This is a genomic window from unidentified bacterial endosymbiont (assembly GCF_918797525.1).
Taxonomy (GTDB): Bacteria; Pseudomonadota; Gammaproteobacteria; order Enterobacterales; family Enterobacteriaceae; genus Enterobacter.
Map to the genome: position 1 here is coordinate 4,651,385 of NZ_OU963893.1, position 57,671 is coordinate 4,709,055.

Consider the following 57,671-nt stretch of genomic DNA (forward strand, 5'->3'; position numbering starts at 1 on the left):
TGAGGTAATTTATAGCCCGGAGGGTACATGCAGGAAGAGCTAAATTTTATTTCTCTGCCCTCTACCGTCTGGGAAATGTCTCTGGCTGCGGACTCCCTTGATATCAGCCAACCGACAGGCAGCCTACTATTAAAAAAATTGCGGGCACATTTTGCCGACCCGCTATTTGTTCGTACGGGTCAGCGAATGTTTCCGACCCCGCGCGCTGAAGCCATTTCTTCCACCATTTCCACGCTACTGCAACTGGGGATGAAAGGTGCGCTAATCAACGGCTATGAGAGCCTGACAGGCTCGGTCAAGGGCTTTGCGCAGGAGACCGCCGTTCACGCTATTCGCCTGATGACGAGCGGCCTTTTCGATCGTTATCCAGATCTCAATCTGGTACTGGGCGACCTCGGTGGATTATCCGTATGAAGATATTTATTAAGCCTGCGACTGGTTTGACCCACTGGTAATGGACGCGGAATTGAAAAATAAAATCGCCTGGGAGAATGCCAGCCGCGTATTCAATATTAAAAACATTTCCATTACGGCCGGGCCTGTTATCAGGCCCGGATTGTCTATTAATGGTGAAGGAGAGAGTCATGCCGATAGGTATTTTTGTATGTAGCGGTTCATTAGTGGTTTGGGCTATTGCTGGCGCCTTTCTGAATAAATTTATACCAGAGCAGTTTAAGAAAACTCTGCCGCTTATTTCCGGACTAATCTCTATGAGTATGGGCGTGTTTTTCCTCGTTAAATTGATCAACCTGCCACCTATAGCGTTAGCGATGATCCTGGGCACGATTATTGGCGGCCTGCTGAATATTGAGAAATGGATTGAAAGAGCAGGCTCCCGATTACGCGCGTACCGATTGAACGGATCTTTCCAATCCAGACGAGTTCCGACATGGACGAGGAAAATTATATCAATCAGTTTATTGCGATGCTGATCCTCTTCTGCGCCAGCGGCACGGGGATTTTCGGCGCGCTGACTGAAGGAATGACCGGTGACCCCACCATCCTCCTGACAAAATCGATCCTTGATTTCTTTACCGCCGCCATTTTCAGCCGTCTGGCAACACTTACTGGGCTGATTTTTTGGCCTTTGCCAGCATGGCTTTGATATTCGCCACGTTAGCTTGACCTTTATGCATGCGTTCTTCTGCGGTGATCACTTTGCGCTCCTGCTCCCAGAGCAGGTCGTCCTGAGGAAGCTCCAGCAGGAAGCGGCTCGGCTCCGGGCGCACCAGCTCGCCGTACTGTCTGCGCTCTTTGCACAGCGTGAAATTAAGCTCTCTCTGGGCACGGGTAATGCCGACATAGGCCAGACGCCGCTCTTCGTCGACGTTATCTTCATCAATGCTGCTCTGGTGCGGCAGTAATCCCTCTTCCATACCCACCAGATAGACATACGGGAATTCCAGCCCTTTCGAGGCATGCAACGTCATCAGTTGCACCTGGTCGACTTCTTCTTCGCTTTCGCCACGCTCCATCATGTCGCGCAGCGTAAAGCGTGTGACCACCTGCGTCAGGGTCATCGGCTCGTCAATCTCGGAGCCTTCCAGCATTTCGGTCATCCAGCCAAACAGCTGGTTGACGTTTTTCATGCGCATCTCTGCCGCTTTCGGGCTGGCAGAGGTTTCATAGAGCCAGGATTCGTAATCGATACCGTGGATGAGATCGCGCACCGCCGCTACAGGCTCACGTTCTGCCAGGCGTTGCACCTCGCCTAACCAGTGAGTAAAGCGGGTTAAATTGTCATAACCACGTCCGGTTAACGTCTGGCTCAGCCCCATATCGAAGCTGGCGGTAAACATGCTTTTATTGCGGGTCATTGCCCATTCACCCAGCTTTTGCAGCGTCGCCGGGCCAATCTCACGTTTCGGCGTGTTAACAATACGCAGAAACGCGCTGTCGTCATCAGGATTCGTGAGCACCCGCAGGTAAGCCAGCAAGTCTTTGATTTCAGGACGCGAGAAGAACGAGGTGCCGCCGGAAATTTTGTACGGGATGCGGTTTTGCATCAGCATCTTTTCAAAAACGCGCGACTGGTGATTGCCGCGATAGAGGATCGCGTAATCCTTGTATTCGGTTTTATTGACGAAGTGGTGGGCAATCAGTTCACCGGTGACACGTTCGGCCTCATGCTCCTCGTTATTGGCGCTAAGGACTTTCAGTTCTACACCGTAACCCAACTCTGAGAACAGGCGTTTTTCGAACACGTGTGGGTTATTGGCAATCAGGATATTCGCCGCTTTCAGGATACGCCCGGAGGAGCGGTAGTTTTGTTCCAGTTTAATCACCTGTAGCGCCGGGAAATCTTTGCTCAGCAGCACCAGGTTTTGCGGACGTGCGCCGCGCCAGGAGTAAATTGACTGGTCGTCATCGCCTACCACAGTAAAACGCGCCCGCTGCCCCACCAGCAGTTTTACCAGCTCATACTGGCTGGTGTTGGTATCCTGATATTCATCCACCAGCAGGTAACGGATCTTGTTTTGCCAGCGTTCGCGCACCTCTTCATTCCGCTGCAGCAGCAGGGTCGGCAACAGGATCAAATCGTCAAAGTCCAGCACGTTGCAGGCTTTCATATGTGCATCGTACAGGCCATAGCAGTGCGCGAAGATCCGATCCCGTTCGCCTTTAGCACTCGCCGCCGCCTGAGCAGGTGTCATCAGATCGTTTTTCCAGTTGGAGATCGTTGAGATCAGCTGCTGCAGCAGAACTTTGTCATCTTCAATCAGCCCTTCAGTGAGCTCTTTAAGCAGCGCCACCTGATCGGTGTCATCGAAAAGCGAGAAGTTAGACTTCATTCCCAGCGCCGCATACTCGCGTTTAATGATATCCAGCCCCAGAGTGTGGAATGTGGAGATCATCAGGCCGCGCGCCTCTTTGCGTCCCAGCGTCTGGCCGACACGCTCTTTCATCTCACGCGCCGCTTTATTGGTAAAGGTGACCGCCGCAATGTGGCGAGCCTGATAGCCGCAATGGTGGATTAGATGGGCGATTTTATTGGTGATCACGCGGGTTTTACCGGAGCCAGCCCCCGCCAGCACCAGACAGGGTCCAGTGACAAATTCGACGGCTTGTTGTTGTCCGGGGTTTAAACGCATAAATGATCACTCAATGAAAGTCAGGAGGGGAGAATTACAGCGTGGTAGTATAGCGAGCCTAATCCATACCACTCAAGGCGCGATCATGGCAAAAACAGCAGCAGCAGTGCATATCCTTGTTAAAGAAGAGAAACTGGCTTTAGATCTTCTGGAACAGATTAAAAACGGTGCCGACTTCGGCAAACTGGCGAAGAAGCACTCCATTTGCCCGTCAGGCAAACGCGGCGGTGACTTAGGTGAATTCCGCCAGGGCCAGATGGTTCCGGCATTCGATAAAGTGGTCTTCTCCTGCCCGGAACTGGAGCCAACTGGCCCACTGCACACGCAGTTTGGCTACCATATTATCAAGGTGTTGTACCGCAAATAAGCAGCAAGGCCCTTTCTTCGTGGGAGAGGGCCTGTTGGGATTAACCCGCGACAGCAATACGTTTCATATCGGTCATGTAGCCACGCAGTTTATGGCCCACATTCTCAATCGCATGGCTGCGAATCGCTTCATTTACGTCACGCAACTGGGCATTATCTACCGCGCCTTCAGCAACGGCTTTACCCAGATCGCCCGCCTGCAGCGTTGTCATAAACTCTTTCAGCAGCGGTACGCACGCATAAGAGAACAGGTAGTTGCCGTACTCTGCGGTATCAGAAATTACCACGTTCATTTCGTACAGACGCTTACGGGCGATGGTGTTGGCGATAAGCGGCAGCTCGTGCAGTGATTCATAGTAGGCAGATTCTTCGATGATGCCGGAATCTACCATCGTTTCGAATGCCAGCTCAACGCCGGCTTTCACCATCGCGATCATCAGTACGCCTTTATCGAAGTACTCTTGCTCGCTGATTTTACCCTCGAACTGCGCAGCGGTTTCGAACGCGGTTTTACCGGTCTCTTCGCGCCAGGTCAGCAGATTTTTGTCGTCATTCGCCCAGTCCGCCATCATGCCGGAAGAGAATTCACCGGAGATGATATCGTCCATATGTTTCTGGAACAGAGGCGCCATAATGGTTTTCAACTGTTCAGACAGCGCGAACGCACGCAGTTTCGCGGGGTTGGACAGACGGTCCATCATCAGCGTAATGCCGCCCTGCTTCAACGCTTCGGTGATGGTTTCCCAGCCGAACTGAATCAGTTTTTCCGCGTATGCAGGGTCTGTACCCTCTTCCACCAGCTTGTCGAAGCACAACAGAGAGCCTGCCTGCAGCATGCCGCACAGAATGGTCTGCTCACCCATCAGGTCAGATTTAACTTCTGCCACGAAAGAAGATTCGAGAACGCCCGCACGATCGCCGCCGGTGGCCGCTGCCCATGCTTTGGCAATGGCCATACCTTCGCCTTTCGGATCGTTTTCCGGGTGCACCGCGATAAGCGTTGGTACGCCGAAACCACGTTTGTACTCTTCTCGTACTTCCGTGCCCGGGCACTTCGGTGCGACCATCACAACAGTGATGTCTTTACGGATCTGCTCACCCACTTCAACGATGTTAAAACCGTGGGAATAACCCAGCGCCGCACCGTCTTTCATCAGTGGCTGTACGGAACGCACCACGTCAGAGTGCTGTTTATCTGGCGTCAGGTTAACCACCAAATCCGCCTGTGGGATCAGCTCTTCATAGGTGCCTACTTTGAAGCCGTTTTCGGTGGCTTTACGCCAGGAAGCACGCTTCTCAGCAATCGCTTCTTTACGCAATGCGTAGGAGATATCCAGACCGGAATCACGCATGTTCAGGCCCTGGTTCAGACCCTGTGCGCCACAGCCGACGATGACCACTTTTTTACCCTGAAGGTAGCTCGCGCCATCGGCAAATTCTTCGCGCGCCATAAAGCGGCATTTGCCCAGCTGCGCCAGCTGCTGGCGCAAGTTGAGTGTATTAAAGTAATTAGCCATGGGTGATACCTCGTGATGTTGTGCGTCTTATTGTTCGGTTCGCGTTTCAGCGAGAATGTACCCACATTACATCAGGAAATTTATTGCGGAAATTGATATATTCACAACATCACGTTGCAATTTTTGCAATATAAAACGGGGGGGTGAAATCCATGGATTTACGCGATCTGAAATTGTTCCTGCATCTGGCGGAAAGCCGCCACTTTGGCCGTAGCGCGCGGGCAATGCACGTCAGCCCCTCCACGCTGTCACGCCAGATCCAGCGCCTTGAGGAAGACCTCGGCCAGCTCCTTTTTGTGCGCGATAACCGCACCGTCACCCTCACCGAAGCAGGGGAAGAACTGCGCGGGTTTGCCCAACAAACTCTGTTGCAGTATCAGCAGTTGCGGCACACCATCGATCAGCAAGGACCGTCTCTCTCCGGCGAGCTTCACATTTTCTGTTCTGTGACCGCCGCCTATAGCCATCTGCCGCCGATCCTCGATCGCTTCCGCGCTGAGCATCCGTCGGTCGAAATTAAACTCACCACCGGCGATGCCGCCGATGCGATGGATAAAGTAGTGACGGGTGAAGCCGATCTGGCCATTGCCGGGAAGCCCGAAACCCTGCCGGGCGCAGTAGCATTCTCAATGCTGGAAAATCTGGCTGTCGTGTTGATCGCTCCGGCGCTATCCTGCCCGGTGCGTAATCAGGTATCGGTGGAAAAGCCCGACTGGTTCACGGTGCCGTTTATCATGGCCGATCAGGGGCCGGTCCGCCGCCGCATCGAACTGTGGTTCCGCCGTCATAAAATCAGTAATCCGTCGATTTACGCCACGGTAGGTGGCCATGAGGCAATGGTGTCGATGGTGGCGCTGGGCTGCGGCGTGGCGCTGTTGCCGGAAGTGGTTCTGGAAAATAGCCCTGAGCCAGTGCGGAACCGGGTGATGATTCTGGAACGCAGCGACGAGAAAACTCCGTTTGAGCTTGGCGTGTGCGCACAAAAAAAGCGGCTGCATGAGCCGCTTATTGATGCATTCTGGAAAATATTGCCCAACCACTAGCCTGCCAGGAAGAACCTGAACGCCGGGTTGTGTGTTTCGTCGTGACAGTCATAGCCCAGCTCGTTCAGCCGGGTTTCGAAATCCGGTTCGTGCTCGCCCAGCTCAAACGCCGCCAGCACGCGGCCGTAGTCGGTACCGTGGCTGCGGTAGTGGAACAGGGAGATGTTCCAGTGCGTTCCCAGCGTATGCAGGAACTTAAGCAACGCGCCCGGAGATTCAGGGAACTCGAAGCTGAACAGACGTTCCTGAAGCGGCTTCGACGGACGCCCACCCACCATGTAGCGCACGTGCAGCTTCGCCATTTCATCGTCAGAGAGATCGACAACGCCGTAACCGCCTTCCTGCAGCAGGCTGAGGATCTCTTTACGCTCTTCCACTCCGCGGCTCAGACGCACGCCGACAAAAATGCACGCGTCTTTGGCATCGGCAAAGCGGTAGTTGAACTCTGTGACTGAACGACCGCCCAGCAGCTGGCAGAACTTGAGAAAGCTGCCCTTCTCTTCCGGAATGGTTACCGCTAACAATGCTTCACGCTGTTCCCCCAGTTCGCAGCGCTCGGAGACATAGCGCAGGCCGTGGAAGTTGACGTTGGCGCCGGAGAGCACATGCGCCAGACGTTCCCCGCGAATATTATGCTGCGTGATGTATTTCTTCATCCCCGCCAGCGCCAGCGCGCCGGACGGTTCCGCAACCGCACGGACATCCTCGAACAGGTCTTTCATTGCCGCGCAGATAGCGTCGCTGTCGACGGTGATGATGTCGTCGAGATATTCCTGACAGAGACGGAAGGTTTCATCGCCAATGCGTTTCACCGCCACGCCTTCGGCAAACAGCCCCACGCGCGGTAAATCCACCGGATGACCCGCATCCAGCGCCGCTTTCAGGCAGGCGGAGTCTTCCGCTTCAACGGCAATGACTTTGATTTGCGGCATTAGCTGTTTGAGCAGCACCGCCACGCCTGCGGCTAAGCCACCGCCCCCCACCGGCACAAACACGCGGTCGAGATGGGCATCCTGCTGCAACAGCTCCAGCGCCAGCGTACCTTGTCCGGCAATCACCATCGGGTGATCGAAAGGTGGCACCCAGGTGAACCCCTGCTGCTGCGCCAGTTCGATCGCTTTGGCTTTGGCTTCGTCAAAGTTGGCACCGTGGAGCAATACTTCACCGCCGAACCCACGCACCGCGTCAACTTTGATATCCGCCGTGGCGACCGGCATCACGATCAACGCTTTCAGCCCCAGACGCGCCGACGAGAAAGCCACGCCCTGAGCATGGTTGCCTGCAGACGCGGTAATGACGCCGTGCGCTTTTTGCTCGTCGGTCAGCCCGGCCATCATCGCGTAAGCCCCGCGCAGCTTGAAGCTGTGCACTGGCTGCCTGTCTTCACGCTTCACCAGAATAACGTTGTCGAGGCGCGAAGAGAGCTTTTCCATTTTTTGCAGGGGCGTGACCTGCACGGCTTCATAGACCGGCGCGCGTAGCACCGCCCGAAGATATTCCGCCCCCCCAGGGGCGGCGGATAAGGGTTGTGACTCGGCCATCATTAGCCCCCAAGTTTAGATTTATCGCGCACCGCGCCTTTATCTGCACTGGTGGCCAGGCTCGCGTAGGCGCGCAGGGCGAAGGAGACTTCACGCTGGCGGTTTTTCGGCGTCCAGGCTTTGTCGCCACGCGCGTCCTGTGCTTCACGGCGGGCCGCAATGTCCTGGTCGCTCAGCTTCAGCTGAATGCCGCGGTTTGGAATGTCGATTTCAATCAGATCGCCATCTTCGATGATTGCGATATTGCCGCCGCTTGCCGCTTCCGGTGACACGTGGCCGATAGACAGACCCGAGGTTCCGCCAGAGAAACGACCGTCAGTGATCAGCGCGCAGGCTTTGCCAAGGCCCATGGATTTCAGGAAGGTAGTTGGGTAGAGCATCTCCTGCATGCCCGGACCGCCTTTCGGCCCTTCGTAGCGGATGACGACCACATCACCGGCCACCACTTTGCCGCCCAGAATGGCGTCTACCGCGTCGTCCTGGCTCTCGTACACTTTTGCCGGACCGGTGAATTTCAGGATGCTGTCATCCACACCGGCGGTTTTCACGATGCAGCCGTTTTCCGCAAAGTTACCGTACAGCACGGCCAGACCGCCGTCTTTACTGTAAGCATGCTCCAGAGAGCGGATGCAGCCTTCTGCGCGGTCATCATCCAGGGTGTCCCAGCGGCAATCCTGTGAGAATGCCTTTGTAGTACGAATACCGGCCGGCCCCGCGCGGAACATGTTCTTCACCGCCTCGTCTTTAGTCAGCATCACGTCGTATTTGTCCAGCGACTCCGGCAGCGTCAGGCCGAGGACGTTTTTCACTTCACGGTTCAACAGGCCGGCGCGATCCAGCTCGCCCAGGATACCTAACACGCCACCCGCACGGTGTACGTCTTCCATATGGTACTTCTGAGTGCTCGGCGCAACCTTACACAGCTGCGGCACTTTGCGGGACAGTTTATCGATATCGCTCATGGTAAAGTCGATTTCCGCTTCCTGCGCGGCAGCCAGCAGGTGCAGAACGGTATTAGTGGAGCCGCCCATGGCGATATCCAGGGTCATGGCATTTTCGAACGCGGCTTTGCAGGCAATATTGCGCGGCAGCGCGCTGGCATCGTCCTGCTCATAGTAGCGTTTGGTCAGCTCAACGATGCGTTTACCGGCGTTAAGGAACAGCTGTTCACGATCGGCATGGGTCGCCAGCAGCGAACCGTTGCCCGGCTGAGACAGACCCAGCGCTTCGGTCAGACAGTTCATGGAGTTTGCGGTGAACATGCCTGAACAAGAACCGCAGGTCGGACACGCGGAGCGTTCCACCTGGTCACTTTGCTCATCAGAGACTTTCGGGTCCGCACCCTGGATCATCGCATCGACCAGGTCGAGCTTGATGATTTTATCGGAAAGCTTGGTTTTACCCGCTTCCATTGGGCCACCGGAGACGAAGATCACCGGTATGTTCAGGCGCAGAGAGGCCATCAGCATCCCTGGGGTGATTTTGTCGCAGTTGGAGATACAGACCATCGCATCGGCGCAGTGGGCATTCACCATGTACTCAACCGAGTCAGCGATCAGCTCACGCGACGGCAGAGAGTAGAGCATGCCCCCGTGCCCCATCGCGATGCCGTCATCCACCGCAATGGTGTTGAACTCTTTCGCCACACCGCCGGACGCTTCGATTTGCTCGGCGACCAGTTTACCGAGGTCGCGCAGGTGTACGTGGCCCGGTACAAACTGAGTGAAGGAGTTCACCACGGCGATAATTGGCTTACCAAAATCATCGTCGGTCATTCCGGTGGCGCGCCACAGCGCGCGGGCCCCCGCCATGTTACGGCCGTGGGTGGTGGTGGCTGAACGATACTTAGGCATGCTTTATTTACTCCCGTCTGACTATTTTAATGGGACGATGCGTGCCATCCCAAATCTATGCTTATTGATTAACCTGATCCAACCAGCCGTATTTATCTTCCGTTTCACCGGTAAAGAGGCCGAAGAATGCCTGCTGAATACGTTTGGTTACCGGGCCACAACGACCTACACCGACCTGGATACCGTCTACGCTACGAACCGGCGTGATTTCAGCCGCCGTACCGGACATAAACACTTCATCGGCCAGGTACAGTGATTCGCGGGACAGAACCTGCTCACGTACTTCAACACCCAGATCTTTCGCCAGCCTGATGATGGCATCGCGGGTGATACCCGGCAGTGCAGAAGAGGTGAATGGCGGAGTGAACAGGATCCCGTCTTTCACTTCGAACAGGTTTTCACCCGCGCCTTCGGAGATGTAGCCATTCACGTCAAGCGCAATACCTTCCTGGTAGCCGTGACGACGCGCTTCGCTGCCGACCAGCAGTGAAGAGAGGTAGTTACCGCCCGCTTTAGCCGCGGTTGGAATGGTATTGGGTGCAACGCGGTTCCAGGAAGAAACCATTGCGTCGATCCCCTGATCCAGGGCTTCGGCCCCCAGGTATGCCCCCCATGGGAACGCGGCAATGATCACATCAGTGTTATACCCTGCTGGCGGATTAACCCCCATGCCGACATCCCCCACGAACACCAGCGGACGAATGTAGGCGCTGGTCAGTTTGTTCTGACGAATCACGTCGCGACAGGCTTGCATAAGCTCATCAACGCTTTGAGAAACCGGGAAACGATAAATTTTGGCTGAGTCATGCAAACGTTGCATGTGTTCGCGATGACGGAACACCGCTGGCCCTTTATGAGAATCATAGCAACGGATGCCTTCAAACACAGACGTACCGTAGTGCAGCGCATGGGACATCACGTGGACTTTCGCGTCCTCCCAGCGAACCATCTCACCATTGAACCAAATGTAATCAGCTTTTTTCGTCGTCATTTTTTTTCCTGTCACGCTTAAGCGCGGATTTGTTGTGATGTGTTTGTGCTCTGGCAGATGGCAACATGGGCAACGTCTACCAGTTTTGATAATTGACTAAACAGTAAGTCGACCGACCGCGCACTGGCAACGGTTAATTCAATACTGATGTTTTGGGCGTCGGTGGCGGTTTCCATATTCATTGCGCTAATCTGAAAACCACGATGGCGCACCACGCGCAAAACACGTTCTAAGGTCTCTGGGTTGAAGCGAGCCTGCACGGCGACCTGATGCTGCATCATGATAATTTCTCCATCATTTGTGAGTTACTGGCACCGGGCGGTACCAACGGCCAGACGTTTTCAAGCTCATCGATTGAGACATGAAGCAGGTAAGGCCCTTCGCTTGACAGCAGGGTGTCGAGTGCAGCTTCAACCTGGTCTTTACGAGTGATATGTTGGCCAGGGATACCGAACGCGCTGGCCAGAGTGAGGAAATCGGGGTTATCGGTCAGGGTCGTTTCGCTGTAACGCTCCTGGAAGAACAACTGCTGCCACTGGCGAACCATCCCTAAACGCTGGTTATCGAGCAACACAATTTTCAGCGGTAACTGCTTACGCTTAACGGTGCCCAGCTCCTGAACGTTCATCATGAAGGAGCCGTCACCGGAGATACAGATAACCGTATCGTTCGGGCGAGCAACCTGCGCCCCCACGGCGGCAGGCAGACCGAAGCCCATGGTCCCTAAGCCACTCGAGGTAATGAAGTTTTCCGGACGAGTGTAAGTCATATGCTGCGCGGACCACATCTGATGCTGGCCGACGTCCGTGGTCACGACGCTGTCTGCCGGTTTACGGTCAGACAACTGTTTCAGCAGCAGCGGCGCGTAAATGGCATCGCCGGGGTGGTCGTAACGCCAGGCGTGTTCGGTACGCATATCCGCGGCGTGCTGGCACCATTCTTTTATCGCCAGCGGCTGCTGTAACGCGGGTAATAACGCATTGAGGTCGCCCTGCAGCGCGACGTGCGCCTGTCGCAGTTTGTTCATCTCCGCCGGATCGATATCCATATGGATGACGTTAGCATTCGGCGCGAAGGTGTTCAGCTTGCCGGTCACACGATCGTCAAAACGGGCACCGACGGCGATCAGCAAATCACACTCCTGCACCGCCAGGTTTGCCGCTTTAGTCCCGTGCATCCCAAGCATGCCGAGACAGTACGGGTAGGCTGCCTCAACCGCGCCCAACCCTTTCAACGTGCAGGTGGCAGGCATCTGCGTGACCGCGATAAATTCACGCAGAGCCGGGACGGCCTGTGCCATACCCACGCCACCGCCGACATAGAGCATTGGCCTGTGCGCTTGCGCCAGCATCTGGCGTGCCTCTTCCACGTCGACATGCGGGAAAGCTTTCTCACGTGCAACTGTGGTGAAATGCGGCTCCAGATCCCCCTGGGCAACCTGGATGTCTTTCGGGATATCAACCAAAACCGGGCCAGGACGACCGGAATTTGCGACGTCAAAAGCTTCTGCCATCACTCGCGGCAGCTCTTCCAGAGACTGAACGAGGAAGCTGTGTTTGGTACAGGCCAGCGACAACCCGAGAACATCCACTTCCTGGAACGCATCGGTACCGATGAACGGTGAAGCCACCTGGCCGGTGATCGCAACGACGGGAACGGAATCGAGCAGAGCGTCTGCCAGACCGGTGATCAGGTTGGTGGCGCCTGGACCAGACGTTGCCATACAAACGCCGGTTTTACCCGTGGCGCGCGCATAGCCAATTGCCGCCATCGCCGCTCCCTGCTCGTGGCGGCACAACAGGTGTTCCACGCCGCCGTCATACAGTGCATCGTAAATCGGCATAATTGCGCCCCCCGGATAACCGAAGACAGTGTCGACTCCCTGTGCGCGCAACGCATGTACTACCCAGTGTGCCCCATTCATAGTTAGTTCCCCGTCGTAAATCGGAAGAAACAGAATTTTATGCTAGTATTCATTTTCTGCTCCTCGTTTAAGTTTTTTAGTCATAAAAAAACCCCCGGACCTTTCGGTGCGGGGGTCTTAGTTCGTTAAGGCTTGATTTTTAAGCCTTTCCTCTTCCAGATGCAGCCCCGCACGGTGGGATAATAATCACCACCACGCTAATCACGACCAGGCTAATCACTCGTAGAAGGGCTTTCATTTTCAGTTCTTTCTGCTTCTTGTTCGAAGGAATACCTAAAGAGTTACCACAGTTTTTAAACCTAACACAAGATTTATTTATGACTGGATTGATTAGTCTGCGAAGCTAATTTCTTAAACATGTTGTTTTATATGGGAAAATTAGAAAATGAATATTTCTCATTTTTTCAGGAGCAGATTAACCATTAAAAGTGAGGCGTTAGCCCATTTTGCGAGGCTACTTCCACGGCTCTGCAATCATTACAATTCGTCGCTAAAAATCATGAATACGCGCCGTAAATCAACGAAATGCAGCTCAACAGACGACATTAACGCAGGCATAGTCACACCAGGAGGTAGTGCTTATGTCACTGTCAGTTGTCTATACGCGTGCGGCTATTGGGGTTAAAGCACCGCTTATTTCCGTGGAGGTCCATCTGAGTAATGGGCTGCCCGGGCTTACGCTCGTCGGCTTGCCAGAGACGACGGTAAAAGAGGCCAGAGATCGGGTACGCAGTGCGATTATCAATAGTGGTTATGCCTTTCCCGCAAAAAAGATCACCATCAATCTTGCGCCTGCAGATCTCCCTAAAGAGGGAGGGCGATATGATTTACCTATCGCTATTGCGCTTCTCGCCGCCTCTGAGCAGCTTAACACCGCCGGGCTAGGCTCGTATGAGTTCATCGGTGAACTGGCGCTCACAGGAGCGTTGAGAGGCGTTCCTGGCGCCATCTCTGGTGCGCTGGAAGCTATCCGTGCAGGTCGACAAATCATTGTACCTAATGAAAATACGTCCGAAGTCAGCCTTATCGCAGAAAAAGGCTGCCTCGTCGCCGGGCATTTACAGGAGGTCTGCGCGTATCTTGAGGGAAGGCATCAGTTGGCGGAACCGGAAGAGTCTGAGGATAGTCTGCCAGACAGCCCGGACGATCTGAGCGACATTATTGGCCAGGAACAGGGAAAGCGCGCACTTGAAGTCACCGCCGCCGGCGGGCATAACCTTTTGCTGATCGGCCCACCCGGCACAGGCAAAACCATGCTGGCCAGCAGGCTGAACGGTTTACTGCCTCCGCTCAATAATCACGAAGCACTCGAAAGCGCGGCAATATTCAGCCTGGTGAGTTCAGCGTCATTGCAAAAACAGTGGCGTCGCCGCCCTTTTCGCTCCCCGCACCACAGCGCGTCACTGACAGCAATGGTGGGAGGCGGGTCGATTCCCGGTCCCGGAGAGATCTCACTGGCTCACAACGGTATTCTGTTTCTTGATGAATTGCCTGAGTTTGAACGCCGCGTTCTGGATGCTCTGCGAGAACCTATAGAATCGGGTGAGATCCATATTTCCCGTACCCGCGCCAAAATAAGCTATCCCGCGCTTTTCCAGTTAGTAGCAGCGATGAATCCCAGTCCTTCCGGTCACTATCAGGGGAACCATAATCGCTCTTCGCCTGAGCAGACGCTGCGCTATCTGGGGAAGTTATCAGGCCCTTTCCTGGACCGTTTCGATTTATCACTGGAGATCCCCTTGCCGCCACCAGGACTACTCAGCCAGACCACTATCAGAGGCGAGCGTTCAGCAGACGTGCGTGACCGGGTTATAGTTGCTCAGGCCCGACAGTATTTACGTCAAAACAAACTGAATGCACGTCTGGATAATGCTGAGATTCGGCAGTTTTGTCAGCTTAAGCCTGAAGACGCATGCTGGCTTGAGGAAACTTTAACGCGCCTCGGACTGTCGATCAGGGCATGGCAACGCCTGCTTAAAGTCTCTCGAACCATTGCGGATGTGGAAGGATGTACTGATATTGGTAGGCAACATTTGCAGGAAGCATTAAGCTATCGCGCAATCGATCGCCTGCTGCTGCATCTGCAAAAGTTATTGGCATGAAAAAGGGGCCGTAGCCCCTGTTCTCATTATCTTAGTCCTCAGACTCGGTATAATCTTCTGCACCTTCCACCTGCGGCTTACCGCCAGACAGCGTATGGAAACGCTTTGGACGCTTTATGCGCGCCATATACTTGATCCATACACGTTCCGCTTCTGACTCCGGCTCACGCTCACCCCGGCATACAGAGACAAACTGTTTTTCGTCTTCCGTAGCAGGTTCCCGTTTACCCAGATCCAGCTCGTTAAAGGCATAACCATGGCGCTCAAGCAGTTGCGCCTCTTTGATGGTGAAATCGCCGTGACGAGAGAACCCGCGCGGATAATGTTTATTGTCGAAAAAACGATTAGTCGTCGTAAAGCTTTCCGCCATCCTACACGCTCCTAATTCTTTGGCCGAGCTATTTATGGCGCGGAGTATTAGTTACGCTTGACAGAGTGTAAAACAAAACATTTAAATCATAACGACAAATAATTTTGCGGAGAAAGATGTGGATACGGAATTGCTAAAAACTTTCCTGGAAGTGAGCAGGACGCGTCACTTTGGGCGAGCAGCGGAAGCGCTCTACCTGACACAGTCAGCGGTCAGTTTTCGTATTCGGCAACTGGAAAACCAACTGGGGGTAAATCTTTTCACCCGCCACCGCAATAACATCCGCCTCACACCAGCCGGGGAAAAACTTCTGCCCTATGCTGAAACCTTGATGAATACCTGGCAGGCGGCCAGAAAAGAGGTGGCGCACACCTCGAGGCACAATGAGTTTTCGATCGGCGCCAGCGCATCCCTGTGGGAATGCATGCTCAGCCAGTGGCTTTCCAGGCTATATCATTCTCACGGCCATTTGCAATTCGAAGCCCGGATTGCACAAAGGCAGTCGCTTGTTAAGCAATTACATGAACGTCAGCTTGATCTGCTGATCACGACAGAAGCCCCCAAGATGGACGAATTTAGCAGCCAGATCGTCGGCCAGTTTGGTCTAGCTCTTTATGCTTCTGAACCGTCGATGATGAAGGCCGACCTGAGCTATCTGCGTCTGGAATGGGGACCGGATTTTCAGCAACATGAAGCAGGATTAATCGCCAGCGATGACGTTCCGCAGCTAACCACAAGCTCTGCGGAGGTCGCCTGTCAGCAACTTTCCTTACTGAAAGGCTGCACCTGGTTACCCATCCGCTGGGCAGACAATAAATCAGGACTGCATACTGTCACCGATTCCACCACCCTTTCCAGACCTTTGTATGCAATTTGGCTGCAAAACAGCGACAAGCAATCTCAGATTAAAGATCTGCTTAAAATAAATGTCATGGATTGAGGTGTAAGCCTGCAATTGTGCAGGCTGCTTTTCAGATGAGAAATTTTACCGTTTTACAGGCAAAAAAAATCCTTTGCCGAAGCAAAGGATTCTATATGGCAGGGGCGGAGAGACTCGAACTCGCGACACCCGGTTTTGGAGACCGGTGCTCTACCAACTGAGCTACGCCCCTAAATCTTCTTGCCATCAAGCCTGCCAGGAGGCAGGCTTGATGTTTTAATAAGTGGCGGAACGGACGGGACTCGAACCCGCGACCCCCTGCGTGACAGGCAGGTATTCTAACCGACTGAACTACCGCTCCACCGAAGACTTCTGTAACCACCGGATTATGCACCGGCTTACCACTTAATTTGATGCCTGGCAGTTCCCTACTCTCACATGGGGAGACCCCACACTACCATCGGCGCTACGGCGTTTCACTTCTGAGTTCGGCATGGGGTCAGGTGGGACCACCGCGCTACAGCCGCCAGGCAAATTCTTTATCTGTATCAGGCTGAAAATCTCTCTCTCCGCCAAAACAGCTTCGGCGTTGTAAGGTTAAGCCTCACGGTTCATTAGTATCGGTTAGCTCAACGTATCGCTACGCTTACACACCCGACCTATCAACGTCGTCGTCTTCAACGTTCCTTCAGGACTCTCAGAGAGTCAGGGAGAACTCATCTCGGGGCAAGTTTCGTGCTTAGATGCTTTCAGCACTTATCTTTTCCGCATTTAGCTACCGGGCAGTGCCATTGGCATGACAACCCGAACACCAGTGATGCGTCCACTCCGGTCCTCTCGTACTAGGAGCAGCCCCCCTCAATTCTCCAGCGCCCACGGCAGATAGGGACCGAACTGTCTCACGACGTTCTAAACCCAGCTCGCGTACCACTTTAAACGGCGAACAGCCGTACCCTTGGGACCTACTTCAGCCCCAGGATGTGATGAGCCGACATCGAGGTGCCAAACACCGCCGTCGATATGAACTCTTGGGCGGTATCAGCCTGTTATCCCCGGAGTACCTTTTATCCGTTGAGCGATGGCCCTTCCATTCAGAACCACCGGATCACTATGACCTGCTTTCGCACCTGCTCGCGCCGTCACGCTCGCAGTCAAGCCAGCTTATGCCATTGCACTAACCTCCTGATGTCCGACCAGGATTAGCTGACCTTCGTGCTCCTCCGTTACTCTTTGGGAGGAGACCGCCCCAGTCAAACTACCCACCAGACACTGTCCGCAACCCGGATTACGGGTCTACGTTAGAACACCAGCCATTAAAGGGTGGTATTTCAAGGATGGCTCCACGCAGACTGGCGTCCACGCTTCAAAGCCTCCCACCTATCCTGCACATCAAGGACCAGTGTTCAGTGTCAAGCTATAGTAAAGGTTCACGGGGTCTTTCCGTCTTGCCGCGGGTACACTGCATCTTCACAGCGAGTTCAATTTCACTGAGTCTCGGGTGGAGACAGCCTGGCCATCATTACGCCATTCGTGCAGGTCGGAACTTACCCGACAAGGAATTTCGCTACCTTAGGACCGTTATAGTTACGGCCGCCGTTTACCGGGGCTTCGATCAGGAGCTTCGCCTTACAGCTAACCCCATCAATTAACCTTCCGGCACCGGGCAGGCGTCACACCGTATACGTCCACTTTCGTGTTTGCACAGTGCTGTGTTTTTAATAAACAGTTGCAGCCAGCTGGTATCTTCGACTGGCTTCAGCTCCGTGAGCAAGTCACTTCACCTACGCGCCAGCGTGCCTTCTCCCGAAGTTACGGCACCATTTTGCCTAGTTCCTTCACCCGAGTTCTCTCAAGCGCCTTGGTATTCTCTACCTGACCACCTGTGTCGGTTTGGGGTACGATTTCGTGTTACCTGATGCTTAGAGGCTTTTCCTGGAAGCAGGGCATTTGTTACTTCAGCACCGTAGTGCCTCGTCATCACACCTCAGCGTTAATAAGGTTCCGGATTTACCTGGAACCTCCGCCTGCATGCTTAAACCGGGACAACCGTCGCCCGGCTAACATAGCCTTCTCCGTCCCCCCTTCGCAGTAACACCAAGTACAGGAATATTAACCTGTTTCCCATCGACTACGCCTTTCGGCCTCGCCTTAGGGGTCGACTCACCCTGCCCCGATTAACGTTGGACAGGAACCCTTGGTCTTCCGGCGAGCGGGCTTTTCACCCGCTTTATCGTTACTTATGTCAGCATTCGCACTTCTGATACCTCCAGCACCCCTCACAGGCCACCTTCAACGGCTTACAGAACGCTCCCCTACCCAACAACGCATACGCGTCGCTGCCGCAGCTTCGGTGCATGGTTTAGCCCCGTTACATCTTCCGCGCAGGCCGACTCGACCAGTGAGCTATTACGCTTTCTTTAAATGATGGCTGCTTCTAAGCCAACATCCTGGCTGTCTGGGCCTTCCCACATCGTTTCCCACTTAACCATGACTTTGGGACCTTAGCTGGCGGTCTGGGTTGTTTCCCTCTTCACGACGGACGTTAGCACCCGCCGTGTGTCTCCCGTGATAACATTCTTCGGTATTCGTAGTTTGCATCGGGTTGGTAAGCCGGGATGGCCCCCTAGCCGAAACAGTGCTCTACCCCCGAAGATGAGTTCACGAGGCGCTACCTAAATAGCTTTCGGGGAGAACCAGCTATCTCCCGGTTTGATTGGCCTTTCACCCCCAGCCACAGGTCATCCGCTAATTTTTCAACATTAGTCGGTTCGGTCCTCCAGTTAGTGTTACCCAACCTTCAACCTGCCCATGGCTAGATCACCGGGTTTCGGGTCTATACCCTGCAACTTTCGCCCAGTTAAGACTCGGTTTCCCTTCGGCTCCCCTATACGGTTAACCTTGCTACAGAATATAAGTCGCTGACCCATTATACAAAAGGTACGCAGTCACCCCATAAAGAGGCTCCCACTGCTTGTACGTACACGGTTTCAGGTTCTTTTTCACTCCCCTCGCCGGGGTTCTTTTCGCCTTTCCCTCACGGTACTGGTTCACTATCGGTCAGTCAGGAGTATTTAGCCTTGGAGGATGGTCCCCCCATATTCAGACAGGATACCACGTGTCCCGCCCTACTCTTCGAGTTCACAGCAAGTGTGCTTTCGTGTACGGGAGTATCACCCTGTACCCTGCGACTTTCCAGACGCTTCCACTAACACACAAGCTGATTCAGACTCCGGGCTGCTCCCCGTTCGCTCGCCGCTACTGGGGGAATCTCGGTTGATTTCTTTTCCTCGGGGTACTTAGATGTTTCAGTTCCCCCGGTTCGCTTCATTACGCTATGTATTCACATAATGATAGTGTGACGAATCACACTGGGTTTCCCCATTCGGACATCGCCGGGTCAAAGGTTCATATCACCTCGCCGGCGCTTATCGCAGATTAGCACGTCCTTCATCGCCTCTGACTGCCAGGGCATCCACCGTGTACGCTTAGTCGCTTAACCTCACAACCCGAAGCTGTTTCGCCTCTGATTGTGAAAATTTGAGAGACTCAAACACACCATTAAAGATGTGTCGTTTCAATTTTCAGCTTGATCCAGATTTTTAAAGAGCAAAACTTCGCAGTGCACCTTTTCAGGTTCACTCTGAAGTTTTCTTGTTTTGTGCAGTAAAAGGATGGTGGAGCTATGCGGGATCGAACCGCAGACCTCCTGCGTGCAAGGCAGGCGCTCTCCCAGCTGAGCTATAGCCCCATCGTAGTTATCTCTCTACCGGTAATTTTTGTTGAGGCAAGGCGTGGTGACACGGAGCATACTCAGGTATGTGAGTGTCACCGCAACGCAGCATCAGCAAAAATTTGGTAGGCCTGAGTGGACTTGAACCACCGACCTCACCCTTATCAGGGGTGCGCTCTAACCACCTGAGCTACAAGCCTGCAGAGATTTTTACTGCTGTATTTCATCAGACAATCTGTGTGAGCACTACAAAGGCAGGTTCTTTAAGGTAAGGAGGTGATCCAACCGCAGGTTCCCCTACGGTTACCTTGTTACGACTTCACCCCAGTCATGAATCACAAAGTGGTAAGCGCCCTCCCGAAGGTTAAGCTACCTACTTCTTTTGCAACCCACTCCCATGGTGTGACGGGCGGTGTGTACAAGGCCCGGGAACGTATTCACCGTAGCATTCTGATCCACGATTACTAGCGATTCCGACTTCATGGAGTCGAGTTGCAGACTCCAATCCGGACTACGACGCACTTTATGAGGTCCGCTTGCTCTCGCGAGGTCGCTTCTCTTTGTATGCGCCATTGTAGCACGTGTGTAGCCCTGGTCGTAAGGGCCATGATGACTTGACGTCATCCCCACCTTCCTCCAGTTTATCACTGGCAGTCTCCTTTGAGTTCCCGGCCTAACCGCTGGCAACAAAGGATAAGGGTTGCGCTCGTTGCGGGACTTAACCCAACATTTCACAACACGAGCTGACGACAGCCATGCAGCACCTGTCTCACAGTTCCCGAAGGCACTTCAGCATCTCTGCTGAATTCTGTGGATGTCAAGACCAGGTAAGGTTCTTCGCGTTGCATCGAATTAAACCACATGCTCCACCGCTTGTGCGGGCCCCCGTCAATTCATTTGAGTTTTAACCTTGCGGCCGTACTCCCCAGGCGGTCGACTTAACGCGTTAGCTCCGGAAGCCACGCCTCAAGGGCACAACCTCCAAGTCGACATCGTTTACGGCGTGGACTACCAGGGTATCTAATCCTGTTTGCTCCCCACGCTTTCGCACCTGAGCGTCAGTCTTTGTCCAGGGGGCCGCCTTCGCCACCGGTATTCCTCCAGATCTCTACGCATTTCACCGCTACACCTGGAATTCTACCCCCCTCTACAAGACTCTAGCCTGCCAGTTTCGAATGCAGTTCCCAGGTTGAGCCCGGGGATTTCACATCCGACTTGACAGACCGCCTGCGTGCGCTTTACGCCCAGTAATTCCGATTAACGCTTGCACCCTCCGTATTACCGCGGCTGCTGGCACGGAGTTAGCCGGTGCTTCTTCTGCGGGTAACGTCAATCGGTGAGCTTATTAAACTCACCGCCTTCCTCCCCGCTGAAAGTGCTTTACAACCCGAAGGCCTTCTTCACACACGCGGCATGGCTGCATCAGGCTTGCGCCCATTGTGCAATATTCCCCACTGCTGCCTCCCGTAGGAGTCTGGACCGTGTCTCAGTTCCAGTGTGGCTGGTCATCCTCTCAGACCAGCTAGGGATCGTCGCCTTGGTGAGCCTTTACCTCACCAACAAGCTAATCCCATCTGGGCACATCCGATGGCAAGAGGCCCGAAGGTCCCCCTCTTTGGTCTTGCGACGTTATGCGGTATTAGCTACCGTTTCCAGTAGTTATCCCCCTCCATCAGGCAGTTTCCCAGACATTACTCACCCGTCCGCCACTCGTCACCCGAGAGCAAGCTCTCTGTGCTACCGTTCGACTTGCATGTGTTAGGCCTGCCGCCAGCGTTCAATCTGAGCCATGATCAAACTCTTCAATTTAAGTTTGATGCTCGTGAATTAAACTTCGTAATGAATTACGTATGTTCACTCAGAGACTTGGTATTCATTTTTCGTCTTTCGACGTTAAGAATCCATGTCACTTTGAGTGCCCACACAGATTGTCTGATAAATTGTTAAAGAGCAGTGCCGCTTCGCTTTTTGCTGCGGCGCGGGGTGTGCATATTACGCTTTCCCGCTACAGAGTCAAGCGTTTATTTCGCTTTTCTCTGCAAGAGTTCATCGCTGAACCCCGCTAACCCGGCGGCCTGTAAGCCGTTGTTCCGTGTCAGTGGAGGCGCATTATAGGGAGTTCTCAGGCGTTGACAACCCCTCTTTTAAAAAAAACGTTCAACCGTCTCTTTTTTGCGCAAAATCGTGCGGCAACACCAGTTTTTCCAGCGTTTCAAAGCCATAACGGCGTAAAACGGGTAAAAGTTGTTCAGTTTCTTTTGTTATTGCCATACAGAAAGCGATATTCGCATCGGTCGATTTTGCATCTGGCGCTTCATGTTCCAATAGCCAGGCCGTACGACGCGCAATAGCCGCGCCGGAATCGACCAGTCTTGTCCCCTCAGGGAGAACCGCTAACAGTTCTTCCTGTAATAACGGGAAGTGGGTGCAGCCCAGGACGACCGTATCCGGTGGTTCCGGCATTCGCAGCCACGGGCGAAGTATGCGGCGCAGTTCTTCGTGCGATACCGCTTCTCCGTGCAACTTCGCTTCCGCCATCTCCACCAGTTCCGCCGACCCCAGCATGGCAATCTTGCATTCATTGGCGAAGCGATCGATAAGTTCACGGGTATAAGGACGTTTGACCGTGCCACGGGTTGCCAGCAGGCCGACAATGCCGTTTGCCGTCAGACGTGCCGCAGGTTTAATTGCCGGAACGACACCCACCACCGGAAACGGGAATTTATCACGCAGTGCTGGAAGGGAGACGGTGCTTGCCGTATTACAGGCAATGACCGCCAGCGCCAGGGGATAACGCTGCTGTACCGCGGTGACGATTTCAACCACACGCTCAACTATAAAATCTTCACTCTTTTCCCCATAAGGGAATGCGACGTTATCGAAGGCATAAATGTAATGGAGATCCGGCAGGAGATGCCGAATCTCATCGTAGACCGAAAGCCCACCGACGCCGGAATCAAAAACCAGCACGGTGGGACGCGGATCAGAAGGTGTAGCTGCCAGACAAGGTGTATTCTCGTCCTGCAGTTTGATAGCCATAAACTGTCTCGTAATCTTTATCGAACAGGTTAGCTATTTTACCACGAACTGTCAGATGTGAGGTGACAGGATATGAAACTGCGATATCCCACAGGCTCACACCGCCCATTTTGACCTTCTGACTCGGATAGGTCCCGAAATCGGTATCGTAACGTGTCCCCAGGTAGTGGTAAGTCAGACTCCAGTCGACATCAGCGATCTGCGTATCGAGTTGATACTTTACCTGCTGTTTAGCGCGACGATCCAGCGGTTGGTTCGTTGCCGCATTGCGCGCATCTACATAGTCATAGCCGACAGTATGTATAATCGGACCAGTATCAAACGAGGCAGTGGCTTCAACGCCTTTAATGCGCGCTTTGCCGACGTTGTAATACTCCTGAAGATTGTTGTTGAAGTCGATCAAGTTATCAACATCGTTACGATAGGCCGACACGCGCCAGCTCACGCCCGCCGTGAGACCTTCGAACGCACCTTCCCACTGCTTGCTCTCTTCAGGATCAAGGTGGTCATTGCCGTAGAAGCCATATAGTTGCCCCAGGTTCGGCGCTTTATAGGCGGTGCCATAAGACGCAATGACGCGATAACCGTCAATAAACTCCCAGCCTGCGCTGCTCTGCCAGGTACCATGGCGACCAAACTGTGAGTTATCGTCGCTACGGGCTGCCCCTTCCAGCGTAACATCACCCCATTTCTGCAACGCGGTCAGGTAGACGCCCGTGTTACGAATGTCGTAGCCATTCGACACATAGTTGGTGTTAGGTTCTGTGCTCTGCTTCTGCCAGTCGACACCCGCGCCGATGTTGCCATGCCCAACGTCCACGGAGTTAGCCCATTGAACGTTGTACTGTTTGATTTCATCCAGCGTAGCCGTGGAGTCATAACGTCCAAGATGCGGATCGTAGTTATAGTCCTTACTGTGGCTATAGCTGGAGAGTAACTGTGAATGGAAGATATCCTCATTGAAGCGCAGTCCGGCATCCCAGGTCTGGCTATACAATTGGCGGGTATCGACCAGTGCATTAGGGCTGTAATAACCGTCATAGGCTGTACGGTTGCTATAGCCATAACCTCGAATAAAGCCGCTCCACTGATTGGAGAACGCATGCTCCAGCGCGCCGTAGATTGTTTTATTCATATAGCCGTCGCGATCGGTCTGGGCAAAGCCGCCGTTATTTCCGTCCGCCACCACGTCAAAACCTTTCGTGTAGGTGTAATCGCCCGCCAGCGTCACCCGGGTACTGTCGCCCAGCGTTTGCTGGGTGCTACCGCCATAATTCTGGTAGCCATGCGACCCAACGCCTGCATTAAGCGTCGTGCCATCCTTCGCGCGGGTAGTGATGATGTTCACCACGCCGCCAATCGCATCAGAGCCATAGACTGCAGAGCGCGGTCCACGAATGTATTCGATGCGCTGTACCAGTGCGATGGGGAACTGACTGAGGTCGGACGACCCTGTGACGCCCGCCTGGTTAAGACGGACCCCGTCGACAAGAATAAGAACATGGCTGGAATTGGTGCCACGTATAAAGAGTGAAGAAAGCTGCCCCATTCCGCCGCTTTGCGTGGTATCCACACCCGGCAGGCGGCGCATCACATCAACTACGGTCGTGGATTGCCAACGTTCAATATCTTCACGCGTCACCACAGATGTCGGCGCCAGAACGGTTTTTTCCGGTTGCGCAAAACGGTTTGCCGTAACGACCAACGAGTCTGCGCTATCCTGCGCCCAGCCCGAAAATGCCGTGACGGACAATGCCGTCAGCAGCGATACTTTTTTAATCATTGTTAAAGCATCCACAATATAAGAAGGATGCCGCAGGCCTCATCTATAGCACGCGATGATGAAACCAGATGCGACGTGATCCCGGCAGGTCTTCGGGCTAGGTGGCGTTTTACAGATGACGACTTCCCGCTTTCACAGTGTCTACAACATTCATCCCGCCAGTCTTTACCGCTGCGCGTCAGCTCCAGATTTACACTGGATTCCCTTTTTACTCTCAGGAGACCGGAAACAGAATGCTACAATTAGACACGTATGGATGTCCAGATAGCTATTACCCATTAAATCTGGACATCCCGTACACAATGCCTACAATCCCCGCGTAATTCTTTATCATTCAGGACGCATCATGACCCCCGAACACCTCCCGACAGAACAGTACGACGCACAGCTGGCAGAGAAAGTTGTCCGCCTGCAAAGTATGATGACGCCTTTCAACGCGCCCGTTCCCGAGGTGTTCCGCTCGCCTGTCAGCCACTACCGTATGCGTGCTGAGTTCCGTATCTGGCATGACGGCGATGACCTGTACCACATCATTTTCGATCAACAAACCAAATCCCGCATTCGCGTGGACAGCTTCCCGGCGGCAAGCGAACTCATTAACCAGTTAATGACGCTGATGATAGAAGGCGTGCGTAACAATCCGCTGCTGCGCCATAAGCTGTTTCAGATTGACTATCTGACGACACAAAGTAATCAGGCCATTGTCTCCCTGCTGTACCACAAAGCGCTGAACGATGAATGGCGCGAACAGGCAGAAGCGCTGCGTGATATCCTGCGAGCGCAGAATATCAACGTTCATCTGATAGGCCGCGCGACCAAAACCAAAATCATGCTGGATAAGGATTACGTCGACGAACGTCTGCCGGTGGCAGGAAAAGAGATGGTTTATCGTCAGGTGGAAAATAGCTTCACCCAACCGAACGCCGCGATGAACGTGCAGATGCTGGAGTGGGCGCTAAATGCGACACAAGGGTCAACGGGCGACCTGCTGGAACTGTACTGCGGTAATGGCAACTTCTCGCTGGCGCTGGCGCGTAACTTTGAGCGCGTGTTGGCAACCGAAATCGCCAAGCCGTCCGTCGCAGCCGCACAATACAATATTGCCGCCAACCATATCGATAATGTGCAGATCATTCGTATGGCTGCGGAAGAGTTTACGCAGGCTATGAATGGCGTACGCGAGTTTAACCGTTTGCAGGGAATCGATTTAAAGAGCTATCAGTGTGAGACGATTTTTGTCGATCCGCCGCGCAGTGGTCTGGACAGCGAAACCGAAAAGATGGTGCAGGCGTACCCGCGTATTTTGTACATCTCTTGCAACCCTGAAACCCTGTGCAAAAATCTCGAAACATTGAGCCAGACGCATAAGGTTGAACGTCTGGCGTTATTCGATCAGTTCCCGTATACGCACCACATGGAGTGCGGGGTATTGCTTAGCGCACGGTAATTTTGTTCTCGCTTTACTCCGGCAGGTGGCGCTTACGCCTGCGTAGGCGCGAGCCAATCCAGAACACCAGCGCAACAGACAGTACCGCAGGCAGGAAGTTAGACCCGATATCCGGATACTCCGCGCGCACCACGGTACTAAACAGTAGCACGCCCAAAATAAAGCAGGCGGCAGCCAGCCCCGGCAACCCGACGGGCATAGTGCGGTTTAAGTAGCGTTGATGCAGGCAATAAACCGTTAGCACCAGCGAGATGAGCGGGAAAATCGAAAAGGGCACAATCGCGCTGAAAACAGCCGCAAATGTGCCATTAATAGATAAGCCAGCGATCAATGCCAGCAACAACGTACCCTTATCCTGACCTGACTGTTTCATTACTCACCTTCACCGATCGGTTTGATGTGCCAATTTCTCTTGTTCACGTCGATACCAGTAGTACGCTCCTTTTGAGATCATGCGCAGTTGCAATACCAGTCGCTCTTCGAGTTGTTTGCGTTGCTCAACACTCACATCCAGTGCTTCTGCCCCGGCATTGAAGACAATAGTGACCATGGCTTCTGCCTGTGCTTCGGTAAACGCACGCGGCATGTGATTTTCGAGTTCAAGATAGTCGGCAAGTTCCGCAATAAAATGCTGAATTTCACGCGCGACAGCGGCACGAAACGCCGCCGAAGTGCCCGAACGCTCACGCAACAGCAGGCGAAATGCGTTGGGGTTATTGCCAATGAATTCCATAAATGTCGATACGGAGGTGCGGATCACGCTGCCCCCTTTAGCGATACGCTGACGCGCCTGACGCATCAACTGGCGCAGCATCAGCCCGCTCTCGTCGACCATGGTCAGGCCCAGTTCATCCACATCACGGAAGTGACGATAGAAGGACGTTGGCGCAATCCCCGCCTCGCGTGCGACTTCGCGCAGGCTTAAACTGGCAAAACTCCGCTCAGCGCTCAGTTGACTGAATGCGGCTTCCACCAGCGAACGCCGGGTTTTCTCTTTTTGTTGTGCTCTTACGCCCATCACAATAGTTGAATCCTTCCAAAGGTCTGATGGCACTATACCAGAGAATAAAATTAATCTGTTTGCACTGCTTTGTGAATGATTGTTTACGGGCGGTTTGTGCTCCACTGCCCGAAAAAAGCACAACGATAATTGGGTTACCCTGGCAATGATGTTATGATTCTGTTGCTTTTATGTATAAGAACAGGTAAGCCTTGCCATGCCACATTCCTACGATTACGACGCAATAGTTATTGGTTCCGGCCCCGGCGGCGAAGGCGCTGCTATGGGTCTGGTAAAACAGGGAGCCAGAGTAGCGGTTATTGAGCGCTACCATAATGTTGGCGGCGGTTGCACCCACTGGGGCACCATCCCTTCGAAAGCCCTCCGCCATGCCGTTAGCCGCATTATTGAATTTAACCAAAACCCTCTTTACAGCGATCACTCCCGGCTTCTTCGTTCTTCCTTTGCCGACATCCTGAATCACGCGGACGCCGTCATTAACCAGCAGACTCAGATGCGTCAGGGTTTTTATGAACGTAACCACTGTGAAATTCTGCAGGGTAATGCGCATTTTGTGGATGAACACACCCTGGCGCTGGAGTGCCACGACGGCTCGGTCGAGACCATCACCGCCGAAAAGTTCGTTATTGCCTGTGGATCACGCCCGTACCATCCGGCGGATGTCGATTTCTCGCATCCGCGCGTCTACGACAGCGACTCCATCCTCAGCCTGCACCACGAACCCCGCCATGTGATTATTTACGGTGCGGGGGTGATTGGCTGTGAATACGCGTCTATCTTCCGGGGAATGGAGGTCAAAGTTGACCTTATTAACACCCGCGACCGTTTGCTGGCCTTCCTCGATCAAGAGATGTCGGACTCACTGTCCTACCACTTCTGGAACAGCGGAGTGGTTATTCGCCACAACGAAGAGTACGAGAAGATCGAAAGCTGCGACGACGGTGTGATCATGCACCTGAAGTCCGGTAAAAAGTTGAAAGCAGACTGTCTGCTGTATGCCAACGGCCGCACCGGTAACACCGATTCACTGCGCCTTGAAAATATCGGTCTGGAAACCGACAGCCGTGGTCAACTGAAGGTCAACAGCATGTACCAAACCGCGCTGCCGCATATTTATGCCGTCGGCGACGTGATTGGTTACCCGAGCCTGGCGTCAGCGGCATACGACCAGGGGCGCATTGCGGCGCAGGCGCTGGTGAAAGGTGAAGCGACGGCGCATCTGATTGAAGATATTCCGACGGGCATCTACACCATTCCGGAAATCAGCTCTGTGGGTAAAACCGAGCAGCAGCTAACGGCAATGAAGGTGCCATACGAGGTGGGTCGTGCGCAGTTTAAACATCTGGCGCGCGCGCAAATCGTAGGAATGAGCGTAGGTACGTTGAAAATTCTATTCCATCGCGAAACGAAAGAGATCCTCGGTATTCACTGCTTTGGTGAACGCGCGGCGGAAATCATTCATATCGGCCAGGCGATAATGGAGCAAAAAGGGGGTGGTAACACCATTGAGTACTTCGTTAACACCACCTTTAATTACCCGACCATGGCAGAAGCCTATCGGGTCGCGGCCCTAAACGGTCTGAACCGTCTGTTTTAACGCGTTTTCGAAATGGCCATCCATCGAACTGCGGATGGCCTCTGCCAGCTGCTCATAGCGGCTGCGCAGCGGTGAGCCGGGGCGATAAACCAACCCAATCGTGCGGCGCGGCTCGGGTTTAATGCACGGCAGATAGACCACACCATCTCGTTTACGCTCTCGCGGGACTGCCAATGCAGGCAGCAGCGTAATTCCACTTCCCGCCGCCACCATATTTCTGAGCGTTTCCAGGCTGGTTGCGCGGAAATGGGTATCTTCGTCAGCACCCGCTTCAAAGCAGAAGCCCATCGCCTGATCGCGCAGGCAGTGGCCGTCTTCCAGCATCAGCAGTTTTTCACCGGCCAAATCGGCCATCGGCACGCGATCGCGGTTCGCCCAGGGGTGATCTTCATAGATCGCCAGCATCATTGGCTCATCGAACAGCGGTACTTCGATAAAGGCTTCGCTCTCTTTCACCAGCGCCAGAATGGCGCAATCAAGCTTACCGCTATCTAACTGCGCCAGTAGCTGATGGGTTTGCGCTTCATGCAGGTACATTTCGAGTTTCGGGAACGTCTGGTGCAGCATCGGAATGATCTGCGGCAACAGATAAGGGCCAACGGTTGGGATCAGGCCAATATGCAGTGGCCCGGACATCGCCTCCCCCTGCTGGCTTGCCATTTCCTTAAGCACTTTGACCTCGCGCAGCACGGTGCGCGCCTGATCCACCAGCAGAAGACCTGCCTGTGTGAACAGTACCTTACGACTGGTGCGCTCCAGCAGCATCACGCCCAGCTCATCTTCCAGCTTGCGGATCTGACCGCTTAGCGTGGGCTGGCTAACGTGGCAGGAATCAGCCGCGCGGCGAAAATGTCGGTGCTCAGCTAAGGCTACCAGGTATTCAAGATCACGAATATTCATTATTCATCCTCCGTCGCCACGATAGTTCATGGCGATAGATAGCATAGCAACCAACGATTATCCCTATCAAGCATTCTGTTGAATAATACAGCACATAGACGAGGCGGGACGTGTTTAACCCCTTAACGTCCCGCCTCGTCAAACGAGTTTCTCTCAAAACTCGAATAACTAAAGCCAACGTGAACTTTTGCGGACCCCGTGGTCCGCATTTTTTTGCGTAAAAAAGCCCGGGGATAAAGCAAAATGGCAACCGAAGTTGCCAATTTTTAGTGTTTGCTCCCTCTCCCCGTGGGCTGAGGGTTTCCCACAAAATCATGCCAGCACGGTTTAAACCAACCGCTTTTTCGCATCCGCAATCGCCAGCGCCACCTGCTTAGGTGATACGCCGCCTTTCGCCGCACGCTTATCCAGACACGACTGCAAGGACAGAATCGGATAGACATCATCTCCGATGACCGCACTGAATTTCTGCAGGTCGCCCAGCGTCAGATCTTCCAGCGGTTTCCCCTGACGAATGGCTTCCACCACCGCCTCACCCACAATGTGGTGTGCTTCGCGGAACGGTACACCCTTAGCAACCAGATAATCCGCCAGTTCGGTAGCGTTAGCGTAACCCTGCTGCGCCGCTTCCTGACAACGCGGACGTTTCACCTGAATGCCGTCCAGTACCAGCGCGCCCATATGCAGGCAGTCAAGCCAGGTGTCGAGCGCGTCGAACAAACCTTCTTTGTCTTCCTGCATATCTTTGTTATACGCCAGCGGCAGTCCTTTCAGCGTCATCATCATACCGGTCAGCGCGCCCTGCACGCGGCCACACTTACCGCGAATAAGCTCCAGCGCATCTGGGTTTTTCTTCTGCGGCATCAGGGACGAGCCGGAGGTCACGCGGTCAGATAGCTCAACAAAACCCGCTTCGCCGGAGTTAAAGAAGATCAGGTCTTCAGCAAAACGCGACAGGTGCACCATGCCAATAGAGGCGTTGGAGAGCAGTTCCAGCACGTGGTCACGATCGGACACGCTGTCCAGACTGTTACGGGTAGCCGACGCAAAGCCCAGCCAACCCGCCAGCTGTTCACGGTCGATGTCATAAGCGGTACCCGCCAACGCACCGCTGCCCAGCGGGCTAACGTCCAGACGCTTGAGGGTATCCTGTAGACGGCCTTCATCACGTGCCAGCATCTCAACGTAGGCCAGACACCAGTGTGCAAACGTCACCGGCTGCGCGCGCTGCAGGTGGGTATAACCCGGCATCACCGCATCCTGGTTGTTCTGCGCGGTGTCCACCAGCGCGCTCTGCAACTGGCGATTAGCAGCCAGCAGTTCAGCAACGGTATCTTTACACCACAGCTTCAGATCGGTCGCGACCTGGTCGTTACGGCTGCGGCCGGTATGCAGTTTTTTACCCAACTGGCCGACTTTGTCAATGAGTTTGCCTTCCACCCAGCTGTGAATATCTTCGGCATCGCTCCGGAGGATTTGCTGCGGATCCAGACGCACCTCTTCCAACAGTTTGTTTAGCGCCTCTTCCAGTTGAAGCTGTTCATCTACGGTCAACACACCCACCTTTACCAGCGCTTTGGACCAGGCCACAGAGCCGACGATATCCTGTTCGGCCAGGCGGTAGTCGAAGCGCAAAGAGTCGTTGAACTGTTTGAACCGTTGATCTGCTGCCTGAGTAAAACGCCCACCCCAAAGTGCCATAACATGCTTCCTTTATTCGTTAGTTCCGCCAGGTGGCGTTACGCTTACCCGGCCTATGGTCATTCACTAAAATCTTAAGCCAGAATACGCGTGCCGATCGGCGTGCCGTTAAACAGCGCCGGCAGTTGCTCCGCATGGCGCCAGGAGGCGATATCCACCGGACGGCCGAGCGCGCGTGCGGCATCCAGCGCGGCGTTCACTTTGACGATCATGCCGTCGGTGATAATGCCCTGGTCGATCAATTGCTCGGCTTTTGCTGCGGTCATCTCGGCAATACGCTGGCCTTTACCATCAAGAATACCGCTCACGTCGGAAAGTAGGATCAGGTCTGCGCCCAGCGTTGCCGCCAGCGCGGTTGCCGCCTGGTCCGCATTGACGTTCATCAGCTCACCCTCTTCGGTCACACCGATAGAGCTCACTACGGGCAGGAACCCGCCTTCAAGCAGCGTGTTAATCAGTTCAGGCGAGCCCGGCTGCGCCAGTCCAACGTGGCCGAGCGCTTCGTCGAGCTGAGTCACTTTTACGCTGTCACCATCGCCCAGATAGAGGCCAACGGAGGTAATGTGATGTTTTTTCGCCCATGCCAGCAGCGTTTTATTTGCGGTTCCCGCCAGCGCGCCGGTGATGATGTCAATCTGATCGGCAGGCGTCACACGCAGGCCATTTTTCTTTTTCACCGGTAGGTTGAGTCCTTTCATTAGTTCATCAACCACACAGCCGCCGCCGTGAACAATTACCAGCGGACGCTGGTGTGATTCGCGATAATTCACCAGCGCCGTAAAAAGACGCTCCAGCGCTTCTTCGCTATCCAGCAGTACACCACCGAGTTTGATAATTAATGGGTTCATCATCACACCTTAAATAAGAGACTGCGTTTCAGGGAAGCCGAAACGAATATTTGCACACTGCATTGCCTGAGCGGCAGCGCCTTTAAGTAAGTTATCTTCTGCGGCTACCACGATCAGATGCTCGCCCTGGACGGCAAAGCCAATGTCGCAGAACGGCAGGCCGACTACGTTTTTCAGTGCCGGGACGCCATTGTCATACAGGCGCACCAGCGGTTTATCTGTATAAGCCTGCGCAAAGACCTCGCCAATCTGCTCTTTGGTAATGCCCGGTTTCAGGCGGCAGGTAATGGTTTCGAGGATCCCACGCGGGAAGCTGCCCAAATGCGGGGTAAAAATGACGTCCGCGCCCAGATGGGTGGTGATTTCTGGATGATGGCGATGGTTAAACACGCCATACGGCTGAAGGCTCACTTCGCAGAAGCTGTTCGCGATAGCGGCTTTGCGCCCGGCTCCGCTCACGCCACTGGTGGCGTTGATCACCGGCCACTGGTTGAGATCCAGCAAACCTGCGTCAATAAGCGGTTTCAGGGAGAGCTGCGCTGCCGTCGGATAACAGCCCGGCACAGCAATCAGGTTCGCTTCTTTCAGTTTGCCTGCGCTCCACTCCGCCAGTCCGTACACCGCTTTCTCAAGCAGCTCCGGGTGCTGATGAGTGAAACCGTAATATTTTTCGTAGAATGCGCCGTCGTTAACGCGAAAGGCCCCGGAGAGGTCGAACACCACACAGCCGGCCACCAGAAATTGCGGCGCCAGGTCATGGCTGACTTCGTGCGCGGTAGCTAAAAAGACCACGTCTACGCCGTCGGTGAACTCGCTGATGTCAGACATCGGCTGCAGCGGCAGATCGACAATGCCCTTAAGCTGTGGATGCAAATCGGAAATTAACTTTCCTGCATCATTGCTTTGCGCTGACACGGTCAAAGCGGTTATGGTCATATCTGGATGGCGATTCACGTAGCTTACAAGCTCTGCGCCCGCATAACCGCTAGCGCCTACAATCAGCGTATTCAACATTGGGTTCCTTTATGCTCAACGTTAATGTATTTTTATTCACATTTATTGCATGAATATTGATACTATCACGACCTAAGGTGTGTCAACAATGAAAATGAACTTACCGCCATTTATCGAGATTTACCGCGCCCTGATTGCCACACCCTCCATCAGTGCGACAGAAGAATCGCTGGATCAGAGCAATGAGTCTTTAATCAATCTGCTGGCGGGTTGGTTTAGCGAACTTGGGTTCAACGTTGAGATACAGCCGGTCCCCGGAACACGCCACAAATTTAACCTGCTCGCCAGCACCGGACACGGTGCGGGCGGTCTTCTGCTGGCCGGCCATACCGATACCGTCCCTTTTGACGATGGCCGCTGGACGCGCGATCCGTTCACCCTGACCGAGCATGACAATAAGCTCTACGGGCTGGGCACCACCGACATGAAAGGTTTCTTCGCGTTTATCCTCGACGCGCTGCGTGACGTCGACGTGACCACGCTTAAAAAGCCGCTTTACATTCTCGCTACCGCCGATGAAGAGACCAGCATGGCGGGCGCGCGCTATTTCTCTGAAAATACGACGATTCGCCCGGATTGCGCCATCATTGGTGAACCGACCTCCCTGCAGCCCATTCGCGCGCATAAAGGCCATATCTCTACCGCAGTACGCGTGTTGGGCCAATCTGGCCACTCCAGCGATCCGGCGCGCGGCGTAAATGCCATTGAGCTGATGCACGATGCCATTGGCCGCATCATGGCGCTACGCGACTCGCTAAAAGAGCGTTATCACTATGAAGCCTTCACCGTTCCTTATCCCACGCTGAACCTTGGTAGCCTGCACGGCGGCGATGCGTCTAACCGTATCTGCGCCTGCTGCGAATTGCACATGGATATCCGTCCGCTGCCAGGCATGACGTTAAGCGATTTAGATGGCTTGCTGACGGAAGCTCTGGCTCCGGTAAGTGAACGCTGGCCCGGTCGCCTGACGGTTTCTGAACTGCATCCGCCAATCCCGGGCTATGCGTGCCCGCCGGATCATCAGCTGGTTCAGGTGGTAGAAAAGCTGCTCGGCGAAAAAACCGACGTAGTGAACTACTGTACCGAAGCGCCGTTTATACAGGCCTTGTGCCCGACGCTGGTACTAGGCCCAGGCTCTATCAACCAGGCCCACCAGCCGGATGAATACCTGGAAACCCGCTTTATCAAGCCAACCCGCGAGCTAATTACCCAGGTTGTGCACCACTTCTGCTGGCATTAAAACGGTTCCCCTCCCCCTGCGCTCATCCCTTTGGCGAGAGGACTGGGGGAGGGGAGAAATCCCGCGATCTTCATCACATTTCCATAAGCAACTCTTATCTGATGCAAAGCGAATTAACTTTCGTAAATTACCCACATTTATTCGTTTGCTGAACCGTTTTCGCAGCAATTGACGAAGGGGGTTTTACGTGGCTTTATAAAGGGAGATGACAGAATAATGCCCAAAAGATTCTCGATTGGGCATAAACAAAAATGATGGGGTGACTGGGTTTTTATGAACGAACAATATTCCGCATTGCGTAGTAATGTCAGTATGCTCGGCAAAGTGCTTGGAGATACCATCAAAGATGCGTTGGGGGAGAACATTCTCGACCGCGTTGAAACCATCCGCAAGCTGTCCAAATCTTCCCGTGCAGGTAACGAGGCCGATCGTCAGGAACTGCTCACTACCTTGCAGAATCTGTCAAACGATGAGCTATTGCCTGTGGCTCGTGCGTTCAGCCAGTTCCTGAACCTGGCGAACACCGCTGAGCAATATCACAGCATTTCGCCAAAAGGTGAAGCTGCTAGCAACCCGGAAGTCATTGCCCGCACCCTTAGAAAGCTCAAAGATCAGCCAGACCTCAACGAAGCCATTATTAAACAAGCAGTGGAATCCCTTTCGCTAGAGCTGGTCCTGACCGCGCACCCAACCGAAATCACCCGTCGCACGCTGATCCACAAAATGGTGGAAGTGAACAACTGCCTGAAACAGTTGGATAACAAAGATATCGCCGATTACGAGCGTAACCAGCTAATGCGCCGTTTGCGCCAGTTGATTGCGCAGTCCTGGCACACCGATGAAATTCGTAAGCATCGTCCAAGCCCGATTGATGAAGCCAAATGGGGCTTTGCAGTCGTGGAGAACAGCCTGTGGGAAGGTGTTCCCAACTACCTGCGCGAGCTGAATGAACAGCTGGAGGAGAACCTGGGCTACCGCCTGCCGGTTGACTTTGTTCCCGTACGTTTCACCTCGTGGATGGGCGGTGACCGCGATGGTAATCCGAACGTTACGGCAGAAATCACCCGCCATGTTCTGCTACTAAGCCGCTGGAAAGCCACCGACCTGTTCCTGAAAGATATTCAGGTGCTGATCTCCGAGCTATCGATGGTGGAAGCGACGCCAGAACTGCGCGAACTGGCTGGCGAAGAGGGTGCCAGCGAGCCGTACCGTTATCTGATGAAAAAACTGCGCAGCCAGCTGCTGGCCACCCAGGCCTGGCTGGAAGCGCGCCTTAAAGGCCAGCGGCTGCCGAAACCAGAAGGTCTGCTGAGCCAAAACGAACAGCTATGGGACCCGCTCTACGCCTGTTACCAATCTCTGCAGGCCTGCGGTATGGGCATTATAGCCAACGGTGAACTGCTCGATACCCTCAGGCGCGTGAAATGTTTTGGCGTGCCGCTGGTGCGTATTGATGTGCGCCAGGAAAGTACCCGTCATACCGAAGCGCTGGGCGAAATGACGCGCTACCTCGGCATCGGTGACTATGAAAGCTGGTCAGAGGCTGATAAGCAGGCTTTCCTGATCCGCGAGCTGAATTCCAAGCGCCCTCTGCTGCCGCGCAACTGGGCGCCGAGCAATGAAACCCGCGAGGTGCTCAACACCTGTAAAGCGATCGTTGATGCACCAAAAGGCTCGGTCGCCGCCTATGTGATCTCCATGGCGAAGACCCCGTCCGACGTCCTCGGTGTTCACCTCTTGCTCAAAGAAGCAGGTATCGACTATTCCCTGCCGGTAGCCCCGTTGTTCGAAACCCTCGACGACCTGAACAATGCCAACGATGTCATGACGCAGTTGCTTAACATCGACTGGTATCGCGGCTTTATTCAGGGCAAACAGATGGTGATGATTGGCTATTCCGACTCCGCGAAAGATGCGGGCGTAATGGCAGCGTCATGGGCGCAGTATCAGGCTCAGGACGCACTGATCAAGACCTGCGAGAAAGCCGGTATTGAACTGACCCTGTTCCATGGTCGCGGTGGTTCCATTGGTCGTGGCGGTGCGCCTGCTCATGCGGCACTGCTGTCACAACCACCGGGAAGCCTGAAGGGTGGGCTGCGCGTCACCGAGCAGGGCGAGATGATCCGCTTCAAATACGGTTTACCGGAAGGGACCATCAGCAGCCTGTCGCTTTACACCAGTGCGATTCTGGAAGCGAACCTGTTGCCACCGCCTGAACCGAAAGAGTCCTGGTGCTACATCATGGACGAGCTGTCGGATATCTCCTGCGATCTGTACCGCGGCTATGTGCGGGAAAACAAAGATTTTGTGCCTTACTTCCGTTCAGCCACCCCTGAGCAGGAACTGGGTAAGTTGCCGCTAGGTTCACGTCCGGCTAAGCGCCGCCCGACCGGTGGCGTGGAATCTCTGCGTGCAATACCGTGGATCTTCGCCTGGACGCAAAACCGTCTGATGCTGCCAGCCTGGCTGGGTGCGGGGGCGGCGCTACAGAAAGTGGTGGAAGACGGCAAGCAGAACGAGCTGGAATCCATGTGCCGCGACTGGCCTTTCTTCTCCACTCGCCTGGGTATGCTGGAGATGGTCTTCTCGAAAGCCGACCTGTGGCTGGCGGAATACTATGATCAGCGTCTGGTGAAACCTGAGCTGTGGGCGCTGGGCAACGAGCTGCGTGAACTGCTAGAGGGTGACATCAAAGTGGTGCTGGATATCGCCAACGACTCGCACCTGATGGCAGACCTGCCGTGGATTGCCGAATCAATCCAGTTGCGTAATATCTACACCGACCCGCTGAACGTCCTGCAGGCGGAACTGTTACACCGTTCACGTCTGGCTGAAGAGGAAGGTCAAGAGCCGGATCCACGCGTTGAACAGGCGCTGATGGTTACGATTGCAGGCGTTGCGGCAGGTATGCGCAACACCGGCTAATGCTTATGCCGGGTAACGCTCATGCTTACCCGGCAACTTTTGGTAGTCTCAGCATGCAACCCGATATCACTCAAATCCTGACCGACCTGCTCAACGGCACGTTGCCGCTGCGTCAGGTACATTTTGCCAACACATCCTCTTCCGCCCCTGAACTGGCCCTGCAGGTTGATTTTCCCCGCCTGGAAATCGTGATTGAAGGCTCAGTTGAAGATCGCGCAGCGCCCGTTTTACAACAGCGGGATGTCCTGTATGTACCAGCCGGAGGCTGGAATGACCCGCAGTGGCAAACACCCGTGACAACGTTGAGCATTCTGTTTGGTAAACAGCAGCTTGGGTTTAGCCTTGTGCACTGGAATGGCGTAGAAATTCGCAATCTGGCGAAACAGCATGTTGCACGACGTGGTCCGCGTATCGGCTCGTTCCTGCTTCAGGCGCTCCATGAAATGCAAATGCAGCCTCATGAGCAGCAAACCGCGCGGCTACTTGTCACTAGCCTGCTAAGCCACTGCGTGGATCTGCTGGGCAGCCAGATTCAGACCGCTTCCCGTAGTCAGGCTCTCTTTGAAGCTATCCGCGTCTACATTGATGAACATTTCACCGCCCCTCTAACCCGGGAGTCTGTTGCGCAGGCGTTTTACATCTCGCCTAATTACCTGTCGCATCTTTTTCAGAAAACAGGCGCGGTAGGTTTTAACGAATACCTGACGAACACCCGGCTGGAGCACGCGCGTCAGTTGCTAAAAGGATATGATTTGAAAGTGAAAGAGGTGGCGCATGCCTGCGGATTCATCGACAGTAATTATTTCTGTCGGTTATTCCGTAAAAAAACGGAGCGCTCGCCCTCAGAGTACCGTCGCCAGTATCACAGCCAGCTCACCGGAAAATCGGTTAGTTCAGAGTGATTTGCGTATATTGCGGTGCGGATAAAATTTTACGTACCGCAGCCATCACCTTTTGCGGATCGCTTAAGAAGGCGCTAATCCCACACTTTACGTAGCGGGAATGCTCGAAGCGTTCACCCCCCGCCAGTTCGATGTCGGTGATAAGCAATACGATATCGGCACGCCGAATCTCTTCATCCGTCAATTCACTTTCAATACCTAATGCACCCTGCGTCTCAATGCGAACGGACCATTTCTCCTGCTGGCAGATTTTTTTCCAGCTTTTCAGCAGCCATATAAGTGTGCGCAACGCCGCTGACACAGGCGGTCACCGCCACCAGATAACGGCCCATAACTGTCGTCATATTTACCCTCCTACGGTGACATGAAATCCTTCACGCTCCGCCATAAGCCGCATCGCCGCAACCTCATGTTCTGTTGGAGGACTAACCTGACGCATCCTCCACTCCTGCCCCAGCAGACGGTATTTGGGCTCTCCGTACTGATGGAACGGCAGTAAATGCAACTGGCGTATCCCTGAAGGTAGCAGAAACGCCAACACGCGTGCCATGTTGGTTTCAGTAAGGGTATAACCCGGTATGAGCGGTACGCGGGGGATCACGTTTACCCCCGCGTCCACCAGTTGCAGGAAATTATCCAGCACCCTGGACAAATTCATTGCCAACACAGCCTGCGCTTCCTCCGGGTCCATCATTTTCAAATCAAACAGGACTTCATCACACTGTCGAGCCAGGGGCAGTAAGCGGGACAGCGGCGCATCGCCCGCCGTTTCAACGGCGGTAGGCACCCCGTAGCGACGTAGCCTCTGCAAAAAGGTTGTCGCAAAAGGCGCCTGCATCAGCACTTCCCCACCAGAAAGCGTGATCCCACCGCCCGAAGAGCGAAAGAAGATATCGTCTTTCATTACCTCACGTTCGAGTTCATCCAGCGTAACATCGCGACCAATGCGCTCAAACGCGCCCGACGGGCACTCGTCAGCATCTCGCAGGCAGGGAGCGCAGTGCAAGCATTTGCTCTCCCGGCGCACCGTCTCTATTTTGGCGGAAATCGACTCCGGATTAGCGCACCACGGGCAGCGATGAGGGCAGCCTTTAAAAAAGACCACCGTACGAATGCCCTCGCCGTCATTCAACGAATAACGCTGAATGTTAAAAATGCGCGCCACATCAACACGCGCTTCAACAACTTCACAGCTGATGCGCTGTGCGGCGAATAATGTCATCCTGAATCTCCTTCGACAGCTCAACAAAGAAGGCACTGTACCCGGCAACCCGCACAACCAATCCGGCAAAATCCTGTGGACGTTGTTGCGCCTCACGCAGCGTTTGGGCATTCACCACGTTGAACTGAATATGCTGTAATTTAAGCCGGGTAAACGCGCGAAGGAAATCGACCAGTTTTTGCAACCCGGCATCCCCCTCCAGCGTCGCGGGTGTAAACTTCACGTTCAGCAAGGTCCCGTTAGATAACAGATAATTATCGAGCTTACTTACTGATTTCAGTACCGCCGTCGGGCCCAGCATGTCCTGACCGAGCATGGGTGAAAGCCCGCCGTCCGCCAGTTGCTCGCCCGCAAAACGGCCATCCGGCGTGGCGCCGACTACCGCCCCAAGTGGCACATGAGCGGACACGGTATAGGATCCTGGCGTGAACTGCCCTCCGCGCGGATTCCGGTATTTTTCGACCTCTTTACAGTAGTGGCGCAGCAGTTCAGCGCTGATGTTGTCAACGTCGTCGATATCATTGCCGTATTTTTCGAAGCGATGAATCAGCCGCGCTCGCACTTTTTCTCCCTCAGGAGCAGAGAAATTGGCTTTTAATAGGGCTAATAGCGCATCAAAACTTAAGCGCTGCTGTTCGAATACTAGCCCCTTAAGGGCATGAAGGGAGTCGCTCAGATTCGCAATCCCGATCCCCTGTACGCCGGAGAAGTTATAGCGCGCGCCACCGTCGGTGATGTCTTTCCCTGAGGCCAGACAATCGCTGATAAAAGAGGAGAGCAATGGCACAGGAGCCCAGTCGCGATGGCCGATATCGCAAATATTGCTTCCTTCAACCATCAGCGCTATGTAATGGTTAATTTTGGTTCGAATATGCTCCAGCAACCCCTCATAACTCAGTTCAGGATTACCTTCGTTCTCCTGCAAAGCGATCTCCATCACTTTCAGCAGGTTGAACATGGCGATATCGTGCAGGCCGTAAGTTTTTCCCGGGATTGACAGTTCAACGCAGCCTACAACGGCGTAATCACGCGCATCTTCCAGTGACACGCCACGGTTCAAAAATGCAGGCACGACCACTTCATCGTTGAAAATCTGTGGGATACCGGTGCCAAGACGAATCGTCTCCGCTGTTTTAAGCAGGAAAGGCCGGTCGATAAGTTCATTCACCCGCACGCCAAGATTTGGCTGAGGAAGCTGAACGCTCTGGTAAGCCTCCAGGCACCGGAAAGAAAGTTCATTCACCGCACTGCGCCCGCTTTCCGTCAGGCCGCCCAACAATGCGGTATAGCCGGTTGGGAACCCGGCAAAATAGCGGGCGCTGCTGGTAGAGCGTAAAAGCACCACGTCGTTGCACTTCACCCACAAGGATTCCAGCAGCTCTTGCAGGAATGCAGGCTCTGCACCCTGCCTGAGTGACGCCTGGTAAAACGGCAGCATATACTGGTCGAAACGCCCGATGGAGAGCGAGCTGGCGTTGGATTCATACTGCAAAATCACGTTCATGTACCAGAACAGCTGGCATGCCTGCCAGAAGGTTTGCGGCTTATGCTCCGCGTTATGCCGCGCAATTTTGGCCATCGTCAGTAATTCCGCACGGCGAGGCGCCTCGCCGATCTGGGCTAGCGCTTCAGCCAGGGCTGCGTAACGCAGAATATGACGTTGGGACGCCTCAAGCAGAATCAACGCCGCGGTATAAAAAGTGTTCTGGGTATCACGCGCGCAGTGTTCGCGCATTTCAGCCACCAGCGCGCCCAGGCCATTATTCAGCAAGCGCGGATAATCAATAATGATATGCCCCTGCCCTTTGTCCGTCTGGTTAATGCTAAAAATCTGTGTCCCTACCGCGGCTTTCACCTCATCCGTCATCTGACCGTTGATAAAATCCTTCATCGACCGTTTTTCCCAGTAGGGATAGAGAACGTCACGGTAGACCTGTTTAACTTCATCGCTAATGTCGAAGCGGTCCTGTGGGCGTGTGGCAAACTGATCCAGCTCATTTAGCAGCCAGTACGGGTCCATCTCAGGTGACATGATCCCGGCGCGCGGCTTAACGGTGCGGTTTCCGGCAATCAGTTCCTCGTCACGAATCGTGATTTCCACATGATCGAGAATATACGCCGTGGCTTTCGCGCGCCTGATAATAACCGGTTGGCCTTCCGTTTGCCGATGGCTGGCGGTATAGAGCAAAGCACGTTCAAGCGAGATTTCGCGCGGACTGGCGAACAGCGCGTTTTTCAAACGCTGGGTACGATTCGTCATGAGGGAACTCCTGTATCGGGATAACAAGCCGCCCCGAAGGGCGGTGGACATCAGGCTGTTTGTGCCAGGTGAGCATCGATTTTGTTCATGATGGCGTCGGCACGCTTTACCGCGTCGCTGATATTGACGCGTACAATAGTTTTACTCACAAAACGTTCTTCGAATTTAATGCCGATATCTTTGGTCAGGATCACCATATCCGCAGCGGCAACGTCTTCCATGGTTAACTCGTTTTCAAGACCAATCGACCCCTGCGTTTCAACCTTCACGTCCCAGCCTTTGGCTTTAGCGGCACTTTCCAGCGCTTCTGCAGCCATATAGGTATGTGCAACGCCAGACGGACATGCCGTTACTGCAATAATTCGAGCCATGTTCTCTACCTCTCTCAGTTGATTTCGAAATCCAGACCCAGGTCGTCATCTTTGTCCTTAATCTGTTTGGCATTCTTGCGGGCAATACTCTTGAGAACGTTTACGCTGATGGCGGTGACTATCGCCCCCACGGCAACTGCCGCGATATAGCCAGGCTTGCCTTCCACCACGGGAAGAACGATGAGCCCCCCCCATCCGGCGTAACACTGGGTGCCCATCATGGCAGCCGTTACTGCTCCGCACGCAGAGCCCAGCATGATAGATGGTATGACGCGCAGCGGGTCAGCGGCGGCAAAGGGAATCGCCCCTTCGGTGACGCCCACGCAGCCCATTACCAGCGCCGCTTTACCCGCTTCACGCTCTTCGCCAGAAAAGTTTTTGCGGTTAATCAGCGTCGCCAGGCCTAAGCCCAGCGGTGGAACGCAGATACTTACCGCCGCGATAGCCACCACGGTGTAGACACCCTGAGCAACGCAAATCAACATGAAGGCATAAGCCACTTTGTTAATCGGGCCGCCCATATCGAAGGCCAGCATCAGGCCAAGAATGATGGCCAGAACAACGATGCTGCCCTGCTGCATTCCCTGCAGCCACTGTGTCAAACCGGACGTCAATGCGCCCACAGGCTCGCCCAGCCCCCACATCATGATGCCCGCGGTGATACCTGTGCCGATGATTGGAATGATGAAGATAGGCATGACGGAGCGCAGGATTTTCGGTACCGGCAGTTTTTTCAGATACCAGACCACAATTCCGCCGAGGATCCCGGCAATAATTGCCCCAAAGAAACCCGCCCCGAAGCTATTGCCGACCCACGCCGCGATGGCGCAAGGAGCCAGCGCGGCACGCTCGGCGATGGAATAGCCAATGTAGGCGGCAAGGAAAGGTACCATCAGCGTTAAACCCGCCACGCCGATATCGAAGAGTTTTTTCAGATTAGGATCGGTTAATGCGTCCGGTACTGCCCCTTTGCCGTAAAGCATGACCGAAACCGCCAGTAAGATACCGCCCGCCACCACGAACGGGATCATGTGCGACACCCCAGTCATCAGATGCTGTCGCGTGTTCTTGAGAATATGCACCAACTCTTTCATATGTCGCTCCAGACCAATACCCATAAAGATGTGTGCCAACAATAGGCAATCAGAAAGGCATCGGACAGGAGACAAAATGGGCATTTACTGGATTTTTGTAATATTAAAATAAAAATGCGATCCGCCTCGACATTTCACAATACGCTCGCATGAAGACGGTACGCCCATCCTGTGAGTCAACTCTCACTTTCAACCAAACATTACATTTATCCAGTTTTTGGCAGATTTGTCACATGGCGCGTTTCGTCATCGCACCCGTATGCTGTTCCCATTGATGAACGATAGTTTTCAGGAGTGTCTGTATGGCTCTGGTTGTGGAATTTACCTGTGTATTGCCCAACGGGGTTCACGCACGCCCTGCAAGTCAAATCGAAACGCTGTGCAATACATTTATCTCGCAAATGGAGTGGTACAACCTGCGTACAGAGCGCAAAGGCAATGCCAAAAGCGCACTTGCGCTGATTGGCACCGATACGCTGGCGGGGGATGCCTGCCGCCTGGTTATCCATGGCGAAGATGAGCAGGAAGCGCACCAACGGCTCGAACAATGGCTACGAGATGAGTTCCCGCACTGTGATGTGCCGCTTAGCGTGGCGATCAATACCGAGCTAGATGCACTGCCGGAATCTCTTCTGCGCCTTAACCCGACGCTGTTCCGCGGCCTGCCGGTGTGCAGCGGTAGCGCGCAGGGCACGCTGACGTTGCTGACCTCACTGGATCTTAACACGCTGACCAATTTACCCGGCGCAAAAAACGCAGACGAAGAGCAGGCAGCGCTGGATAACGGCCTTAACCTGCTGGTCAAAAGTATTGCGCTGCGCGCCCTGGATAGCGACAGCACGGCCAGCGCAATTCTGGAAGCACATCGCTCGCTTGCTACCGATACCTCACTGCGCCAACACCTGCTTGCTGGCGTGAACCAGGGGCTCAGTTGCGCACAAGCCACAATCGCGACGGCAAACCATTTCTGCGCTGAGTTCTCACGTTCAGGCAGTAGTTACCTGCAGGAACGGGTGCTGGACGTGCGCGATGTTTGCTATCAACTGTTGCAGCATATCTATGGAGAACAGCGATTTCCGGCTCAGGGACAGCTCACTCAGCCGGGCATCTGTCTGGCAGATGACCTTACCCCCGGGCAGTTCCTGGAACTCGATAAATCCTTACTCACAGGGCTACTGTTAAAAAGCGGTGGAACGACCTCGCATACCGTTATTCTTGCACGTTCCTTTAATATCCCAACGCTGGTGGGTGTCGATAGTGAAAGCCTTTTGCCATGGCGTGATCAGCTTGTCTTCGTAGATGGCAATGCCGGTGCGGTGGTGGTGAACGCCAGCGACGCGGTAGCACGCTACTACCGGCAGGAAGCGCGGGTTCAGCAGGCGATACGTGAGCAACACAGTATCTGGCTCGACCGTGAGGCCAGAACCGCCGACGGCCTGCGCATTGAAATTGCCGCAAACATTGCTCATGCAGTTGAAGCTCAGACGGCATTTAGCAACGGCGCGGAAGGCGTCGGCTTGTTCCGTACCGAAATGCTTTATATGGATCGTACCAGCGCGCCCGGTGAAAATGAGCTTTACAACATTTTTTGTCAGGCGCTTAAAGGGGCAAACGGGCGCAGCATTATTGTCCGCACCATGGATATCGGTGGGGATAAGCCCGTGGATTATCTGAACATTCCGCCGGAGAATAATCCGTTCCTCGGCTATCGTGCCGTCCGCATTTATGAAGAGTATTCCACCCTTTTCACCACCCAACTGCGGGCGATCCTCCGCGCCTCTGCCCACGGCAGCCTGAAGATCATGATCCCGATGATCTCCTCAATGGAAGAGATCCTGTGGGTAAAAGAAAAACTCGCCGAAGCAAAGCAGCAGCTTCGCGCTGAGCATGTACCGTTTGAGGAAAAGATCCCCCTTGGCATCATGCTCGAAGTGCCATCGGTGATGTTCATCATCGATCAATGCTGTGAAGAGATTGATTTCTTTAGTATCGGCAGCAATGACCTGACGCAGTATCTTTTGGCCGTCGACCGTGACAACACGAAAGTGACGCGCCATTACAACAGCCTGAATCCGGCCTTCCTGCGTGCGCTTGATTACGCGGTGCAGGCCGTGCATCGCCAGGGAAAATGGATTGGTCTGTGCGGTGAGTTGGGCGCAAAAGGCTCGGTATTGCCACTGCTGGTTGGGCTGGGTCTTGATGAGCTGAGTATGGGTTCGCCAGCTATTCCGGCCACCAAAGCACGTCTGGCACAGCTTGATGGCCGCGCCTGCCGTCAGTTGCTCAACCAGGCGATGGCCTGTCGGACATCGCTTGAAGTGGAACATCTTCTCGCACAGTTCCGCATGAATCAGCAGGACGCACCGCTGGTGACGCCACGCTGCATTTCGCTGGATAACGACTGGAACAGTAAAGAAGAGGTCATGAAAGGCATGACCGATAACCTGCTGCTCGCAGAACGTTGCCGCTATCCCCGCAAACTGGAGGCCGATCTGTGGGCGCGTGAAGCCGTGTTCTCCACCGGGCTTGGCTTTAGTTTCGCCATTCCGCACAGCAAATCCGAGCATATTGAGCAGTCCACCATCAGCGTGGCGCGCCTTAACGCGCCGGTCAAGTGGGGTGAGGAAGAAGCCCAGTTCATCATTATGCTCACGTTGAACAAACATGGCGCAGGCGACCAGCACATGCGTATTTTCTCCCGCCTGGCGCGCCGCATCATGCATGAAGATTTCCGCAGCGCGCTGGTCAACGCCAGCTCAGAGGAAGCCATTGTCTCCCTGCTGCAACACGAATTAGAACTTTAACCGAGGAAGCGTGATGGAACTGTACCTGGATACCGCCAACGTGGCAGAAGTCGAGCGCCTGGCGCGCATTTTTCCCATTGCGGGAGTCACCACTAACCCGAGCATTGTCGCTGCCAGTCGTGAAACTCTCCGGACGGTGCTGCCGCGTCTGCAACAGGCCATCGGGCCAGAGGGCACGCTGTTCGCCCAGACCATGAGCCGGGACGCCGAAGGCATGGTGGCGGAGGCCAAACGCCTGAGCCAGGCGATTACGGGGATCGTGGTGAAAATCCCGGTGACTGCCGAAGGGCTTGTTGCGATAAAAATGCTCAAAACAGAGGGTATTACCACGCTTGGCACCGCAGTATACAGCGCAGCGCAGGGTCTATTGGCCGCGCTGGCGGGAGCAAAATATGTCGCACCGTATGTAAACCGCGTCGACGCCCAGGGCGGGGACGGTATTCGCATGGTACAAGAGCTGCAATCCCTGCTGGCGCGGCATGCGCCAGCAAGCAAGGTGCTGGCTGCCAGCTTCAAAACACCACGTCAGGCACTGGACTGTCTGCTTGCCGGATGTGAAGCAATAACGCTTCCTTTAGATGTAGCGCAACAAATGCTCAGCGCCCCGGCAGTAGAGTCAGCTATAGAGAAGTTCGAGCAAGACTGGAAAAACGCGTTTGGCAACCTCAACCTCTAAGGGAGGACCGTTATGGACCGTATTATTCAATCGCCCGGAAAATATATTCAGGGCGCGGATGTTCTCACCCGCCTCGGCGATTACCTGAAACCGCTGGCTAATCGCTGGCTGGTGGTGGGCGATAAATTTGTGCTGGGATTTGCAGACGCAACCCTGCGTCACAGCTTCGAAAAGGCGCAACTACATGCCGAAATCGCGCCCTTTGGCGGCGAGTGTTCGCAAAATGAAATCGACAGGTTAAAAAAACTGGCGGACAGCGCCGACTGTATGGCGGTACTGGGCATCGGCGGGGGTAAAACGCTGGATACCGCCAAAGCGCTGGCGCATTTTATGAACGTACCGGTCGCCATTGCACCCACTATCGCCTCTACCGACGCACCGTGCAGCGCCCTTTCCGTCATCTATACCGACAGCGGCGAGTTCGATCACTACCTGATGCTGCCGCACAACCCAAACATGGTCATTGTTGACACCAACGTGGTGGCAGGTGCGCCGGCACGTCTGCTGGCGGCCGGGATTGGCGATGCACTGGCAACCTGGTTTGAAGCGCGCGCCTGCTCCCGAAGCGGGGCCACGACCATGGCTGGCGGCAAGTGTACTCAGGCTGCCCTGGCGCTGGCGGAGCTATGCTACAACACGCTGGTTGAAGAGGGTGAAAAAGCGATGCTGGCAGCGGAGCAGCACGTCGTTACTCCGGCCCTGGAACGCATTATCGAAGCAAATACCTATTTAAGCGGCGTGGGCTTTGAAAGTGGCGGACTGGCGGCAGCACACGCCATTCATAACGGCATGACGGCCGTACCGGATGCGCATCACTGCTATCACGGGGAGAAAGTCGCGTTTGGCACGCTGACGCAGCTGGTACTGGAAAATGCGCCGATTGAAGAAATAGAAACCGTTGCGGCGCTTTGCCATCGCGTCGGCTTGCCAATTACGCTGGCACAGCTAAACATTAAAGAGGATATCCCGACCAAAATGCGTCTGATAGCCGAGGCGTCTTGTGCAAACGGAGAAACTATACACAACATGCCAGGCGGCGTGTCACCGGATCAGGTTTACGCGGCGTTACTGGTTGCTGACCAGTATGGACAGCGGTTCTTGCAGGAGAGGGAATAGAGAAATTGCCGGGTGGCGGTGGCGCCACCCGGCATGATAACTACAGCAGGTCGAAACGATCCAATTCCATTACTTTCGTCCATGCCGCGACAAAGTCCTTCACGAACTTCTCGCTGGCATCGCTGCTGGCATAAACTTCTGCCAGTGCGCGCAGAACGGCATTAGAACCAAATACCAGGTCAGCGCGGGTTGCGGTGTATTTCACTTCACCACTGACACGATCGCTTCCGGCAAACAGCTCGTTCGACTCATCAGTCGCTTTCCACTGGGTATTCATATCCAGCAGATTCACGAAGAAGTCGTTACTCAGAACGCCCTCGCGTTCGGTGAACACACCATTCTTACTGCCATCGAAATTCGCACCCAACACACGCAAGCCGCCAATCAGCACCGTCAGTTCTGGTGCGGTTAGCGTCAGTTGCTGCGCTTTATCAATCAGCAGTGACTCGGTAGTGGAAACATCAACCTGCGCACGGTAGTTGCGGAAGCCATCAGCAATCGGCTCGAGCAGGTTAAACATCTCGATATCCGTCTGATCTTGTCGAGCATCCACGCGGCCCGGCGTAAACGGCACTGAGACGTAAACACCCGCCGCTTTGGCGGCTTGCTCAACGCCTACCACACCCGCCAGCACGATGATATCGGCCAGAGAGGCTTTATGGGCAGTTTTATAAATGTCTTCCAGCACTGGCAGAGCACGTACAGCCGCTGCGTTGACATCCCAGCTACGCTGTGGTGCCAGCGCCAGACGCGCGCCGTTTGCGCCACCACGCTTGTCACCGCCACGGAAAGTAGACGCTGACGCCCAGGCAACGGACACCAGCTCACTCACGGAAAGACCTGAGGCAGCAATGTCAGCTTTCAGGCTTTCAATATCTGCAGCGCTTGGCTGGAAGAACGGCTGTGGCAGCGGATCTTGCCAGATAAGCTCTTCTTTTGGCACTTCCGGTCCGAGGTAGCGAGACACTGGCCCCATATCGCGGTGAGTCAGTTTGAACCATGCGCGCGCGAACGCTTCGTTGAAAGCCTGAGGGTCGTTCAGGAAGCGGCGAGAAATTTTCTCGAACTCCGGGTCAAAACGCAGCGTCAGGTCGGTGACCAGCATGGTTGGTTTACGTTTTTTCGACGGGTCAAATGGGTCAGGCATAATTTCTGGGGCATCGACAGCTTCAAACTGAATCGCACCGGCCGGGCTGCGGGTCTGTACCCATTCATACTTGAACAGGTTCTCGAAGAAGTAGTTGCTCCACTGGGTCGGGGTTTGCGACCAGATAACTTCCAGGCCGGAAGTGATGGCGTCCGCACCTATCCCCGTACCATGCGTACTGGTCCAGCCCAAGCCCTGCGCTTCAATCGGCGAGGCTTCTGGATCGGTGCCAACATGCGTTGCTTCACCCGCACCGTGGGTTTTACCCAGCGTATGACCGCCCGCAATCAGCGCTACGGTCTCTTCATCGTCCATCCCCATGTTGCCAAAAGTGGCGCGAATAGCCGCCGCCGCAGACAGCGGTTCACCACTGGCATTTGGCCCTTCCGGGTTCACGTAAATCAGCCCCATTTCGGTAGCCGCCAGCGGGCGTTTCGCCAGCGCTTCAGGGTCACGATGGGTCAGCCAGGCTTTTTCGTCACCCCAGTTTACGTCCAGATCCGGTTCCCAGACGTCTTCACGCCCGGCACCAAAACCAAAAGTGCGGAAGCCTGAATTTTCCAGCGCCACGTTCCCCGCGAGAATAAACAGGTCAGCCCAGGAGATTTTTTGCCCATATTTTTGCTTGATGGGCCACAGCAGACGGCGAGCTTTATCGAGGCTTACGTTATCAGGCCAGGAGTTCAGCGGCGCAAAGCGCTGTTGGCCACGCCCGGCGCCACCACGTCCGTCAACGGAACGATAGGTCCCTGCACCGTGCCAGGCCATACGAATAAACAGGCCCGCATAGCTGCCCCAGTCGGCTGGCCACCACGGTTGAGAGTCGGTTAAAAGTGCTTTCAGATCGCCTTTAAGTGCAGAGTAATCAAGCTTGCTAAATTCTTTGCGGTAGTCGAAGTCTTCACCCAAGGGGTTTGAACGCCCGGAATGTTGATTAAGTAGGTCAATGCGCAGTTGTTTAGGCCACCACTCTTTGCTGCCAGTGCCTGCACCCGCGCTGTGATCGACGCCGCCCTGATGGAACGGACACTTGCCGACCGATGCGGCTTTATTGGTATCGTCTGACGTGCTCATCGCTATGCTCCCTTTATAGTGTTACCGTTACGATATATGCCTTTATTGATAAGGTATAGCTGGGATAACCCACAGATTCGATAGTTAATTCCGTTTAATTACACTTTGAAAATATGTGACTTAATCACGGCTTAAGCAGCATTACTGATATGGCAGAAAAATAAAACCCTTATAAATCAAAAAACCCTCCGAAGAGGGCTTTTTTTGTTACACGCTTGGTCTAACGCCGAGCGTATGGCAGATAGCGTAACTCATCTCCGCGCGGTTTAGCGTATAGAAGTGGAAGTCTTTTACCCCTTCACGGCTGAGTATTTTCACCATATCCATGGCGATATTTGCGCCCACCAGCTTGCGTGTTTCCGGGTCGTCGTCCAACCCTTCGTACATTTTAGACATCCAGAGCGGAATGCGCACATTAGTCATGTCGGCAAATTTCTTCGCCTGTTTGAAGTTTGACACGGGCAGGATGCCGGGAATAATTTCAAGGTCGATGCCCGCCGAGACGCAGCGGTCACGAAAGCGCAGATAACTTTCAACATCGAAGAAAAACTGGGTAATAGCACGGTTCGCACCTGCGTCGACTTTACGTTTCAGGTTGAGCAAATCCGCCTGGGCGCTTTTCGCTTCAGGATGAACTTCAGGGTAAGCCGCAACAGAGATATCAAAGTCCGCCACGCCTTTCAAAATGCCCACCAGGTCTGATGCGTACATTTCCGGCTTACCGCTGCCTGGGGGCAGATCGCCGCGCAGGGCCACAATGTGGCGAATGCCGTTATTCCAGTAATCCTGGGCAATGGCGCGCAGTTCATCGCGGGTGGCGTCGATACAGGTCAGGTGCGGGGCCGCTTCCAGACCGGTTCGGTCTTTAATGCCTTTGATGATGCTGTGCGTGCGGTCACGCTCACCGGAGTTAGCACCGTAGGTCACGGAGACAAACTTTGGTTTCAGGCTGCTCAGGCGATCGATAGAGCTCCACAGGGTTTGCTCCATTTCACTGGTGCGCGGCGGGAAAAATTCAAAAGAGACGTTAATCTGGCCGTTTACCTCAGCCAGGCTCTGATTCAGTGCTTCCCGCTGGTTGGCGTGAAAAAAGCTCATACCTTACCCCTATCAATCGCGTGTCGTTGTTTGTTGTGTTGTGAACTTCTATACGTTTAGACGTCCAGATGTAAAAATGACGGAAAAGCGCGGTGGCGTCAATAGAAATAATCAACAATAACGGTGAGGGATGTTCAGGCAAGATGAAGGGAGTTCATGTTGGGGGTAAGAAGGCCCCTCACCCCAGCGGGGAGAGGGAACGATTACCCCTTCACGCCGTTGGTGAGGGCCGGGGTGAGAGAGGGTTACAGAAGCTTAGCCAGACGATTGATATCAGACTGGATCGCCCCGGCGGTCACATCGCGCCCCGCGCCCGGGCCACGGATCACCAGCGGGTTATCGCGATACCAGCGGCTTTCGATAGCGAAGACGTTGTCGCACGGCAGCAGCGCCGCCAGCGGATGTTCAGGACGTACCGCTTCCACACCGACGCGTGCTTTACCGTTCGCTTCAAAACGCGCTACGTAACGCAGCACCAGACCCATCTCGTTTGCCGCTTCCAGACGTTGCACCATCTGCTCATTCAGCTCGTCGCCGTTCTCAAAAAAGTGATCGACAGATCCCTCTTCACAGCCCGCAGGCACCAGCGACTCCACGCGAACCTGTCCGGGTTCGATGTCGTAGCCCGCTTCACGCGCCAGGATCACCAGCTTGCGCATGACGTCTTTACCGGCGAGGTCAACGCGCGGATCCGGCTCGGTTAAGCCCTGCTGCCACGCCTGATCGACAAGGTCAGTGAACGGGACTGTGCCATCAAACTGCAGGAACAGCCACGAGAGCGTACCGGAGAAGATCCCACTCAGCGCCAGAATGCTGTCGCCGCTTTCAATTAAATCGCGCACGGTATGGTTAACTGGCAGTCCTGCGCCTACGGTGGCGTTATAGAGCCAGTGACGACCGGTTTTCTCAAACGCGTCGTGGATCTGGCGGTATGTGTCGGTGCTGCTCGCACCCGCCAGCTTATTGGCGCTGATCACATGGAAACCGTGGCTGGCGAAATCGAGGTACTGGTCGGCGAGCTGCTCACTTGCCGTCACGTCCAGCACCACCAGGTCATCGTATGGGTGGGCGCGCATCCACAGGAACAGCGACTCTTCATCCTGTTCTACCGCTTCATCGTTAAAGAAGGCCAGCGCACGGCTGGCGTCCAGCCCTTCGTAATTTAGCAGGCTGCGCCAGCTATCCACTACGCCTGCAAGAATAAACTCAAACCCGGTACGCGCCGAAAGCGTCTCTTGTTCGCGCGCAAACAGTTCCAGCCAGCGGGAACCGATGTTGCCTTTTCCGAACAGCACCAGACCAATACGTTTTTCCGCGCGGAACAACGTCGTGTGCAGGCCCTGAATCAGGCTCTCGGTTGGCCCTTTACGCAGCACGGCGACCAGGCTAATGCCCTCTTCCGACTGCCAGGTAAATTCAACCGGCTGGCCCTTTAACTGCTGCCAGAACCGGTGGCAGTGAAGCGGATTTCGGGTAACGCCCGCGCCCACCATTGCCACCAGTGCCAACCCCTGACGCAGGCGAAGCTCGCCCGGAAGGCCCGCTTCATCAAGAATTTTTAGCGCGCTGTCCGCCACTTCGGCGGTGTAGCAGAATTGCAGTAACTGGCGGTCATTGTGCACGCCTACGGCCAGGGGGCGAATCTGAGCACGTTTGAGGATCAGGTCGATGTCTTTGTGCGCCAGCTTGAAGTCCAGGCCCGCAGGGACCTGGAACTCGATTAAACAGATGTCGTCGTGGCTGGTCACAATCCGCGCTCCGGTCCCGGAGGCCAGCACGCGTTCAATACGGGTAGAGCCTTGATCCGGGGTATAGCTGCAGCGCAGCTGCAGGTCGATATCGCTACCGGAAACCGGCTGCAGGGTACGGGCGTGCAGGACCGGTGCCGCCAGACGCGCCAGCTCACTGGCTTCGTCCAGACGTAGCAGCGGCAGCAGGCAGGCATCTTTCACCTTACGTGGGTCAGCGCTGTAAACCCCGGCCACATCGCTCCAGATGGTGACGCGGGAAACGCCTGCCAGCGCCCCGATTTGCGTTGCGGAGTAGTCAGAGCCGTTACGCCCCAGCAGCACCGTTTCGCCCGCATTACTGCGGCTGATAAATCCAGTAACGACTATGCGCTTGCCGGGATGTTGCACCAGCAGTTGTTGCAGCAGCGGGTAAGACAGGCCTTCATCTACCTGCGGCTGAGCGGCGCGCTCGGCACGCAGAAAATCACGCGCGTCGAGCCAGGCGGCTTCAACGCCCAGATGCTGTAAAACGGCGGCCATCAGACGCGCGGACCACACTTCCCCATGGCCCACCACTTCCGCGTACACCGCATCGGTTATCCCACTATCCAGCAGGGCCGCCAGTCGCTCAAGGTCGTTCGTAAAGGCGCTAATCAGCCCATCCGCTACGTCTGCTGGCAGCAAGCCAGCAATCAGCTCGCCCTGGTAGCGGCGTAAAGACTGTTGCACCTGATGCGCAGAAAGGCGATCGGTCTGGCTCAGTTTCAGCCAGCTAATCAACTGGTTGGTGGTGCTGCCCGCCGCAGAGACAACCATCATGTCACCCGGCTGTGAATATTCCGTCATGATCCCTGCGACACGCAGGTAACACTTCACATCAGCAAGACTACTACCACCAAACTTGTGCAGTTGACGACCCTTCGCCCCTGCCTGCGCTATCACACTCATGATCACCCCTTGGCTGCAACCTGGAAGCCATTTTCCAGATCGGCAATTAAATCTTCAGAATCTTCAATACCGGTCGAAATACGCAGCAGCATCTCAGAAATACCGGCGGCGGCACGTGCTTCTGGTGCCATACCTGCGTGCGTCATGGTCGCGGCGTGGGAGATTAAGCTCTCAACCCCACCTAAAGATTCCGCCAGCGTAAACAATGACAGCCCGCTCAGGAAGCGACGCAGCGTCTGCTCGTCACCGTCCAGTTCAAAACTTAACATCGCGCCAAATCCTTTTTGTTGACGCGCGGCTATCTCGTGTCCCTGGTTTTCCGGCAGCGACGGGTGATAAAGCTTCTTCACCAGCGGCTGCGTTTTCAGGAAATCGACAATCGCCTGGGCATTGCGCTGCGCAACGTCCATGCGCGGCGACAGCGTACGAATGCCGCGTAACAGCAAATAGCTGTCAAAGGCGCTGGCGGTAACGCCAATGTTATTGGCCCACCATGCCAGTTCCGTGACAACGTCGGGATCTTTTGCAATCACCACGCCTGCTACCACGTCAGAATGGCCGTTCAGATATTTAGTGCATGAATGCAATACCAGATCTGCACCCAGCGCCAGCGGGTTCTGAAGGGCCGGACTGAGAAATGTATTATCCACTACACTTATCGCTCCCGCATCCCTTGCGAGCTGACAAATTTTCGCAATATCCACAACGCGCAGCAATGGATTGCCTGGACTTTCCACCAGCACCAACTTCGGCTGCTCTGCAAGCGCCTTTTTTAGCGCCTGTTCGTCGTTTTGATCAACAAACAGCACGCGATAATAACCGCGTTTAGCCAGACTATCGAACAGACGATAGCTGCCGCCGTAGCAGTCATGCGGCGCAACCAGCAGATCGCCAGGTTTCAGGAACACGGTCGTGACCAGGTGAATCGCCGACATTCCGGTATTGGTCAGTACCGCGCCTGCGCCACCCTCCAGCTCCGCCAGCGCGCGTTGGGTCACGTCACGCGTAGGGTTGCCACGACGCGAGTAATCATGCGCGCGGGGTTCATTAAAGCCGGTGAAATTATAGGTACTGGAAAGATGAATCGGCGGAACAACGCAGCCGTATTGCTCGTCATCATTCAATCCGCTACGCACTGCGATGGTGGCCTGTTTACGCGTCATGGTGAGGGCTTCCTGGCGATGTAGGTGAAAAGTCAGGCACCAGAGTAAACATTGAAGCTATGGACGTCAATACATCTGGACATCTAAACTTCTTTGCGTATAGATTGAGCAATGCGCAAATAGCCGTTAAAATTATATGCTTTAGTGCACGCTGCAGCGGCAATATCCGTGCCTCGGTATCGTCTCTACGGTAAACTACGTAAGATTACGGTTCAAAATCGACGGTTACAGGTTTTGCACCTTTAGATTAATGACTGAGAGGATTAAAGGTATCTCATGGCTGAATGGAGCGGCGAATATATCAGTCCATACGCTGAGCACGGTAAGAAGAGTGAACAAGTAAAAAAAATTACGGTTTCCATTCCTCTGAAGGTGTTGAAGATCCTCACCGATGAACGCACGCGTCGTCAGGTGAACAACCTGCGTCACGCAACCAACAGCGAGTTGCTTTGCGAAGCGTTCCTGCACGCGTTTACCGGCCAACCGTTGCCTAACGATGAAGATCTGCGCAAAGAGCGTAGTGATGAAATTCCGGAAGAGGCGAAAGTAATCATGCGTGAGCTGGGTATCGATCCGGACACGTGGGAATATTAACGCTGCGATGCGATCCCGCTGAGTTTACTCAGCGGGATGGTTTCTTAAAAGTTGTAGCCTAAACCCACGCGCAGACGCGTCTGTCGGTCATCGCTGGTGGCGGTGTTATAGCCGGAAGAGACGTTCCCCACTTCGACAAAGGGGATCCAGGCGTTGATGTTGTAAGCCACGCGGAAGTTATATTCGTAATCTTCTTTTTTGTTGTTATACAGGTTTTCGTTATCGGCGATTTTATAAATCCCGTTGAGTTCAAACATCCAGTTATCGATATTATAACCTAGCCACATTTCCGGACGATAAACCATACGATCGTCTTTTCCGTCCGCATTGCGGCGGGTGTATTCTGTCCGGTAACGGAACGCGGTCCACCAGCTGTCATTAATATTATATTGTACGCGCAGGTAAGGTTTATAAATAGCCATGTCATCGCCCATTTCCACGGCGACACCCGGTTGCCATATAAATCCCTGCCAGGTGAACTGGTAGCTGGCGGTATATTCATTGCTGTTACTTTCCATATTATTAAGCGCGTCGTTTGACTGCTTTTCATCAGAGCGCGATACCGCCTCCACTGCCACACCAAAGCCGGTGCCGAAGCGGTGTGACATGTACACACGGTCGTAGTTACGTCCGTCGTCATAATACTCGTGTCGATAATCAACGTATCCTGCCTGCGCCGCACAGGAGAGTAATGGCAGCACAAATAAGAATTTTTTCATTTTCATACTATTTCCCTCGAAATAAACACGCCCTGAAAGCCAATGCAGTTAAACTGGCGAATAAGAATGTATGTCGAGCGCAGTGTAATTTTACGAAATGAGGGAAACCTTTTATTCTTTGACACAAAAAGAAAAACTGTGGCAAAGAATTCAAGAAAATGAAGATACAGTTCACTTTCCGTTAAAGAATACACCAGGCAAATATATTAATGACATCTGTGATACATCATTCATATATAATGCGTATATAATGTGAGGATTTATACAGGAAAAATATAACAGACGCAAAAAAACCGCCCGGAGGCGGTTTCTTCTGGATGCTTATTTAGCGCCCGGGATGCTGAAACGCTTGTTGAAGCGGTCCACACGGCCACCGGTTGCAACGTCACGCTGCTTACCAGTGTAGAACGGGTGGCATTTGCCGCACACGTCCAGGTTCAGATCGTGACCCACGGTGGAGCGGATCTGGATAGAGTTACCGCAAGAACAGTTTGCAGTAATCATGTCGTATTTCGGGTGAATATCTTTTTTCATGGGAGAACCTCAGTTAAGGCCGCGTCGCTCTTCCAGCCCTAACGCCAGACACCACGCGATGTTGAATGTAAGTTCTTTGGCGTAAAATACACCAAAGGCGGCGAATCATACAGAATTTAACCAGCCTATGCAAACAGATCCGCACGCCGCTTTCACTAATGTGTATACTAACGCGCCACTTTTCAAGTCAGGAAGATTAGATGCCCGTCGCTCACGTTGCCCTGCCCGTTCCGCTTCCCCGCACCTTTGACTATCTGCTGCCCGACAGCATGAGCGCCAGTGCGGGCTGTCGCGTGACCGTGCCGTTTGGCAAACAGCAGCGCGTGGGGATTGTGGTCTCCGTCAGCGATAAAAGCGAGTTACCGCTCACTGAACTGAAAGCGGTGGTAGAGGTGCTGGACAGCGAGCCCGTCTATTCCACCTGCATCTGGCAACTGCTGCTGTGGGCGGCAGATTACTATCATCATCCCATCGGCGACGTCCTGTTTCACGCCCTGCCGATAATGCTGCGCCAGGGCAAAAGCGCCAGCCACGCGCCAATGTGGTACTGGTTTGCCACCGGTCAGGGCCAGGCGGTGGACATCAACAGCCTGAAGCGCTCGCAAAAACAGCAGCAGGCGCTGGCGGCGCTGCGTCAGGGCAAAATCTGGCGGCACCAGGTTGACGAGCTTGAGATCAGCGAAACGGCATTACAGGCCTTACGAAAGAAAGGGCTGAGCGAACTGGGCAGCGAAGCGCCCGCGCTGGTTGACTGGCGCGACAGCTTTTGTGTTTCGGGCGATCGCCTGCGTCTGAACACCGAGCAGGCCACCGCCGTGGGTGCCATTCATAGCGCCTGCGATCGTTTCTCCGCCTGGCTTCTGGCGGGCGTTACCGGCTCAGGTAAAACCGAGGTCTATCTGAGCGTACTGGAAAACGTGCTCGCACAAGGCAAACAGGCGCTGGTGATGGTGCCCGAAATTGGCCTGACGCCACAAACTATCGCCCGTTTTCGCGAACGCTTTAATGCGCCGGTTGAGGTACTGCACTCCGGGCTGAACGACAGCGAGCGCCTGAGCGCCTGGCTAAAAGCCAAAAATGGCGAGGCGGCGATTGTGATTGGCACGCGTTCATCGCTGTTTACGCCGTTCAAAAATCTCGGCGTTATCGTTATCGATGAAGAACACGACAGCTCCTATAAACAGCAGGAAGGCTGGCGCTACCATGCCCGTGATTTAGCGGTATATCGCGCTCACAGCGAACAAATACCCATTATTCTGGGGTCCGCTACGCCCGCGCTCGAAACGCTGCATAAC

The 57,671-nt window shown here is 54.3% G+C and carries 43 protein-coding genes, 4 tRNA genes, 3 rRNA genes, 4 pseudogenes and 1 riboswitch (2 of these 55 running past the window's edge); of the genes and pseudogenes, 18 read left to right on the forward strand and 36 right to left on the reverse strand.

The features are described from left to right. The 4 genes and pseudogenes from gppA to NL510_RS22195 form a co-directional block, all read left to right on the forward strand. Positions 1 to 8 carry the 3' portion of a guanosine-5'-triphosphate,3'-diphosphate diphosphatase gene (gene gppA / locus NL510_RS22180; RefSeq protein WP_253380429.1) on the forward strand. 1,495 nt of this gene lie to the left of the window's left edge, so 8 of the gene's 1,503 nt are visible here — the last part of the coding sequence; its start codon lies beyond the left edge, outside the window; it ends in the stop codon at positions 6 to 8. Positions 9 to 11: 3 nt separating this feature from the next. Further along, positions 12 to 246: pseudogene (locus NL510_RS23130) on the forward strand (helix-turn-helix domain-containing protein); the annotation flags it as partial. Beyond that, positions 247 to 610 (forward strand): annotated as a pseudogene (locus NL510_RS22190) (hypothetical protein); the annotation flags it as partial. It lies immediately after the preceding pseudogene. Continuing rightward, positions 585 to 1,087 (forward strand): annotated as a pseudogene (locus NL510_RS22195) (DUF554 family protein); the annotation flags it as partial. The pseudogenes NL510_RS22190 and NL510_RS22195, both read left to right, overlap by 26 nt. Here NL510_RS22195 and rep read toward each other — a convergent pair. Then, positions 1,065 to 3,092 carry a DNA helicase Rep gene (gene rep / locus NL510_RS22200; protein ID WP_253380430.1) on the reverse strand — a complete coding sequence of 676 codons (2,028 nt, stop codon included), beginning with the start codon at positions 3,090 to 3,092 and terminating at the stop codon, positions 1,065 to 1,067. The pseudogene NL510_RS22195 and the gene rep sit on opposite strands and share 23 nt — an antisense overlap. Positions 3,093 to 3,177: 85 nt before the next feature. On the opposite strand from rep, the gene ppiC reads away from it, so the two are divergent. Next, positions 3,178 to 3,459 (forward strand): peptidylprolyl isomerase PpiC, encoded by a 282-nt coding sequence (gene ppiC, locus NL510_RS22205; RefSeq protein WP_253380432.1) that lies wholly within the window; start codon positions 3,178 to 3,180, stop codon positions 3,457 to 3,459. Positions 3,460 to 3,499: 40 nt separating this feature from the next. Here the strand turns inward: ppiC and ilvC are convergent, their stop codons facing one another. Continuing rightward, positions 3,500 to 4,975: a ketol-acid reductoisomerase gene (ilvC, locus tag NL510_RS22210; protein WP_253380434.1), complete on the reverse strand. Its 1,476-nt coding sequence runs from the start codon at positions 4,973 to 4,975 to the stop codon at positions 3,500 to 3,502. Between the two features lie 152 nt (positions 4,976 to 5,127). Between ilvC and ilvY the strand changes: the two genes are divergently transcribed. Then, entirely contained in the window at positions 5,128 to 6,018 is an 891-nt protein-coding gene (gene ilvY / locus NL510_RS22215) for an HTH-type transcriptional activator IlvY (protein ID WP_253380436.1), read from the forward strand. Here ilvY and ilvA read toward each other — a convergent pair. The 7 genes from ilvA to ilvL all read right to left on the reverse strand — a co-directional run bounded on the left by ilvA (position 6,015) and on the right by ilvL (position 12,565). Beyond that, the gene (ilvA, locus tag NL510_RS22220; protein ID WP_253385065.1) at positions 6,015 to 7,559 is read right to left on the reverse strand and encodes a threonine ammonia-lyase, biosynthetic; all 1,545 of its coding nucleotides are present in this window, start codon (positions 7,557 to 7,559) and stop codon (positions 6,015 to 6,017) included. The genes ilvY and ilvA overlap by 4 nt on opposite strands. A 2-nt stretch (positions 7,560 to 7,561) precedes the next feature. Then, entirely contained in the window at positions 7,562 to 9,412 is a 1,851-nt protein-coding gene (gene ilvD, locus NL510_RS22225) for a dihydroxy-acid dehydratase (protein WP_253380438.1), read from the reverse strand. 61 nt (positions 9,413 to 9,473) lie between these two features. After that, complete coding sequence (locus NL510_RS22230) at positions 9,474 to 10,403, reverse strand: branched-chain amino acid transaminase (RefSeq protein ID WP_253380440.1); 930 nt, start codon at positions 10,401 to 10,403, stop codon at positions 9,474 to 9,476. Positions 10,404 to 10,420: 17 nt separating this feature from the next. After that, positions 10,421 to 10,684 (reverse strand): acetolactate synthase 2 small subunit, encoded by a 264-nt coding sequence (gene ilvM, locus NL510_RS22235; RefSeq protein WP_253380442.1) that lies wholly within the window; start codon positions 10,682 to 10,684, stop codon positions 10,421 to 10,423. Next, positions 10,681 to 12,327 carry an acetolactate synthase 2 catalytic subunit gene (ilvG, locus tag NL510_RS22240; protein ID WP_253380445.1) on the reverse strand — a complete coding sequence of 549 codons (1,647 nt, stop codon included), beginning with the start codon at positions 12,325 to 12,327 and terminating at the stop codon, positions 10,681 to 10,683. The genes ilvM and ilvG overlap by 4 nt, the downstream gene beginning before the upstream one ends. Before the next feature lie 2 nt (positions 12,328 to 12,329). Then, complete coding sequence (ilvX, locus tag NL510_RS22955) at positions 12,330 to 12,380, reverse strand: peptide IlvX (RefSeq protein WP_366518974.1); 51 nt, start codon at positions 12,378 to 12,380, stop codon at positions 12,330 to 12,332. Positions 12,381 to 12,466: 86 nt separating this feature from the next. Then, positions 12,467 to 12,565 carry an ilv operon leader peptide gene (gene ilvL, locus NL510_RS22245; RefSeq protein ID WP_253380447.1) on the reverse strand — a complete coding sequence of 33 codons (99 nt, stop codon included), beginning with the start codon at positions 12,563 to 12,565 and terminating at the stop codon, positions 12,467 to 12,469. Positions 12,566 to 12,908: 343 nt separating this feature from the next. Between ilvL and NL510_RS22250 the strand changes: the two genes are divergently transcribed. Further along, positions 12,909 to 14,429, forward strand: a complete 1,521-nt coding sequence (locus NL510_RS22250) for a YifB family Mg chelatase-like AAA ATPase (protein ID WP_253380449.1) — start codon at positions 12,909 to 12,911, stop codon at positions 14,427 to 14,429. Between the two features lie 31 nt (positions 14,430 to 14,460). On the opposite strand, the gene NL510_RS22255 is transcribed toward NL510_RS22250, so the two are convergent. After that, positions 14,461 to 14,799, reverse strand: coding sequence for a MaoP family protein (locus tag NL510_RS22255; RefSeq protein ID WP_253380451.1), 339 nt, complete (start codon positions 14,797 to 14,799; stop codon positions 14,461 to 14,463). Positions 14,800 to 14,917: 118 nt separating this feature from the next. Here NL510_RS22255 and hdfR point away from each other — a divergent pair, with 118 nt between their 5' ends. Beyond that, positions 14,918 to 15,739: an HTH-type transcriptional regulator HdfR gene (gene hdfR, locus NL510_RS22260; RefSeq protein WP_253380453.1), complete on the forward strand. Its 822-nt coding sequence runs from the start codon at positions 14,918 to 14,920 to the stop codon at positions 15,737 to 15,739. A gap of 96 nt (positions 15,740 to 15,835) precedes the next feature. Here hdfR and NL510_RS22265 read toward each other — a convergent pair. The 9 genes from NL510_RS22265 to btuB all read right to left on the reverse strand — a co-directional run bounded on the left by NL510_RS22265 (position 15,836) and on the right by btuB (position 24,231). Continuing rightward, positions 15,836 to 15,911: transfer RNA gene (locus NL510_RS22265), tRNA-Trp, on the reverse strand. A gap of 52 nt (positions 15,912 to 15,963) precedes the next feature. After that, positions 15,964 to 16,040: transfer RNA gene (locus NL510_RS22270), tRNA-Asp, on the reverse strand. Between the two features lie 54 nt (positions 16,041 to 16,094). Further along, positions 16,095 to 16,210 (reverse strand): 5S ribosomal RNA (rrf, locus tag NL510_RS22275). A 62-nt stretch (positions 16,211 to 16,272) separates the two neighbouring features. Continuing rightward, positions 16,273 to 19,178: ribosomal RNA gene (locus tag NL510_RS22280) — 23S ribosomal RNA — on the reverse strand. A 173-nt stretch (positions 19,179 to 19,351) separates the two neighbouring features. Further along, a tRNA-Ala gene (locus NL510_RS22285) sits at positions 19,352 to 19,427 on the reverse strand. A 105-nt stretch (positions 19,428 to 19,532) separates the two neighbouring features. Next, a tRNA-Ile gene (locus NL510_RS22290) sits at positions 19,533 to 19,609 on the reverse strand. A gap of 69 nt (positions 19,610 to 19,678) precedes the next feature. Next, positions 19,679 to 21,218, reverse strand: a 16S ribosomal RNA gene (locus NL510_RS22295). Together the 16S, 23S and 5S rRNA genes with 4 tRNA genes alongside form the textbook arrangement of a ribosomal RNA operon. 348 nt (positions 21,219 to 21,566) lie before the next feature. Further along, complete coding sequence (gene murI / locus NL510_RS22300; RefSeq protein WP_253380455.1) at positions 21,567 to 22,448, reverse strand: glutamate racemase; 882 nt, start codon at positions 22,446 to 22,448, stop codon at positions 21,567 to 21,569. Next, positions 22,393 to 24,231 (reverse strand): TonB-dependent vitamin B12 receptor BtuB, encoded by a 1,839-nt coding sequence (btuB, locus tag NL510_RS22305; RefSeq protein ID WP_253380457.1) that lies wholly within the window; start codon positions 24,229 to 24,231, stop codon positions 22,393 to 22,395. The genes murI and btuB overlap by 56 nt, the downstream gene beginning before the upstream one ends. Positions 24,232 to 24,297: 66 nt before the next feature. Next, a riboswitch (cobalamin riboswitch) is annotated at positions 24,298 to 24,473 on the reverse strand. 104 nt (positions 24,474 to 24,577) lie between these two features. Here btuB and trmA point away from each other — a divergent pair. Beyond that, positions 24,578 to 25,678, forward strand: coding sequence for a tRNA (uridine(54)-C5)-methyltransferase TrmA (gene trmA / locus NL510_RS22310; protein ID WP_253380459.1), 1,101 nt, complete (start codon positions 24,578 to 24,580; stop codon positions 25,676 to 25,678). 13 nt (positions 25,679 to 25,691) lie between these two features. Here trmA and NL510_RS22315 read toward each other — a convergent pair whose 3' ends face one another. Beyond that, the gene (locus NL510_RS22315; protein WP_253380461.1) at positions 25,692 to 26,051 is read right to left on the reverse strand and encodes a YijD family membrane protein; all 360 of its coding nucleotides are present in this window, start codon (positions 26,049 to 26,051) and stop codon (positions 25,692 to 25,694) included. Positions 26,052 to 26,060: 9 nt separating this feature from the next. Next, positions 26,061 to 26,699, reverse strand: coding sequence for an HTH-type transcriptional repressor FabR (fabR, locus tag NL510_RS22320; RefSeq protein WP_253380463.1), 639 nt, complete (start codon positions 26,697 to 26,699; stop codon positions 26,061 to 26,063). Positions 26,700 to 26,895: 196 nt separating this feature from the next. On the opposite strand from fabR, the gene sthA reads away from it, so the two are divergent. Continuing rightward, positions 26,896 to 28,296, forward strand: a complete 1,401-nt coding sequence (sthA, locus tag NL510_RS22325; RefSeq protein ID WP_253380465.1) for a Si-specific NAD(P)(+) transhydrogenase — start codon at positions 26,896 to 26,898, stop codon at positions 28,294 to 28,296. Here sthA and oxyR read toward each other — a convergent pair. From oxyR to argC, 4 genes are all read right to left on the reverse strand, one after another. Then, positions 28,270 to 29,196 (reverse strand): DNA-binding transcriptional regulator OxyR, encoded by a 927-nt coding sequence (gene oxyR / locus NL510_RS22330; RefSeq protein WP_253380467.1) that lies wholly within the window; start codon positions 29,194 to 29,196, stop codon positions 28,270 to 28,272. The two genes, sthA and oxyR, sit on opposite strands and share 27 nt — an antisense overlap. Positions 29,197 to 29,523: 327 nt before the next feature. Beyond that, a complete protein-coding gene (argH, locus tag NL510_RS22335; RefSeq protein WP_253380468.1) occupies positions 29,524 to 30,897 on the reverse strand; it encodes an argininosuccinate lyase in 1,374 nt (457 codons plus the stop codon). Between the two features lie 74 nt (positions 30,898 to 30,971). Further along, the gene (gene argB, locus NL510_RS22340) at positions 30,972 to 31,748 is read right to left on the reverse strand and encodes an acetylglutamate kinase (protein WP_253380470.1); all 777 of its coding nucleotides are present in this window, start codon (positions 31,746 to 31,748) and stop codon (positions 30,972 to 30,974) included. A 6-nt stretch (positions 31,749 to 31,754) separates the two neighbouring features. Beyond that, positions 31,755 to 32,759 (reverse strand): N-acetyl-gamma-glutamyl-phosphate reductase, encoded by a 1,005-nt coding sequence (gene argC / locus NL510_RS22345; RefSeq protein WP_253380472.1) that lies wholly within the window; start codon positions 32,757 to 32,759, stop codon positions 31,755 to 31,757. An 88-nt stretch (positions 32,760 to 32,847) separates the two neighbouring features. Between argC and argE the strand changes: the two genes are divergently transcribed. From argE to NL510_RS22360, 3 genes are all read left to right on the forward strand, one after another. Continuing rightward, complete coding sequence (gene argE / locus NL510_RS22350; RefSeq protein ID WP_253380474.1) at positions 32,848 to 33,999, forward strand: acetylornithine deacetylase; 1,152 nt, start codon at positions 32,848 to 32,850, stop codon at positions 33,997 to 33,999. A gap of 273 nt (positions 34,000 to 34,272) precedes the next feature. Further along, positions 34,273 to 36,924: a phosphoenolpyruvate carboxylase gene (ppc, locus tag NL510_RS22355; RefSeq protein WP_253380476.1), complete on the forward strand. Its 2,652-nt coding sequence runs from the start codon at positions 34,273 to 34,275 to the stop codon at positions 36,922 to 36,924. A 53-nt stretch (positions 36,925 to 36,977) separates the two neighbouring features. Further along, entirely contained in the window at positions 36,978 to 37,826 is an 849-nt protein-coding gene (locus tag NL510_RS22360; RefSeq protein ID WP_253380478.1) for a helix-turn-helix transcriptional regulator, read from the forward strand. Here NL510_RS22360 and NL510_RS22365 read toward each other — a convergent pair. From NL510_RS22365 to NL510_RS22385, 5 genes and pseudogenes are all read right to left on the reverse strand, one after another. Continuing rightward, positions 37,813 to 38,158, reverse strand: a pseudogene (locus NL510_RS22365) (PTS fructose-like transporter subunit IIB). The gene NL510_RS22360 and the pseudogene NL510_RS22365 overlap by 14 nt on opposite strands. Before the next feature lie 14 nt (positions 38,159 to 38,172). After that, on the reverse strand, positions 38,173 to 39,048 hold the full coding sequence (locus NL510_RS22370; RefSeq protein ID WP_253380480.1) for a [formate-C-acetyltransferase]-activating enzyme: 876 nt from the start codon (positions 39,046 to 39,048) through the stop codon (positions 38,173 to 38,175). Next, a complete protein-coding gene (locus tag NL510_RS22375) occupies positions 39,014 to 41,308 on the reverse strand; it encodes a formate C-acetyltransferase (RefSeq protein ID WP_253380482.1) in 2,295 nt (764 codons plus the stop codon). The genes NL510_RS22370 and NL510_RS22375 overlap by 35 nt, the downstream gene beginning before the upstream one ends. A gap of 50 nt (positions 41,309 to 41,358) precedes the next feature. After that, the gene (locus NL510_RS22380) at positions 41,359 to 41,679 is read right to left on the reverse strand and encodes a PTS fructose-like transporter subunit IIB (protein WP_253380484.1); all 321 of its coding nucleotides are present in this window, start codon (positions 41,677 to 41,679) and stop codon (positions 41,359 to 41,361) included. A 14-nt stretch (positions 41,680 to 41,693) separates the two neighbouring features. Beyond that, on the reverse strand, positions 41,694 to 42,773 hold the full coding sequence (locus NL510_RS22385; RefSeq protein WP_253380486.1) for a PTS fructose transporter subunit EIIC: 1,080 nt from the start codon (positions 42,771 to 42,773) through the stop codon (positions 41,694 to 41,696). A gap of 302 nt (positions 42,774 to 43,075) precedes the next feature. Here NL510_RS22385 and ptsP point away from each other — a divergent pair, with 302 nt between their 5' ends. Genes ptsP through gldA form a run of 3 tightly spaced genes read left to right on the forward strand, consistent with a single transcriptional unit; the run spans position 43,076 to position 47,369 of the window. Beyond that, on the forward strand, positions 43,076 to 45,577 hold the full coding sequence (ptsP, locus tag NL510_RS22390) for a phosphoenolpyruvate--protein phosphotransferase (protein ID WP_253380488.1): 2,502 nt from the start codon (positions 43,076 to 43,078) through the stop codon (positions 45,575 to 45,577). A gap of 13 nt (positions 45,578 to 45,590) precedes the next feature. Next, positions 45,591 to 46,253 carry a fructose-6-phosphate aldolase gene (gene fsa / locus NL510_RS22395; protein ID WP_253380491.1) on the forward strand — a complete coding sequence of 221 codons (663 nt, stop codon included), beginning with the start codon at positions 45,591 to 45,593 and terminating at the stop codon, positions 46,251 to 46,253. 12 nt (positions 46,254 to 46,265) lie between these two features. Further along, positions 46,266 to 47,369 (forward strand): bifunctional L-1,2-propanediol dehydrogenase/glycerol dehydrogenase, encoded by a 1,104-nt coding sequence (gene gldA, locus NL510_RS22400; RefSeq protein WP_253380493.1) that lies wholly within the window; start codon positions 46,266 to 46,268, stop codon positions 47,367 to 47,369. Positions 47,370 to 47,409: 40 nt separating this feature from the next. On the opposite strand, the gene katG is transcribed toward gldA, so the two are convergent. The 4 genes from katG to metB all read right to left on the reverse strand — a co-directional run bounded on the left by katG (position 47,410) and on the right by metB (position 54,529). Continuing rightward, positions 47,410 to 49,590, reverse strand: coding sequence for a catalase/peroxidase HPI (gene katG, locus NL510_RS22405; RefSeq protein ID WP_253380494.1), 2,181 nt, complete (start codon positions 49,588 to 49,590; stop codon positions 47,410 to 47,412). 207 nt (positions 49,591 to 49,797) lie between these two features. Continuing rightward, on the reverse strand, positions 49,798 to 50,688 hold the full coding sequence (gene metF, locus NL510_RS22410) for a methylenetetrahydrofolate reductase (RefSeq protein ID WP_253380497.1): 891 nt from the start codon (positions 50,686 to 50,688) through the stop codon (positions 49,798 to 49,800). 245 nt (positions 50,689 to 50,933) lie between these two features. Beyond that, positions 50,934 to 53,366: a bifunctional aspartate kinase/homoserine dehydrogenase II gene (locus tag NL510_RS22415; protein ID WP_253380499.1), complete on the reverse strand. Its 2,433-nt coding sequence runs from the start codon at positions 53,364 to 53,366 to the stop codon at positions 50,934 to 50,936. A gap of 2 nt (positions 53,367 to 53,368) precedes the next feature. Next, positions 53,369 to 54,529: a cystathionine gamma-synthase gene (gene metB / locus NL510_RS22420; protein ID WP_253380501.1), complete on the reverse strand. Its 1,161-nt coding sequence runs from the start codon at positions 54,527 to 54,529 to the stop codon at positions 53,369 to 53,371. A 276-nt stretch (positions 54,530 to 54,805) separates the two neighbouring features. Here metB and metJ point away from each other — a divergent pair, with 276 nt between their 5' ends. Next, entirely contained in the window at positions 54,806 to 55,123 is a 318-nt protein-coding gene (metJ, locus tag NL510_RS22425) for a met regulon transcriptional regulator MetJ (protein WP_007369220.1), read from the forward strand. Positions 55,124 to 55,167: 44 nt separating this feature from the next. Here metJ and NL510_RS22430 read toward each other — a convergent pair whose 3' ends face one another. Together NL510_RS22430 and rpmE are read right to left on the reverse strand one after the other, a co-directional pair. Then, positions 55,168 to 55,848, reverse strand: a complete 681-nt coding sequence (locus tag NL510_RS22430) for an oligogalacturonate-specific porin KdgM family protein (RefSeq protein ID WP_253380503.1) — start codon at positions 55,846 to 55,848, stop codon at positions 55,168 to 55,170. A gap of 315 nt (positions 55,849 to 56,163) precedes the next feature. Then, positions 56,164 to 56,376: a 50S ribosomal protein L31 gene (gene rpmE, locus NL510_RS22435; RefSeq protein ID WP_253380505.1), complete on the reverse strand. Its 213-nt coding sequence runs from the start codon at positions 56,374 to 56,376 to the stop codon at positions 56,164 to 56,166. 200 nt (positions 56,377 to 56,576) lie between these two features. Here rpmE and priA point away from each other — a divergent pair, with 200 nt between their 5' ends. Then, positions 56,577 to 57,671, forward strand: the start of a protein-coding gene (gene priA, locus NL510_RS22440; protein ID WP_253380506.1) for a primosomal protein N'. 1,101 nt of this gene lie beyond the right edge of the window; 1,095 of the gene's 2,196 nt are visible here — the first part of the coding sequence; it begins with the start codon at positions 56,577 to 56,579; the stop codon falls past the right edge of the window.

Coding starts and splice junctions, on each gene's coding strand:
- rep (WP_253380430.1), bottom strand. CDS start 3,092: ATGCGTTTAAACCCCGGACAACAACAAGCCGTCGAATTTGTCACTGGA.
- ppiC (WP_253380432.1), top strand. CDS start 3,178: ATGGCAAAAACAGCAGCAGCAGTGCATATCCTTGTTAAAGAAGAGAAA.
- ilvC (WP_253380434.1), bottom strand. CDS start 4,975: ATGGCTAATTACTTTAATACACTCAACTTGCGCCAGCAGCTGGCGCAG.
- ilvY (WP_253380436.1), top strand. CDS start 5,128: ATGGATTTACGCGATCTGAAATTGTTCCTGCATCTGGCGGAAAGCCGC.
- ilvA (WP_253385065.1), bottom strand. CDS start 7,559: ATGGCCGAGTCACAACCCTTATCCGCCGCCCCTGGGGGGGCGGAATAT.
- ilvD (WP_253380438.1), bottom strand. CDS start 9,412: ATGCCTAAGTATCGTTCAGCCACCACCACCCACGGCCGTAACATGGCG.
- NL510_RS22230 (WP_253380440.1), bottom strand. CDS start 10,403: ATGACGACGAAAAAAGCTGATTACATTTGGTTCAATGGTGAGATGGTT.
- ilvM (WP_253380442.1), bottom strand. CDS start 10,684: ATGATGCAGCATCAGGTCGCCGTGCAGGCTCGCTTCAACCCAGAGACC.
- ilvG (WP_253380445.1), bottom strand. CDS start 12,327: ATGAATGGGGCACACTGGGTAGTACATGCGTTGCGCGCACAGGGAGTC.
- ilvL (WP_253380447.1), bottom strand. CDS start 12,565: ATGAAAGCCCTTCTACGAGTGATTAGCCTGGTCGTGATTAGCGTGGTG.
- NL510_RS22250 (WP_253380449.1), top strand. CDS start 12,909: ATGTCACTGTCAGTTGTCTATACGCGTGCGGCTATTGGGGTTAAAGCA.
- NL510_RS22255 (WP_253380451.1), bottom strand. CDS start 14,799: ATGGCGGAAAGCTTTACGACGACTAATCGTTTTTTCGACAATAAACAT.
- murI (WP_253380455.1), bottom strand. CDS start 22,448: ATGGCTATCAAACTGCAGGACGAGAATACACCTTGTCTGGCAGCTACA.
- btuB (WP_253380457.1), bottom strand. CDS start 24,231: ATGATTAAAAAAGTATCGCTGCTGACGGCATTGTCCGTCACGGCATTT.
- trmA (WP_253380459.1), top strand. CDS start 24,578: ATGACCCCCGAACACCTCCCGACAGAACAGTACGACGCACAGCTGGCA.
- NL510_RS22315 (WP_253380461.1), bottom strand. CDS start 26,051: ATGAAACAGTCAGGTCAGGATAAGGGTACGTTGTTGCTGGCATTGATC.
- sthA (WP_253380465.1), top strand. CDS start 26,896: ATGCCACATTCCTACGATTACGACGCAATAGTTATTGGTTCCGGCCCC.
- oxyR (WP_253380467.1), bottom strand. CDS start 29,196: ATGAATATTCGTGATCTTGAATACCTGGTAGCCTTAGCTGAGCACCGA.
- argH (WP_253380468.1), bottom strand. CDS start 30,897: ATGGCACTTTGGGGTGGGCGTTTTACTCAGGCAGCAGATCAACGGTTC.
- argB (WP_253380470.1), bottom strand. CDS start 31,748: ATGATGAACCCATTAATTATCAAACTCGGTGGTGTACTGCTGGATAGC.
- argC (WP_253380472.1), bottom strand. CDS start 32,759: ATGTTGAATACGCTGATTGTAGGCGCTAGCGGTTATGCGGGCGCAGAG.
- argE (WP_253380474.1), top strand. CDS start 32,848: ATGAAAATGAACTTACCGCCATTTATCGAGATTTACCGCGCCCTGATT.
- ppc (WP_253380476.1), top strand. CDS start 34,273: ATGAACGAACAATATTCCGCATTGCGTAGTAATGTCAGTATGCTCGGC.
- NL510_RS22360 (WP_253380478.1), top strand. CDS start 36,978: ATGCAACCCGATATCACTCAAATCCTGACCGACCTGCTCAACGGCACG.
- NL510_RS22370 (WP_253380480.1), bottom strand. CDS start 39,048: ATGACATTATTCGCCGCACAGCGCATCAGCTGTGAAGTTGTTGAAGCG.
- NL510_RS22375 (WP_253380482.1), bottom strand. CDS start 41,308: ATGACGAATCGTACCCAGCGTTTGAAAAACGCGCTGTTCGCCAGTCCG.
- NL510_RS22380 (WP_253380484.1), bottom strand. CDS start 41,679: ATGGCTCGAATTATTGCAGTAACGGCATGTCCGTCTGGCGTTGCACAT.
- NL510_RS22385 (WP_253380486.1), bottom strand. CDS start 42,773: ATGAAAGAGTTGGTGCATATTCTCAAGAACACGCGACAGCATCTGATG.
- ptsP (WP_253380488.1), top strand. CDS start 43,076: ATGGCTCTGGTTGTGGAATTTACCTGTGTATTGCCCAACGGGGTTCAC.
- fsa (WP_253380491.1), top strand. CDS start 45,591: ATGGAACTGTACCTGGATACCGCCAACGTGGCAGAAGTCGAGCGCCTG.
- gldA (WP_253380493.1), top strand. CDS start 46,266: ATGGACCGTATTATTCAATCGCCCGGAAAATATATTCAGGGCGCGGAT.
- katG (WP_253380494.1), bottom strand. CDS start 49,590: ATGAGCACGTCAGACGATACCAATAAAGCCGCATCGGTCGGCAAGTGT.
- metF (WP_253380497.1), bottom strand. CDS start 50,688: ATGAGCTTTTTTCACGCCAACCAGCGGGAAGCACTGAATCAGAGCCTG.
- NL510_RS22415 (WP_253380499.1), bottom strand. CDS start 53,366: ATGAGTGTGATAGCGCAGGCAGGGGCGAAGGGTCGTCAACTGCACAAG.
- metB (WP_253380501.1), bottom strand. CDS start 54,529: ATGACGCGTAAACAGGCCACCATCGCAGTGCGTAGCGGATTGAATGAT.
- metJ (WP_007369220.1), top strand. CDS start 54,806: ATGGCTGAATGGAGCGGCGAATATATCAGTCCATACGCTGAGCACGGT.
- NL510_RS22430 (WP_253380503.1), bottom strand. CDS start 55,848: ATGAAAATGAAAAAATTCTTATTTGTGCTGCCATTACTCTCCTGTGCG.
- rpmE (WP_253380505.1), bottom strand. CDS start 56,376: ATGAAAAAAGATATTCACCCGAAATACGACATGATTACTGCAAACTGT.